We start from the raw sequence: 55,015 nt of genomic DNA on the forward strand, positions 1-55,015 counted from the left end.
TTTGACTGACTACGCACATCACTGTGCGATTTATTTAAAACTTTGAATTAACAGGTACGTTTTGTCTTGTTTAGTTTTCAAAGATCATTTTGTCTTTCGTTCAAGCGACTTTATTATTATATCTTATCAATCTCTTGAAGTCAACAACTTTTTGAATTTCTTTTTTTCGTCAGCGCCTTGTTTAGCGGCAACGAATAATAATATACCACCTCACAAATAATAGTGCAATAGTTTTTTAAAAGAAAATCAAAAAAGTTTTACGAGCGGCTTGTTTCTAAAAAAGCGCCGTACTGCGATAAGCAGAAACGGCGCCTGCCCTTTTATTAGCGTTGTCTCATTTGAGGGAATAATAAAACGTCTCTGATAGACGGAGCATTTGTTAACAGCATGACAAGGCGGTCGATACCGATACCCAATCCCCCGGTCGGCGGCATGCCGTATTCAAGAGCTTCAACGAAGTCTTCATCCATCATATGCGCTTCATCGTTTCCTTCTTCTCTTTCTTTTAATTGCGCTTCAAAGCGTTCCCTCTGGTCAATAGGGTCATTCAGCTCCGTAAACGCATTAGCGTGCTCACGGCCGACGATAAACAGCTCAAAACGGTCTGTAAAGCGAGGGTCCTCCGGATTTTTCTTAGCAAGAGGAGAAATCTCTACAGGGTGGCCGTAAATAAATGTAGGCTGAATGAGTGTTTCTTCAATTTTTTGTTCGAAGAATTCATTGATGATATGACCCACCGTCATTGAGTTTGTGATCTCGATACCATGCTCTTTTGCATGACCGCGCGCTTCTTCAACAGTCATCTCATTCCAGAAATCTACGCCTGTCGCTTCTTTGACCGCATCTACCATGTGGAGTCGTTTCCATTCAGGTTTCAGATCAATCTGCTCTTCGCCGTACTGGATTGTGGTGCTTCCAAGCACTTCCTGCGCAATATGTGCAACGAGGTTTTCCGTAAGGCTCATAATATCTTTATAATCGGCGTACGCTTCATACAGCTCGATCATCGTGAATTCAGGGTTATGGCGTGTAGAAACACCTTCGTTACGGAACACACGGCCGATTTCGTAGACTTTTTCCAATCCGCCGACAATCAGGCGTTTCAGGTGCAGTTCAATCGCAATACGCATATAAAGAGGCATATCGAGCGCGTTATGGTGCGTGATGAACGGGCGTGCAGACGCTCCTCCCGGTATGCTGTGCATCGTAGGTGTTTCAACTTCTAAGTATCCATGGTCATCTAAGTATCTTCTCATCGCTTGGATGATTTTGCTGCGTGTGATAAACGTTTGTTTGCTGTCAGGGTTTACGATGAGATCGAGATAGCGCTGGCGGTAACGCTGTTCAACATCTTTTAACCCATGATATTTATCAGGAAGAGGACGCAGTGCTTTTGTCAGCAGTTCAAAAGATGTCGCTTTGACAGAAAGCTCGCCTACGTTTGTTTTGAAAACTTTCCCCGTGATGCCGATAACGTCTCCGAGGTCTGAAGATTTAAAGATTTCATATTGTTCTTCGCCGACACTGTCTTTTCTTACGTAAATTTGAATTTGACCTTCTAAGTCCTGCAGATGCGCAAAGCCGGCTTTCCCTTTTCCGCGCTTTGTCATCATACGGCCTGCAATGGTCACTTCGATCGCTTTTTCTTCCAGTTCTTCTTTAGAAAGCTCCTGGTAGGCGTCAATGATCTGTTGAGATTGATGCGTTCTCTCGAAACGTTCGCCGAAAGGGTCAATGCCGTTTTCTCTCAGCTGGTTCATTTTATCTCGTCTGACTTGCAGCTGGTCGTTCAATTCCTCATGATTTTGCTCTTCTTGACTCATTGGTATCACTCCGTTACATTTTGATTTCACGAAAAAGCAGAAAAACTGCCAGCGGTAAGCTGGCAGTGAGCAGCAATAGAGGGTGTATATTAACCTACTTTTGCATCTTGAAGCTCTTTTGCCTCTGCTTCGGCGGTAAATGCATCTAAAAGCTGCACAACTTCTTCACGCGTCTCACATTGGTTGATTTCGTTGCGTACATTCGCATTGCCTCTGACACCTTTCAGGTACCAGGCAGCGTGTTTTCTCATTTCTCTGACTGCCACATTTTCGCCTTTTAACTTAATCAGGCGGTCTAAGTGCAGTTTGCATACCGACATTTTTTCACGGACTTTCGGTTCGTCTTTTAACTCACCGGTTTCAAGGTAGTGCACCGTACGGTAAATCATCCACGGGTTGCCGAGTGCGGCCCGGCCGATCATGACGCCGTCAACTCCTGTTTCCTCAAGCATACGTTTCGCGTCCTGAGGCGTTTTGACATCACCGTTTCCGATGACGGGAATGGAGACGGATTGCTTCACTTCTTTAATGATATCCCAGTTCGCAGTGCCTTCATACATTTGCACTCTTGTGCGGCCGTGCAGGGCAACGGCTTTTCCGCCGGCACGTTCAACGGCTTGGGCATTTTTCACCGCATAGATGTGCTCTTCATCCCAACCCATTCTCATCTTCACTGTAACCGGCTTATCAACAGCATCTACTACTGCGGATACCATTTCATAAATCTTATCAGGATCGAGAAGCCATTTGGCGCCCGCATCACATTTTGTAATCTTGGGTACGGGACATCCCATGTTAATATCAATAATATCAGCAGTCGTGTTTTGATCTACAAACTTCGCCGCTTCCACAAGAGTTTCCTTTTTCCCTCCAAAAATCTGAAGGCTGAGCGGTTTTTCACGTTCATCAATGTAAAGCATCCCCATTGTTCTGGCGTTGTTGTAAAGAATCGCTTTGTCACTGACCATTTCAGCGCATACCAATCCGGCTCCGAATTCCTTTACAGTCAATCTGAACGCTGAGTTGCAGACACCGGCCATAGGGGCAAGCACAACCCGGTTTTTCAATTGAATATCACCGATTTTAAACATTTTTCCCCTCCTTTCATTTGTCTATTTTTCAGGCGGGGCCAATTCGTCCGCACTTATATTTAAAACATCTGCCGCATCTTGAATGATGGCATCTGACGGCAATCGGTTTCCGCGTTCAATTTCACCGACAATAGAAACTGATATACCTAATGCTTTTGCAAATCCTTCTTGAGTATAACCTTTCAGCTTTCTGAATGCACGAATTCGCCTACCCCAGATTTCTGCTTCCATACTCTTACACCTTCTTGGTTTGTTTCAGCGCTTATCGTGATATGATCCGCCTGCGGACATATTTCTTTTAACGGCGCAAGGACAAATAAGCGCTCATACATTCTCGGATGCGGAACAATCAGCCGCTCTGTTTCAATATTTTCACGATTATACAGCAAAATGTCAAGGTCTGCCGTCCGCGGTCCCCAGCGAATCTCTCTCGTTCTGCCTAATTCAGCTTCAATGCTCTGCGTTACATCAAGAAGTTCAAAAGGAGATAACGACGTTTTCACTTCAACCGCCATATTGAGAAACTGATCTTGATCCTCATAGCCGACGGGATCTGTTTCATATATGGAGGACACCTTTGACACCGTCACGCCATGATGCCGGCTGAGCATGGCCACTGCCTGACGCAAATAATGTTCACGGTCGCCCATATTGGAACCGAGGCCGATATATGCCGTATTGTTCATGATTTCTTTCTCGTCATTTCTATAGCTACTGATTTATAATGGCCGGGAATCGGCGGGTCAGGCTTAACAACCTTTACCGTACATTGCTGCACCGGCTCAAATTTCTTAAGGACGGTGTCTGCGATCCGTTCCGCAAGGGTCTCGACCAAATTAACGGGCTCGCCCTCAACGATGCCGCGGCAGACACTGTACAATTCCGCATAGTTAATGGTATAAGAAAGGTCATCCGTTTTTCCCGCTTTGCTCAAATCCAGTTCGGCAGTCAGGTCTACTTTGAAGCGCTGGCCGAGTTTGTTTTCTTCTTCGAACACGCCGTGATATCCGTAAAACTCCATACCTTCCACATATACTTTATCCATAATGTGCGCCTCCTTTGTTCAACATAGCATCCATCATCTTAGTCATTCTTGCGATCTCTTTGACATCGTGCACCCTCACAATGTCGCAGCCTTTCTGGACGCCAAGGCATACTGTCGCTCCCGTTCCCTCGGCACGTTCTTCAGGGGGAAGGTCAAGTACACGGCCGATGAACCTTTTTCTCGATGTCGCCAGGAGCAGCGGATAACCTAACCCGCTGAACACCTCCAGCTTGTTCATGACAGCCAGATTGTCCTCATAGTTTTTCGCAAAGCCGATCCCCGGATCCAGAATCATGTTTTCATCTGTGACGCCGGCTTCTGCGGCAATTTTTACGCTTTCCATCAGGTCTGCAAGCATATCAGGAATAAGATCGTTGTAGTTTCTTTCCGTGCGATTATGCATTAAGATAATCGGAACCCCGTGTGCGGCGGCTACTGACGCCATGTCAGGGTCACCTTTCGCCCCCCAGATGTCATTAAGGATAGAGGCTCCCGCTTTGACCGCTTCGTCTGCCACGGACGCTTTGTACGTATCGATTGAAAGCGGAATGTCCAGCTCGCTTGTAATCCGTTCTATGACGGGGATGACTCGTGACATTTCCTCATCAGCCGACACGAGTGATGCGCCGGGCCTTGTCGATTCGCCGCCGATATCTATAATATGCGCCCCTTCTTCAGCCATCTTCACCGCACGCAGAAGCGCCCTTTCCGTACTGTCGTATTTACCGCCGTCAGAGAAGGAGTCTGGCGTTACATTTAATATCCCCATAACGAGCGTCTTCTCTTTATAGGACAGAGCGCCTTTTTTTGTATGAATCAGTTTAGGCTGTTCAATTGTTTGCTGCGCCATTTTGTTCCTCCTCCTGTACATTCATTTTGTTTATTTCCTGCTGATACTGCTTACGGAGCAATTGCACCGTTTTTCCGCTCATTCCGGGCAGCGGCACTTCCTCTATTTTAGAAAACGGGATGATTTCAAGCACGGAGTTTGTCATCCATGCTTCATCCGCTTCAAGCATTGATTGAAAACGGAATCGGCCTTCGGTGACTTCTGTCCCCTGCCGTTTCAATTCATCAATGACAAACTGTCTCGTTACGCCGTCGAGAATTCCCGTATCCAAAGATGGCGTAAAGACCTTGTCTCCTTTTCGCCAAAACACGTTGGAGACAATGCCTTCCGCGACATCTCCTTCACCGGTCAGGAAAATGCCTTCAAGATTGGGGTCATTCCCGATCTCCCGTTTAGCATACATGTTGTTTAAATAGTGATGGGATTTTAACCGAAAAGATCCTTCAGGCGTGTTTCTCCGGACAGAGAGAAGCCTGCCTTCTTTTTGAACAGGCAGAGTTTCCGGATTGAGCCGGTTGACGAAACAAAGGACGGTCGGCTTTTCATAAGTCTGCGCGGCAAATCCCTTATCGCTGACGCCTGCCGAGATGTTAAGCCGGACACGCGCGCTGCCGTCCTTGATGTCATTGAGGAGCAACAGTCTCAGAAGCATATCAAGCAGCTCCTGTTTGTTCACCTCATATGCAATCTGCAGATCCCGAAGCGCCCTGTTGAGCCTGGCGACATGCGCATCCGGCAGAAACGGCCGGCCGCTGTAAAGCCTGAACGTCTCGAACGCGCCGATCCCGTACAGATAACCATGGTCAAAAGGAGAAAGCGCCGCTTCTTTCTCCTCTATATATTGACCATTCAAATATATAATCACACCGTCACTTCCTTTTTGCGGTGTGTCTCTATAAAGTTTCTGAGCATCTCTTTGCCGAAGGAGGTCATGATGGATTCCGGATGGAACTGAACACCTTCAACAGGCAGCTCATTATGGCGGATTGCCATAATTTCTCCTTCTTTGGTTTGAGCGGATACCGTAAAACAATCCGGCAGCGTGTCCGCTTTGACAATAAGTGAATGGTACCGGGTGGCGACCAGCGGATTTTGCAGGCCTTTAAAAATCGTCTGTCCGTCATGCATAACTTCTGACGTTTTGCCGTGCATGAGCCGCTCTGCTCTGACGACATCGCCGCCGAATACTTGCGCAATCGACTGATGCCCGAGACATACGCCGAAAATAGGAATACTGCCGGCAAAATGTTTGATGGCTTCGAGGCTGATCCCCGCTTCATCAGGACTGCACGGCCCGGGTGAAATCATTAAGAAGTCCGGACCCAGCTCTTCAATCTGCTCAATCGTAATCTCGTCATTCCGTCTGACGATCAGTTCCTCCCCGAGCTCACCCAAATATTGAACCAAGTTGTACGTAAATGAATCATAATTGTCAATCATTAAAATCATCTCTGCTCACCTCGTCTGATTTTTTGTCTCTTCTTCGCTCAGCTCTAACGCCTTTTTCATCGCAAAAGCTTTTTTGAACGATTCCTTGTATTCATGCTTCGGAACCGAATCAATGACCACTCCTGCTCCGGACTGCATAAAAGCATGTCCGCCGGCTGCATAGATCGTCCGGATCACAATGTTAAACTGCAAATCTCCGTTGAATCCGAACCAGCCTATAGATCCAGTATAAAGCCCCCGTCTTGTCGGCTCAAGCTCTTCTATAATTTCCATCGTTCTCACTTTGGGCGCTCCAGTGATGGTGCCCCCCGGGAACACCGCATGAATAATGTCTGTCGCGTCATATCCGTCCTGCAGCTCTCCCTGTACGTTTGACACGATATGCATGACGTGGGAATACTTTTCGATCGCCATAAATTCGTTAACGCGCACGGAGCCGTAGCGCGATACGCGCCCGAGGTCATTGCGCTCAAGATCAACAAGCATGACGTGTTCCGCACGTTCTTTTTCATTGTGAATTAATTCGTCAGCCAAAGCCTTGTCTTCAGCATCGTCTTTTCCTCTTGAACGCGTACCTGCGATCGGTCTCGTTTCAAGCTTCTTCCCCTTCTTTGTCACCAATAGCTCCGGCGACCCGCATATCACTTGAAACCCCGGTGTCTCGAGATAGGCCATGTAAGGAGACGGATTGACGTTTCTCAAGTGTTTATACACCTCATACGGATGAACGGATAAGGACTGAGACTGCCTGATGGACAAATTAACCTGGAACACATCGCCGCTCGCGATATATTGTTTAATTTGTTCTACAGCCTGCGAAAATCCTTCTTCAGTGAACGGAGCGGCGTACGATCCGTCCCCATTCCGATCCAGCGGTGAAAAAGGCTCGTCCGCCGTTTGGAGGGAACACCACATGTCCTCTAAGCCGGACAGCTTTTCTTCCGCAAGATCCGCTTCTTCCGCTTCAGTATGGGTAATGAGCCATAACGCCTCATCCTCATGGTCATAAACGGCCACATCATCAAAAACAAGAAAGTAAATATCAGGTGTTTCCAGATCATCTAACGACAGCATCTTAAAATTCTCAATATATCGGGCGTAGTCGTAACTGATAAAACCAATCGCACCGCCCTGAAAGTCCGGAAACTCAACGTTTGTTTCCGTTCCGAGCGTTCCAAACCATTCATGAAAGGCCCGCAGCGGGTCACCTTCTTTAAACAGTGTTTCCCCCTCATGCTTGATCGTTGTAATTCCGTCTTTCCCTCTGACGGACGCAATCGGATCTAGACCGGCTATACTGAATCTTCCCCCTCTCGCGCTTTCGAGCAGAACATGCCGTTTTCTCGATTTCGAAAGGTTTTCATATCGCTGTAAAAATGCTTGTTTCGTAAAAGGTATTTTTCTTCCTGCCGGTCTGCGTTGTGCCATCATATCAATCCTCTGCTTCGTTTTACTGTAGTTTTATTTTAAAGCAATCACACTGGTGAAAAAAGTGAATTTCACTTCCAACCATAAAATTCGAAACGTTTTTTGGATTTTCGATGCTTCAGCACAAAAAAACTCCCGGATACAGCCGGGAGCCGTGTGTATGTCTCTATTCAAACTGATAAAGCGGTGTGCTTAAGTAACGTTCTCCGTTACTAGGGATGATCGCAAGCACTTTCTTGCCTTTCCCCAGTTTTTTCGCGATTTCCAGTGCCGCGTAAATGGCCGCTCCGGAAGAAATGCCGCCGAGAATCCCTTCTTCTTTTGCCGTTTTACGGGCATATTCAAATGCATCCTCGTTTTTGACGGGAATGATCTGATCATAGATGTCCGTATTCAATGTTTCAGGGACAAATCCCGCTCCGATACCCTGAATTTTATGCGGGCCCGGTTTTCCGCCGGAAAGAACTGGAGAATCCGCCGGCTCTACCGCATAGATTTTGATGGATGGATATGCTTCTTTCAGCACTTCGCCCGCTCCCGTGATGGTTCCGCCGGTACCGATTCCGGCCACGAACGCATCAAGCTGGTCGTCACCAAACTGTTCTACGATTTCTTTCCCCGTCGTTTGGCGGTGAATTTCCGGGTTTGCCGCATTGTTGAATTGCTGAGGCACAAAGTATCCGTGTTCCTCAGCAAGTTCTTCCGCCTTTTTAATGGCGCCCTTCATTCCTTCTGCGCCGGGAGTCAGCACAAGCTCCGCTCCGTATGCGCGCAGCAGATTGCGTCGTTCCATACTCATTGTATCAGGCATAACGAGAATGGCTCTGAGACCTTTAGCCGCTGCCACCATTGCAAGACCGATCCCTGTATTTCCGCTTGTCGGTTCAATGATTGTGTCGCCGGCTTTTAATTTTCCTTCTTTTTCAGCCGCTTCAATCATCGCCACTCCGATCCGGTCTTTTACGCTGCTGCCCGGATTCATGTATTCAAGCTTCAGATATACATCTGCACTGTTTTCATCCGTCAGGCGATTCAATTTCACAATAGGAGTATTTCCGATTAGTTCAGTAATAGAATTTGCAATACGCACCATGTTGGACACCTCAATTTCCGACTAAATTTATTGGTATTATAAATATAAGTTATCAATTTCAAAATTTTTTGTCAATCATTTAGTTCTTTTTTCCCCGTAGAACCAAGAGACCCCCGCCTCTTTCCACAGCGTTTTGACTGTCGCCTTGTCACCTAATTGATCCATCGCGATCTGGCGTCTGATTTGGCTCTTCACTTCATTGTATGAGAAAGTCCTCGCTTTAAGCTTTTCTTTCAGCTGAATGACGGCGTATCTTGAGGAAACTTTAATCGGTTCAGCGGACCATTCATCTTCTTTAAGATTTTTAGCTTCTGTGATATATGCCTGCGGGATATTTTCCTGGTTTTCTGTCACAAAGCCAAGGTCTCCGCCATACTGAGACGTGTATCTGTCCGTGGAACGCTCAGCGGCGACTGCTTCAAAGCTGGAACCGCCTTTCAAATCAGCAAGCACCCTGTCCGCCTCTTCTTTGTTTTTGACGACGATGTGCCGGATTCTGTAGGAATCATCGAAATGGTATAATTCTTTATTTTTATTATAAAATGATTGCATTTCCTTATCCGATATATCGATGTCCTTCGTCAGCAGTTCTTCAAGAAGAATGTTGTAGCGGATCTGGTCTTTCCATTCTTTTTCGGTAATATGGCTGTCTTCATAAAATGAATTATTCACCGCTTTGATTAAAAGAAACTCCCGCTCCAATTCGCTGTTTGAAACTGTGAGTTTATTCTTTTTCGCAAGCTCTTCCACTACTTGTGCATTAATCATGTCTTCCAGAGTTGATTTTCCGTACTGGTCTTCCATCTTTTTCATCCAGTCTTGCCGTGTGATATGTTTATCACCGATTGTCGCGATGGATTCTTCAGATGACCCCGCGGCTTGGGATTTTGTTAACTTATACGCCACTGTCACACTGCATACTAACAGCGCCGCTACAATAATCGTCAAAAGTGTTCTCGATTTCAAAATCTACCCCATCCCTTTTATAAAATAGAACAACCCGCTAAAGAGCTAGCGGGTTGTTTCGTCACGAAGCTCTTCCAGTTCTTCTTTTGTAAATAAATATTTCTCATTACAAAAATGGCAAACCGCTTCGGCTTTTCCGTCTTCTTCTATCATATCTTGTATTTCTTTTTTGCCTAGTCCTAAAATGGCCGTTTCGAATCGATCTTTTGAACAAGAACAGTGAAATTTGACCGGCATTGTTTCGAGAACGTCCGGTTTTTGACCCAGAACTTCTTCTAAGATTTCTTCCGGTGTCAGGCCTTTTTGAATCAATTTTGAAATCGGTTCGATTTGAGATAATTGCTTCTCAATTGTTGAAATGGTTTCTTCATCAGTCCCCGGAAGAAGCTGAATGATGAACCCGCCCGCAGCGAGAATCGTGTTATCAGGATTTACCAGAACACCTACGCCGACAGATGAAGGGACTTGTTCAGAAGAAACAAGGTAATACGTGAAGTCGTCACCGAGTTCACCCGAGACAATCTCTACTTGTCCCGTAAAATAATCACGCAAGCCCAAATCTTTTACGACACTGAGTGTTCCGTCAGTTCCGACCGCCCGTCTGACATCCAGTTTCCCTTGTTCATTGAGGTCAAAATGAACGTGCGGGTTTGATACGTATGCTCTTACCTCACCCTTTGCGTTCGCATCTGCGACAATGGCTCCGATCGGGCCGCCGCCTTCTATTTTGACTGTCAGCTTATCTTCACCCTTAAGCATCGCTCCGAGCATCAGAGAAGCTGTCATCGTCCGGCCGATTGCGGCTGATGCCGTCGGCCACGTGTCATGCCTTCTTTGCGCTTCATTAACCATATCTGTCGTTCTGGCTGCATAAGCCCGCACTTTACCGTCATATGCAATTGCTTTAATTAAATAATCCATCGTTTACCTCCTATACGTGACCCACACGATTTCGCTCATAAATGATTTCCAGCCCTTTCAGAGTGAGAAACGGGTCAACAATATCAATACAGTCTGATTCGTTTGCGATTAATGACGCAAGCCCGCCTGTCGCAATGACTTTCGGTTCCTGTGTTGCCTGCCATTTCATCCGCTTCACTATACCTTCAACTTGTCCGACATAGCCGAAAAGGATGCCGGACTGCATGGCGCTTACCGTGTTTTTGCCGATGATATTGTCCGGACGGGCAATTTCAATTCTCGGAAGCTTCGCCGCACGTGAGTACAGCGCTTCCGTCGAAATCGTAATGCCGGGAGCAATCGCGCCGCCCATGTATTGTTTGTTTTCATCAATGTAGCAATACGTCGTCGCCGTTCCGAAATCAACAACAATTAAGGGGCCGCCATACTGCTGGATCGCCGCAACGGCATTGACGATCCTGTCAGCTCCCACTTCTTTCGGATTGTCATACTTTATATTTAAACCTGTTTTCATTCCCGGGCCGACAACTTGCGGCTCGATGTGAAAGTATTTTGTGCACATTCTTTCTAAAGAGAACATAATCGGCGGCACCACGGATGAGATGATAATCCCTTCAATCTGTTCAAACATGAGTCCGGAATGTTCAAATAAGGAGCGGAGCAGCATGCCGAATTCGTCTTCTGTTTTGTGCCTGCTCGTTTCTATGCGCCAATGATATTCTAATTCCCCATCATGATATACACCAATCACGGTGTTGGTGTTCCCCACATCTATAACCAGTAACAACCTCTATCACCACTTTTGAATAGTTTCTAATCATAACATTTTCAACATTCTACAATACCATACACGATCTGCGGCTCTTTTGTAAACAAAACGGAACCAGTAAAAAAACCGCCGGTATACGCCGGCGGTTTTCATATCAGAAAGCGAACTATTCTTTCGGCTCGTCTTTCTTTTCGTCTTCTGTTTTAGACAGGATGTTTACTTTCACATCGTCTTTTTGAAGATGGTCATCTGAGAAATTGCGCTCAGGGAGTTTTCCGTGATCCACGAGATGCTTGATTTGTTCCGCATCTAATGTTTCCACATCAAGCAATGTCTGAGCAATCAATTCAAGCTTATCGCGATTTTCAGTCAGGATGGTTTTCGCACGCTCATAACATTCTTTAATGATGCGCTGAATTTCCTGATCGATTTCGTAAGCGATCTGATCACTGTAGTTTTGCTCGTTGTTGAAATCCCGGCCCAGGAATACTTGACCGCCTTGAGATTGACCGAACTGAAGCGGTCCGAGTTTTTCTGACATACCGAACTCTGTCACCATTCTTCTGGCAATGTTCGTTGCCCGCTGGAAGTCATTGTGAGCGCCCGTGCTGACTTCGCCGAAGATAATTTCCTCGGCAACGCGTCCGCCCAGAAGACCGACAATTTTATCGAGAAGTTCAGGTTTTGTCTGGAAGTAACGGTCTTCTCTCGGAAGCATGACCGCGTATCCGCCCGCCTGCCCCCTCGGAACGATCGTTACTTTATGAACCATATCGGCTTCATCCAGCACAAGTCCGATAACGGTGTGACCGCCCTCGTGGTACGCCACGATATTGCGTTCTTTTTTCGATATGACGCGGCTCTTCTTCGCAGGGCCCGCAATGACACGGTCCGTCGCTTCATCAATGTCGCGCATATCAATTTTCTTCTTGTTTTGACGGGCAGCAACAAGTGCCGCTTCGTTAAGAAGGTTTTCTAAATCGGCGCCTGAGAAACCGGGTGTTCTTGAAGCGATCGCTTTTAAGTTCACCGTTTCATCAAGCGGTTTGTTTCTCGCATGGACCTGTAATACGGCTTCACGGCCGATGACATCCGGACGGTCTACCGTAATCTGACGGTCAAAACGTCCCGGACGAAGCAATGCAGGGTCGAGAATGTCCGCACGGTTTGTCGCAGCGATAATAATGATTCCTTCATTCGCACTGAAACCGTCCATCTCTACAAGCAGCTGGTTCAGCGTCTGTTCGCGTTCATCATGCCCGCCGCCAAGACCTGCGCCGCGCTGACGTCCCACCGCGTCGATCTCATCAATGAAGATCAGACAAGGCGCATTCTTTTTCGCATTTTCGAATAAATCACGCACACGGGAAGCACCGACACCGACAAACATTTCAACGAAGTCAGATCCGCTGATGCTGAAGAAAGGAACGCCCGCTTCACCGGCTGAGGCTCTCGCAAGCAGCGTCTTACCGGTTCCCGGAGGTCCGACCAACAGCACGCCTTTAGGGATTCTGGCGCCAAGCTCGGCGAATTTGCGAGGATCTTTCAGAAACTCAACAACCTCAACGAGCTCCTGCTTCTCCTCATCCGCGCCGGCTACATCTTTAAACTTCACGCGTTTCTTTTCTTCCGTATACAGCTTCGCTTTGCTCTTTCCGAAGTTCATGACACGGCTGCCGCCGCCCTGAGCCTGATTGAGCAGGAAGAAAAACAGAATAAAGATGATGACAAACGGAATGATCGTCGTTAAGAACGTCACCCACCCGCTTGTTTCCTGTGCGGGATCAACTTTTACGTCCGTCTTTTTAATTGCATCAAATATCTGGTCTGCTCCTTTTCCTTCAGGAACATGTGTTAAAAAGTACTGGTCTTTGTCGTATTTTTTCAGCTGTCCTTTTACCTCATAAACACCTCTGACAGGCTGAACCGATACGCTATCAACTTTCCCCTCATCGAGGTTCTTGATAAACGTACTGTACGACATATTTTCTGTTTTCGGGTTTGAAGTCTGGAAGTAACTCACAACCCCGATTACTACTAATAAAATAAGTAAATAAAAAATGGTATTACGGAAGACCCGATTCATTCCTTACCTCCTCCCACAGTAAGCACAACTATGTTCAATAGTACCATAGAAAATCATTCCAATACAACCGATAACCATCTCGGAAGCAGGCAGCCGATCAGCTTTCATAAATCGCCGGTTTTAATACTCCGATGTAAGGCAGATTGCGATAGCGTTCGGCATAATCAAGTCCGTAACCCACAACAAACGCGTCAGGAACTTCAAAGCCTACGAAGTCTGCTTTAATGTCCGCTTTTCTTCCGCTTGGTTTATCCAACAGGGTAACAATCTTAATTGATTTCGCTTTACGATATCGGAAGAGTTCTACGAGATAGCTCAAGGTTAACCCACTGTCGATAATATCTTCAATGATTAAGATGTCCCGGCCTTCTACAGATGTATCCAAATCTTTGATGATTTTGACTTCTCCGGAAGAAACCGTGGAATTTCCGTAGCTTGATACATCCATGAAGTCCATTTCCAAATATGTATCAATATGCTTTATAAGATCAGCCATAAAAGGAAGCGCTCCCTTTAACACACCGATTGCCAACGGAAACGTGTCGCTGTACTCGCTTGTTAATTGTTCTCCAAGCTGTTTTACTTTCTGCTGGATCTCATCTTCTGAGATCAGCACTTTTTCGATATCCTGTTTCATGTTAATGCTTGCCCCCTACACTTTTCATGCTGTCTATATTGTAATACAATGCGGTCACTGTTTGAAATCACAAGATCGTCAAAGATGGATTTTTTCAAGCCAGGCAGCCAGATAATTTCACCGCTCGCATCCGTTACAATCGGCCATTCGTCCCGATCCCGCAGAGGCAGTTTATGATCAATAAATATATCTTTCACCTTTTTCGAGCCATTCATCCCTTTAAGTTTGATCCGATCGCCGATTTTTCTCGTCCGGATTGTTAAAGGAAATTGCACCTTATTTCTGCTTGTCATAAAAACAGCATTCCCATTTTTGATATGAGGGTCAGCCTGATCGGCCACCTCTATCATAAAGCCGTTGGGGAGAACAGCAGTCTCGCCTTCCGCTCCTTGCAGCTGCAGCTCAAAGGGAACCTTTTCACATTGCCATTGTTCAAATGTAAACAAACATGTCTGATATGATTTGACCACCTTCAGCCCTTTCGGAAAATCAAGCACTCCCGAGGCGCTTCCATTTTCCGCCCATTCGAGAAACTGCTGTATGTGGCGGGCGGAAAACGACGATGGAACGTTTTCATAAAGATAGTTTAATATTAGTTGAACTCCTCTTCTTTGTAAAGGTATCGGAAGGGCAAGCAATTGAGAGGAATTGACTTCAACCGATGTGTCAGACTTGCTTGTAATAACCTTATTCATTCGTTCTTTCGTTAATGACTGCAGGTATTGTTCGTCTTCTGTCAGTGCTTCACTCACCTTTTGAAACATTTTATGAACGTCAGGTGATTCTTGTTTTAAAAAAGGAAGCACGGTCTTTCTGAATCTGTTTCTTGTATAATCGTCTTTTGCATTGCTCTCATCCGTTCTGTAGCTGAGCCCTTCTTGACGGCAGTATTCAAGGATTTCATCCTTTGCCGTATAGAGGAAAGGCCTGATCAGCCAGCCGGATGCAAATTCGCGAACGGGCTGCATTCCCGCAAGCCCTGCCCCGAGCGTACCTTTCGCAAGCCTCATGAGCATTGTCTCAACCTGGTCATCGCCGTGATGAGCCAGCGCCAAAAACTTCGCTTGGTGTTTTGTCATCAGATCTTCGAAAAACTGATATCTGCAATCACGCGCGGCAGCCTGCTTGTTCAGCTTATTCTTCTTTGCGTATGCAGAAACATCAATCTGTACCGTTTCGCAGAGGATGTGTTCCGCTTCGCAATATGACTGCACAAACTTCATATCTTCTTCAGATTCAGGACCCCTGAACTGATGGTCGACATGCGCCGCTATGATAACGGAGGAATGCCCGAAGTGCTTATTCAGCATACTGAGAAGCGCCATTGAATCAGGGCCTCCGGAGACCCCGGCAATAATCGTTTCTCCCTCCGCCTGAAGATGATATGTTTTGAAAAAATCTTCCACGCTTTTCACAATGTCCCCCTCACAATGAGCAGGTTTTTTAAAGATATACATATCCTATCACTTTCATTCCCTCCAAGCAAAGAAGAAGCATGAGCGCAGGCGTCCGGCCGGCACTAGATGAGAAAAAAGACGATGTAAGCGAAATAAAGGGCGAGAACGCTGATTAAAATAAGTGTTGTTTCAAACAAACCATTGTGCTTTGCGGGTTTTTGTTTAGGTTTATACCGCGTCTGAGATACAGTGCCCTGCCGCGGTTTTGAATGCGGCGGCTTAGGCTTGGCGGCGGCTTTCCTTTTGCTCCCGGCGCTCTGGCCCGCCGTCAGGATGTCATGCTTCATGGCTTCCGCAGACGGATATTGACCGTTTAAAGCAGAAAACAGAACCTTCTTATACTTATTCAGAAACGGGTGGCCTTCAATGATAGAACGAAGCTGTTCTTTCGGCTGTCCTGACTTTTTGCACTCTTTCTTCTGGACACAGTGGATCATGATCATTGCGACAGCAAACAGGTCATAGGATGGTTCTGCTTTTCTTGTTCCATACCCCCAATAGCCCCTGTCGTAAAACTCCGTATACTCTTTAATCGCGCGGCCCTGTTTTGTCGTTCCCCCTACATCAATGCAGCGAATGGCAGCCGGTGGCCCGGTTACAATGAGATTGTCCGGTTTGAGGTCGCCAAAAACCCACCCTTGCTGATGAAGGACTGACAGGCTGGAAAGAAGCTGCACCATCAGCACCGGAATCCACTCCGCTCCCTTACTGCTGATATATTGCGGAAGAAGCGGCCCTTCTATGTACTCCATCACGTAAAAAGAGACATTTTTATTCAGCTGCGGTATAAACGCGTCGTCCGCATCAAAAAAAGAAGGCCCCATCGTTTGCGACCGGGCCTTTGAAAAGGATTTTAAGACATTCACTTCAGAGGTAACAGACATGCTGTCGCTGCTTATTTTCAAAGCGACCTGTCCGCCTGATGCTTCTGCCAAATATACAATACCGTTAGCCCCTTTTCCAAGCTGTTTGAGCAATCTGTAGGATTTGCCGTTCCATTTGCCCTGAATTGCCGTCCCCGGTGCCAGACTACATGCCAAACTCGTTAAAGCGTCGTTCATCATCTGCCAACATGCTCCTTCTTGAGCGGATTCTCTCAAACTGCTGCGTCGCTTCCCGGATAGCGGGGCCCGTAGGGGTGATACCGCCGGTCGACAGCTTCGCAAAGAGTGCAGAAAGGGATTCAAGCTTCGGCGTCCAATTCAGTACAAGCTCAACTTCCTGGCTTTTCCCGGGAAATATACACATTGCAAATTCATTTTGTCCGGCCCGGGAATTTAAACTGATGGAAAGATCGATCAGCGCTTCTTTCACCGTCGGCAGTTTCGGCGCCATACTCGCACTCGTATCAACCAGCACAAGCACTTGCAGATGAACCGTTTCGCCGAGTTCATCAACAACTTCCATCACTTCGCCGCGTTTTTCAGGAGAAAGCTCTTCCATTTCAACGTTTTTTCCTAAAATTTGTTTAAGCTCTTGATTGACGACGCCTTGCAGCGTCTGGGTCATTGCTTTTTTCGTCACCATTTGAACCGTCTGAGACAATTGTGACGCATACACAACTTGATGGACGCCGCCTCCGGCCATGGCGATGCCTTCAACTTCCTTCATTGCCTCTTGGTCAATCGCATTTTCTTCCATAATTCCTATAACATTCACCGTAATCCCCTGCTCCTTGGCGAAAGCCGCCATTGCGATCGGGTCTTCACCATGATTGGAGCAGCCATCTGTAATCAGCAGAACTTGATTTAAATGTCCCTTATTCACATACATTCCTCCCGGTGATACGATTAGTCCCATCTTCGCCAGAAGGAAAGTGATTTATACGAAAGGATTAAGAAATCTCCTTTTTATTTTGGAAAACCGCCGGCACCGGGATGGAAGCCCATTTCGGCGTGTTGTGATCAATCCGGACAACAACCACCGTCATATCGTCTTCGATTTGGCCGGAACGCGTTCTGATGACCTCTTCCATTAATATATCAGCGATTTCCTGCGGATCTTCGGTTTTCAGCCCTTTCATTTTCCGTTTCATCCACAGGTCGTGGTTTTCAACGTGCTTCGGCCCTTCAAAAATACCGTCACTCATCATGACGAGCAGATCTCCCGCTTTTAACTGTTCACTTACAACCTCCACATCAAATTCATTGATGATGCCGATCGGCAGATTGCTGGCCTGAACTTTCATGACTTGATCTCCCCGCTTGATAAAACTCGGCGTTGAACCGACCTTCAAGAATTTGCAGCTTGCATCCTGAAGATCAATGATAGAAAGATCGAGAGTTGAGTAGATTTCGTCTGTCGTCCGTAAAGACAGAATACTGTTGATCGTTTTGATCGCTATTTTTTCATCAATACCTGATTCGAGAATTTTTTCGAGCAGCTTAATCGTTTCATTGCTCTCATAATGGGCCCTCGCCCCATTGCCCATGCCGTCACTGATCGCGGCCGCATACTTTCTCGCCCCCAGTTCCATCATGCTGTAGCTGTCGCCGGAGACAAGGCCGCCGCCTTTTGCCGCATGAGCCGCGCCTGTCGATACCCGGTACGACTTGGTCGAACCGAACGCGACATGGCTGTAGCCATTCGGATGAGTCGAGTGCTGTTCGCTTTTGACAAGTATCTGCTCCTCAAGAATGTCAGACAGCATCGGGGCGATAATTTTCTCACTCTCGCCGTGTCCTCCGCTGAACGGGATTGTCATTTCGATATCAATATTGCCCTGCTCCAAGCTGTATATCTCGACATGCTGAATCTCGATTCCGAAATGCTGAAGCGCCTCTATCATTTGTTCTTCCTGAATAAAATGCTGCTCCCTCTCCCGTTTTATTTCCCGAGAAAAGTCCGCCATGACCTCAGAAACCCCCAACAGCTGCTCGGCAACAAGCCTTCTGCTGTCCTGAACTTTTCTCTTCAGTGTCAGATGGGCATGATGGTGGGCAAGTTCGTCCTCAATCAGCTCTTCCACCTGTCTGGATTTGGAACAGTGCTGTTGAAACTCCTTTTTTAATCTGCGGTTTGAGGCATACTGTTTTTCTTCTGTTTCATGCATAACTTGTTTCATTAAGTCATATGTTTTATCAAAGTTTTGAACCCAGCATTTGCTTTTCTTATAGCAGGATTGGCAGGAATGCTCGGTGATTTTGCTTAAAAAGAGATCCACTTCCCCTTCTTCCGCCTGCTCATCAGAAGATGTCTGATGAAAGGTGGCGAAGCTCTCCGACAAGGCATGAAACACATTGGAGAACTGGTCTACTTTCTGGGCGGTGACATCTCTGATTTTCCTTGCGTACTGCTGCTGTTCCTGACTGTGCTCAGCAGTGCCCGGTATGTATCTCGCCACCTTTTTCGTAATCGATTGGGGCGTAATCAAAAACAAAACAACGGCAATCAAAGATTCATAAAGAGTGGTCATTAATCCGGCAGATCCTTCTCCATATAATGAAATCAGCAGTGAGCCGATCACTAATCCGACTGCGGCGCCGGCTTTCTTTCCTTCTTTCAGCAGCCCGCCAAGAAGCCCGGAAAACGCAAGCAGACTCATTTGATAGAGATTCCCGATATTCGCAAGCCCGAGGATCAGTCCGGTCACAACACCGACCGTACAGCCGATGCTTGCCCCGCCCACAAAGGAAAAACTCAGCACGACATAGCGGGCCAGGATATGCTCAGCCTGCATTCCCTGAAATGAAACACCGGCAAGCCCGGTTAATACGGATGCGATCAAGATCATAAAACAGATGATTTCTTCTATTTTTAACGATTGCTTCACTTTTTTGATCGTGAAAATCGGCAGGCTTTGCAAAAAGATCAGCGTCAAAATAAAGGCCAGGCCCGCCTCGACAACAGCCATCACATAATCATAGGTGGTAAAAGCGCCGCTTTCAAAATAAACAAATCCGATTCTCGCGGCAGCCATAGAGAAAAACACCACGATCGGCAGCATCTTCACCCGGTCCTGCACGATATATGTACCGATTTTCGAAAATAGAGTGAAGACGGCCAAAGCTGTGAGAATCAATAAAGAGTGTTTCGGCGAAATGGTTAAAGCGCCCGCAAGTAAAGACAGACAAGCATAGAAGGCTTTATCTCTTCTGATCAACAGCATCGCTCCGAAAAACGGCAGTGCAAACGGAAGAACCTCAGATAATATGAAAGCCCGTCCAAGTAAAAAACCGATCACGACATAAATGAACCCCTTATAGAAAAAAAGTGAATGCGCTTGATGGACTGTAAGCTTTGCCGCCTTTTCAAAAAACGATTGCAGTTTTTCCAGAGCTTGTCCCGCCATCGGCCCGTTCACTCTTCTTTCCGCTTTTTCCATTGCTCTCATCCCCCACCTGTTTTATTCGTTGCTTGTCATTATAAATGAAAGCCCAGATAGGATTTTGTCAAAAGAAGGTAACAATTCTAAAGAACTCTTCGACGCTTTCTCCCTTGTTCCCCTTTCCTTTCGTATTTCCTCCGACATTTCTCAAAAAGTTGTCTAAATATGAAAAAATCGGCTTCTGCAACAGAAGCCGATTCGCTTGATGACCCGTACGGGATTCGAACCCGTGTTACCGCCGTGAAAGGGCGGTGTCTTAACCGCTTGACCAACGGGCCGGATATATATGGTAGCGGCGGAGGGGATCGAACCCCCGACCTCACGGGTATGAACCGTACGCTCTAGCCAGCTGAGCTACACCGCCATATAGGTGCTTATAAGCACAAGTTATATAATACAAAGGTTTCTTCATCTCGTCAACAGAAACTTTAAAGTTTTAATTTTCTGACTATACGGACGCATACAAAAAAAGCACCCGCTGGGATAGACGGATGCTCCATGTATTTATAGAAAGCAGCAAGTTATCCTCTTCTTGCTCCGCGCCCTCCACGTTTTGATTCCGTGTTTCGTTTTAAAGATGATAAGCGGTCTTCGCTATCTTTAAGAAACTTGTTCATTTTCTGTTCAAAAGATTCTTTCGGACGGAAATCATTTCTAGGTCTGGCTTGCGGACGGTCTTTAGCTTTTTTAATTGATAAACCAATTTTCCCGTCTTTTTCAACGTTGATGACTTTCACTTCAACTTGATCGCCGACTTTTAAATGCTCGTTAATGTCTTTTACATAATTATCGGCTACCTCACTGATATGAACGAGACCGGTTGAGCCTCCAGGCAATTCAACAAATGCTCCGAAATTTGTAATACCTGTTATTTTCCCTTGCAACTTGCTGCCAACTTCAATCGACATAAAAAAAGTGCTCCTCCTTAGGCTTATAAAAAGATCGTTTGTTTAATTATACCTAAATAAAAATTTAAGTGTCAACAAGGCTACTTGCTCTTCTTTTCTACATTAAAGAGAATCTCACCATTTCCTGACATAAACAAGTCTCTTCTGGCAAGCTCTGTGACGTAATCCTCATCCTTTAATTTGGAAATTTCATCTTTTAAATCAGCCTGTTTCGCGTTCAATTTTTTCACTTGTTTTTCCAGCTGAGCTTTCTTTTCTTCGTTTGCGCTAAGGGAAGAGGTCTGTGACCACAGAGAACCCGCTAAGACAATAGCCGTCAACAACACAAGGGCGCCGAATACGATCAACCGTCTGAAAAGCCCTTTCCGCCTTCTTTTCATAAGCTGGGATTGCCGTTCAACCTGCTCTTTATAGTCGTTTTGAATTTCAGTTATTGTACGTTCTCTAGATAGATTCAAACCAGACGGTCCTCCTTTCACCTTTTCAAAATACGTATCATGGTCGATCTGATTGTTATGATTAGTTTCTTGCTCTTTTGTGAAAATCCTGCACTTTTTTGAAAATATCGTTTGAAAGTAAGACGCCATTTTTCAGGAAGAAGTTTCAATAATTGTTTCAACAGGAAGAACAGCGGATACAGCAAAAAAGCTACGATCTTAAAAAGACACTTCGCAAAAAAGGCACTCACCCGATAGGAGTATAAAGAAATAACTGTGATCAGCCCGATGAGCAGCTTAAAGAGCAGAAGCACCGGACGGAACAGCACGTGCTGAATGAGCTTTTTTGCGAATTGGTAAAGAGACACCGCAAGATGAATGGCAAATTTCAGTATTTTTATATACATTCGTTTAAACAGGCTTTGGTACGTCGCAATACCCAGTAAGACAGCCAAGAAAATGTATACCCTGAGTTCTCCTTCATTCACGTTGAGCAGCACATAGAAAAACATCAGACCTTGTACAATCCAAAAGAGAATGTCATGAATGAATAACAGCCATCTGGCCGTTTTGGCGCGGCTGACAAACAGCCTGTATGTATCAAGCGACGCTCCGAGCCAGGCGCCCATACCGGTCATTGCCAGCATCGTATAAAATTGGGTCGTCAGTGTCATTTAAACAACTTGCTAAAAAACCCTTTAGCTTTATCCCCTTGCTGCTCGTCTAAATATACAAGGTCAAACACCCTGCCTTTTATAGATACAATCCCTTTTTCCACATCAAGGTTTTTCATCTGCAGGTTCTCGCCTCTGACGGAAAGCATTCCCATAACTGTTTCCAGCAAAAACTCTTCGTTGTCAAAACTTTCTACATGCTTGACGCCCGAAATGTCTAAATGCTTTCTCCCTTTCATCGTTACATCATGCTGTTCCGGAACAGAAGAAGAACCTTTTTGCTCATAATATGAATTCATCTATTCAGCCCCCATATCCTCGATACTTTTAGCATTATTACTGCATTGTATGAGGCGGGAGCCTTGTTTAGAACAAGCCTATTCGCCGAGTTTTTCTTCTTTGACGATTGTATACATGCCCGCGGCTTCTTCTTTTTTCGTTGTTTCTTTCAATTCGTTTACCTTCACGGTGACAAGCTTCTGGCCGAAGCGGACCGTCAGTTCATCACCGGCTTTTACGTCTGAGCTGGCTTTCGCCTGATTCCCGTTAACGGTGATTCTCCCTTGATCGGCGACCTCTTTCGCCAATGTGCGGCGTTTAATTAATCTGGATACTTTTAAAAACTTATCAAGTCTCATATCAGAATCTCCTCTCCATTTCTTTTGCTTCATCCCACAATTTGTCCATTTCTTCAAGTGACATTGCGGTTAATTCAAGTCCCTTTGCTGCCGCTTCTTTCTCAATATAAGCAAAGCGTCTGCGAAATTTGTCATTTGTCATGGCGAGCGCTTCCTCAGGCTCAATTTTATAGTATCGGCCGATATTGACCAATGCAAATAAAACATCGCCGAATTCAGCTTTTAAGCTGATTTCATCTGCTGATTCGGCGGAAGCCTCAGCAGAAAATTCCTTCAGCTCTTCATTTACTTTATCCCATATATCCTGAATGTCATCCCAGTCAAAGCCGGTTTTCGCGGCTTTTTTCTGAAGCTTGGCCGCTTTTGCAAGAGAAGGCAGTGTTTTCGGCACGGCATCCAGCAATGAAGAGGATGTTGTTTGCTTTTCCGCCTTTTTGATTTCTTCCCAGTTGGCGACGACATCATGTTCATCCTGAACCTTAACATCCTTAAACACATGCGGGTGCCGTCTGACCATCTTCGCACTGATGTCTCTGATGACATCATCAATTGAGAAATACCCCTCGTCTTCTCCGATCTGGGCGTGCAGCATAACCTGAAGCATGACGTCCCCGAGTTCTTCTATCATGTGATCCGTGTCCTCTTCGTCAATGGCCTCAAGCAGTTCGTAGCATTCCTCAATCATATATTTCTTTAATGACTGGTGTGTCTGCTTTTGATCCCACGGACAGCCGTTCGGCCCGCGAAGCTCGCGAATAATACTTCGGAATGCAGAAAATTCCTGGTAAAGGAGTTCTTCTTTTTTAATCGGCGGAACATACACGCTTGTTAAGTTATTTATTTCTACATTGCGGTCAAGTTCAAACAAAGGCACCTTGGTCATCTTTTCTCCCTTGCTTCCGGCTGCCGTGACGATGACCACTTCATAGTCGTCAGGCAATTTCTCCATAAGCGTCAGCTTTACCTCAGAGGCCGTCATCTGGTCATAAACCTGGCAAATGATCAGGTGATGGCGGAGTTCGAGCTCATCCGGCGTCATTGTTTGCGCATCCGTAAATTGAAACCCTTCAATCGGATCAATTCGCAATGCATTAAAAGTGGCATCCAGAAAGCTTTGCCCTCCGGCAGTATGAACAGCTATCTGTTGTTCTTCCCGGCGTTCAAATAACAGCTGAACGGTTTTCTCAGCGACAAACGGATGCCCGGGTACAGCGTAGACGATATCCTCTTGCTTCGCTTTTTCAAACAGAATGTCCGCGATCTCTTCATAGACCGCTTCGAACTGATCATGTTTTTCATAAATATCATCAAAATACCGGATGTCCGCTTCCGTCTCTTGCTCTAATTCCGGAATCAAAGGGTGGTCTTTCGTTCTTATATATAAATGCTTCGCCTGAGTCAGCAGCTTATGTACGCCCACTGTCAACTGATCCATGTCTCCGGCGCCGAGGCCGACGACCGTAATGTTACCTGCCATGTTTTTCTCTCCTCTTTTTCAATTTGCTTAAAGCACTGCCGAAAGGAAGGCCGCTCAGCTCTTCGTCCGTGAAAATCTTCATTCTTATCATACAATAAATAAACAATAGCCCTCCGATGACTGACGCAGACAGACTCTCACATACAGCTCCGGCCCTGCTGACAGGAACAAATAACTGCCAAAGCTTCATATATACGAGCAGAAAGAAGACCATCAGCAGGCTGCACCAGCATAGACGGGCAATCACGCCGCCGATATTCGTCAGCCAGCCCTTCGACCAAATTCTCCGGAGATTCAGGCACGCAACTGCGGCAAATGCCAAGACGGTCGCCAGTGCCGCTCCTGTAATACCCCAGCCGGGGACCAGCCAAACATTCAGCACCCATTTCAGCGCCCCTCCCGCCAAAACGGATACGGCGGGGAAAACGGTATGTCCCGCTCCTTGCAGAATCGCGGCTGCCGTAAGCGCAATCGAGGCAAAAAAGATAGATAAGCTGAATATTTGTAAGGTCTGCGTCCCCTCACTGTTTTGGAAAAGCATGATATTCACCGGCTCTAAAATGCAAAAAAGCCCGGCTGATGCACCGATCCCTACCGCAAGGCAGAGCTTGACGGCTGATGTCGCTTTCTCTTTTATGATAAACGGCTTATTCTCATGCACCGCTTTTGAAATTGAAGGAACCAATGACGCGGCGATACTGACGGCAAACACGGTTCCCAGCTGAAGGAGCGGCTGTCCGCGGTCATATATGCCTTTCAGCTGTTTCGCGGCATGGCTCTCCGTCCCGTCTGAAAGCAGTGAATATAAGTTTAAGGCGTCTACAAGCTGAAGCAAAAGCATAAGTACACTGCTGATACAGATGGTGACTGAATAAAGCAGCAGCTTTTTTATAATGACGGCCGTTTCGATATGTCCGCCGTCCTTCTTTGTTTCTTCCCGCTTATACCAGAAAACAGCCAATACACAAAGGGCCGCCAAGCTTCCGGCAATTGATCCCGAGGCCGCCCCCGCACCTGCCGCGTATAATGAGCGGCCGCTTTTCAAAAGCCAGAAGGATAAACCGAGAAGCACCGCCACGCGAAGAAGCTGTTCCGTAATCTGGGATAAGGCTGACGGCATCATATCATGCACGCCTTGGAAATACCCCCTGAAAACCGCCGTAAACGGAAACAGTATGAAAGCGAACGCCGCGACCCTTATCAGCATCACAAGGCGGTCGTCACCCATAAAACCGGCCAACGGCGCCGCGCCGGCATACATGAGCGCAAACAGAACAAGTCCGGCCGCCGTGACATAAAGGGCGGAAATTTTCATTATTTTTTGTTTATGATCGCTATAATCGTTCATTAATTTAGAGATGATTACCGGAAAACCGGATGTTGACAGCATGACCGCGATCCCTAAAAACGGGTACACCTGCTGATAAATGTAAAATCCGACGTCACCGACAATATTCTGAAAAGGAACCCTGTACACGGCGCTTAATATCTTCGTCACGATGCCCGCAACGACGAGCACAAAAGCACCTTTCCATGCCGATTGCCGCTTGGCGCCAACTGAATCGTTCATCCAAAAGCTCCTTCCAGCCGCTAGAAAATTACGTCTATAAAACGAGCTTATTATATCACAATCCTAACGGCCGAACCGATAGAGAGCACATATGAATATGAAAAAGAACAGCACTTGTATAAGAGCTGCTCTTTCTCCGTTTTCTTATTTCAATAATGGTAATAAGACCTACTGCTCCATTTGTCTCGCCAAAAAACTGGCTGCCGTTTCTACCGCTTTATGTTCTACTTCTCCAAGTGCCTGTTCCTTGGAAAAGATGACCACGGCGCCGATAGGATCGCCATTTGCCACGATCGGGGCTATTGTATAGGAGCTCATATCTTCATCAATGTCATTAACAAGCTGCGCGGACTTCACGTCGTTTTCTACCACTGAGCTGCGCTGATCCATCGTTTTTTCGAGCAAATCGCTGATGGCTTTGTTCAGAAATTCTTTTTTCGAACTGCCTGAAACGGCAATATACGCGTCACGGTCGCAAATCAAGACGGAATGGCCGAGACTGTCATACAATGCATCTGCATATTCCTTCGCAAAATCGCCAAGCTCACTGATAGGAGAATATTTTTTCAATATAACTTCTCCGTCGCGGTCAACGAATATTTCAAGCGGGTCTCCTTCCCTGATTCGCAGTGTTCTCCGAATTTCTTTAGGAATGACGACCCGTCCTAGATCATCAATACGACGTACGATACCTGTAGCTTTCATCTCTCTGGTGCCTCTCTTTCATGTGATGATATTAGGGAAAGTACTAAAGCTCTTTACTTTATGTAGCTTCCGCCACTCGCTTGAAATTAGTATCCGTCACATCAAATGTAATATACACCAGAGAGTAACAATTTTTATGAGGACGCGATTGTTTCTTTCTTCACATCCTGAAGGCCTTTCAGCATGCCGAGCACGGTCTCCAGCCACTCTTCCGTTTTGCGGCCTTTCGTCTGTACTGAGATTTTCAGCTTTTTCCCTTCCATTCCCAGTCCGATCTGCCGGCCGTATTTATTGCCGAGTTCGAACAATTTCTGGCCGTCAATCTGTGCGCTGGCCTCTTCAGAAATGGTAAATCTGATCGCGTCTTTATCCTGCTTGATGAGTTCGACGCGTTCATATTTTCCATATACCTTCATCTCAGCAACCGTAAACAGCCATTCAACCTCTTTAGGGTAGCTGCCGAACCTGTCGATGATTTCATCTTGAAGCTCATTTTTCTCCTCAATTGTGGCGATCGACCTGAACCGTTTGTACATGTCGATTTTTTGCTTGCCGTCTTGTATATAGTTTTCAGGAATATACGCGTCTAGCTCGATATCGATTTCTGTCTCAAACTGTTCGCTTTTCGGAATATCGCCTTTCCGCTCTTCAATCGCTTCCTTGAGCATTTGCGAGTACAGGTCAAAACCGACTGAGTCGATAAAGCCGTGCTGCTGGGCGCCGAGAAGGTTCCCCGCTCCCCTGATCGTCAAGTCACGCATGGCGATTTTAAAGCCTGATCCCAGCTCGGTAAATTCTTTAATCGCCTGCAGCCGTTTTTCCGCCACCTCAGTGAGCACTTTGTCTCTGCGGTACGTAAAATACGCGTAAGCGACGCGGTTGGAACGGCCGACCCGTCCTCTCAGCTGATACAGCTGAGACAGCCCCATTTTGTCTCCGTCGAACACAATCAAGGTATTGACATTCGGTATATCTACGCCTGTCTCAATAATAGTCGTGCTGACAAGGACGTCTGATTCCCCTTCCAGAAAATTGAGCATGACGCTTTCCAATTCATTTTCAGTCATTTTTCCGTGGGCATATGCCACTTTCGCATCGGGAACAAGCATGGAAATTTCATCAGCCTTCCGCTCGATGTCATCCACGCGGTTGTACAAGAAATATACCTGTCCTCCGCGCGCCAGTTCTCTTTCGATGGCTTCCCGCACAAGCGCGCCGTTGTATTCCACGACATATGTCTGAACAGGGAAACGGTTTTCCGGCGGCGTTTCAATAACAGATAAGTCCCGCACACCGAGCATGGACATATGAAGCGTACGCGGTATCGGCGTCGCTGTAAGAGTCAGCACATCGACATTGGCTTTGATCTGTTTGATTTTTTCCTTATGCGTTACGCCAAAGCGCTGCTCTTCATCAATGATGAGCAAGCCGAGATCTTTATAGACGACGTCTTTAGATAAGAGCCTGTGGGTTCCGATTACGATGTCTACCGTTCCGTTTTTCAGGCCTTTAATCGTTTCATTGGATTCTTTTCTCGTTCTGAATCGGCTGAGAAGACCGATGTTAATCGGATAGTCCTGAAAACGCTCCATAATGGTTTCATAATGCTGCTGCGCGAGTATTGTCGTCGGCACAAGAAGCGCGACCTGCTTTCCGTCTGCGATCGCTTTAAAGGCCGCTCGGATGGCTACCTCCGTCTTCCCGTAACCGACATCACCGCAAAGCAAACGGTCCATCGGGCGCTCTCTTTCCATGTCCTTTTTAATCTCCTGAATGGAACGGAGCTGGTCCTCTGTTTCCTGATAAGGGAAAGCAGATTCGAACTGCCGCTGCATTTCATGATCCGGCGAGAACGCATAGCCTTTGCTTGCTTCCCGTTCCGCATAAAGCTTAATCAGATCATCGGCAATATCCTGAACGGAGTTTTCAACTTTTTTCTTCACCCGTTTCCATTCACTGCCGCCCAGTTTATAAAGCTTCGGTTCTTTCCCTTCAGAGCCGACGTACTTCTGCACCTGGTCGATTTGTTCTACAGGGACGTACAGCTTATCGCTGCCCTGATAATGAATGTTGAGGTAATCTTTATGAATGCCTTTGATTTCTAGTGTTTCGATCCCCAAATACTTACCGATCCCGTGGTTGACGTGGACGACATAGTCACCGACCTGAAGCTCGGAATAGCTTTTGATCCGTTCGGCATTTGTCAGCTTCTGCTTTCTCGGCTTTTTCTTAATTCGGTTTTTGAACAGCTCTTCCTCCGTAATGACGGCCAGCTTCATCAGCGGCAGTTCAAAACCGGATTGCAGCTCGCCTTCCATGACATAGACCTGTCCTTGCACAAGCGCTTTGGAGCTGTCCGTTTTTGCGGCTTCAATTTCGTAATCAGCCAGCACGGATGCCAATCTGTCGGTTCTGTCCTTATTCGCGCCTAAAAAGACGACGGTGAAGTTTGATTTCTTAAAGCGCTCCATTTCACCTGCAAGCACATTCATCTGCCCGTGAAAACTCTGCATCTGCCTGCTTGTCACATTCACGATATTCTGAGGGCTTGTATGCTGGACATGACGCAAAAATAATGAATAATAAATAGCCGGGCGCCGCTTTTCGCTCATAAGCTCCTGAAAGCTGAAGGATAAATGAATGTCGTGCAGAATTTTCCCTTCCTCGAGCAGACTTGTCGTAAATTCGGCCTCTTCTTTTTGCAGCTGATCCTCCATTTCATGAATGCGGCTGACCTCGTCTAACAGTAACAACGTGTCTGCCGGTGTATAATCTAGCAAACTAGCAGGCTTTTCGTAAAAGTACGAGAGATACTTCACAAGTTCCTGATCAGTCTGTCCCGTTGATAACCGTTCTTTATCATGTGAGATATTGATATGAAGCATTTCCTTTTGTTTGTCCTGCTTCAGCTTTTTCAGACTGTCGGCAAGCCCTTTATCGAGCCTTTCCATCGCACGGGCTTTTTCTTCCGCCCTGATGATCAATTCCTTCGCCGGTCCGATCGCCACATGTTTGAGCGTCTCAATTGATCTCTGGTCATCAGAATTGAAGCTTCTGATGGAATCGACCTCCGTATCAAACAGTTCAATTCGCACCGGATGCTCCGACGTCAGCGGATAAATGTCGATAATTCCGCCGCGAATACTGAATTCACCGGGTGCAGAAACCATATCGGAACGCTCATACCCCACCTCTACAAGGCGCGCGGACAGCTGATCCGGTTCTATTTCGTCTCCGAGTGAAATGACGAGCTGGCTGCTTTTCCACAGCTCCTTCGGCGGAAGCATTCTTCTCACTGCCGCAACGGGCGCCACAACGACCGGCGCTTCTCCGTTTGTTAATCTATTAATGACATCAAGCCGCTGAGCGCGCAGTTCAGGGCTCGCTACCGCAATTTCTGAAGAAATCAATTCATTCACGGGGTATAAAAAAACAGATTGATCCCCGAGAAGCGCCGTCAGATCTTCCGTCACTTTTTGGGCCTGATATAAATTATGGGTGATAAAGAAAATCGGCCTTTTCGTTTCCTGTGCAAGGGCGGAGGTAAAAACAGAACGCGCGGAACCTGACAGACCCGCAAGCAGCTGTTCCTTCAGCCCCTCATGTAAACCGTTGACAATGGATTTAAAATCATCGCTTTCTTTAATAAAGGTTTGAATGTTGTCCATATGGGCCCTCCTCTCTATTTTCTGCAAGAACAGAAAAACGCTTTGGTCTAGAATCTACACCAAAGCTTCTTATTGAATAAATGTGTTGTGTTCATGGTAGTGCGGATTGCGTTCCAGCGCCTCTTGGCAGTCTTCACAAATTGTAAGAACATGGACATCTCCATTGTCTTTATATGAAATCATATCGTTTCTTTCCTCATTTGTTAAGTGCTGAAATCCAAGTGACTGTGTCGGCACCGTCGAATATTCCAGGCTCCCTACCTTAAAGCCGCAGTGGCGGCAGAAATAATGCAAAGCCATACGTTGGACCTCCTGATGTGAAAAAATCATTTTTCCCTAGTATGGTCTCCCATTATTTATCTTATACATTTGCATTAAATTCGTTCATGACTTCTAAAAATGGTTTCGTTAAGGAAGCTTCGCAGGCTTTTACGGTTTTTGAGACGGCATCATTGATATGCGGCGCTTCTTCCTTCGTAAAAGCTCCCAGTACATAGTCAACGACTTTCATTCCGTTGACGGGGCGGCCGATTCCGATTCTGACCCGGTCAAATTCAGGGGTTCCGAGGTGCTGTATAAGCGATTTAATTCCGTTATGTCCGCCTGCGCTCCCCTTCGTCCGGAGCCTGATTTTTCCCGTCGGAAGATCAAGGTCATCGTATATGACTTTCAGATCTTCATGATCGGCATCATAATAATCCAGTAGCGGCCGCAAACATTCCCCTGATAAATTCATATATGTAAGCGGTTTAACAAGTAGAACTTTTTTTCCGGAAACAAACCCCATTCCGTAAAGTCCGTTGAATTTCGTTTTATTCAGTTCAATATTCCATTCTTTAGAAAGCTCGTCAATGGCCATAAAGCCGACATTATGTCTCGTGTTCTCGTAGGTTTTCCCGGGGTTACCGAGACCAGCAATCACAAGCATCGTAAATCCTCCCTCAACATCGCTGTAATTCTTCTCATTCTAGCACAAAAGACGTAACCTCGGGCGGGTTACGTCTTAAAGCGCTTATTGATTTTCTCCTTCGGGCTCTTCCCCAGGAGACGGTTCTGCATCTTCTTCGAATGCTTCCTGCTTAGGAGGAAGGATGGAAGCCACGACTTCTTCCGGATCGTTTGTAAATGTATAATTGCCGTCAGCAGTCAGATCTGCGATGGTCAGCACATCATTCATCTCAAGTCCTGAAATATCAACATTGATTGTCTGAGGGATGTCCTTCGGTCTGGCCTTAATCGAAAGCTCATGCAGCGGCTGCTGGATGACGCCTCCGTCTTTGACTCCCTTCGCCTCTCCCGTCAGCTGAATCGGCACCTCGGCCTCCAGCTCCTCACTCATATTCACGACTTGAAAATCGGCGTGCGTCAATTCGTTTTTGAGCGGGTCTGTCTGAAGATCAGTCACCATAACCGATTGCTGATTTCCGTTGACATCAATTGTGATAATCGTGTTTTTTCCTTCGTCCCGCAATGTTTTAAGCAATTCGACACTGTCTAAAGAGACAGGCGTATTCGTTGTTTCTTTACCGTATATAATCCCTGGAACATGTCCTGAATGACGGATTTTCCGAAGCGTCGAACGTTTAAAATCTGTTCTTTCATTTGCTTTTAAAGTTGCCATATTCAGCACCATCCTAATTATCGTTTTATCGTCCTATTAGAACAATACCCACAATAACTGGGATTTAAACCTTAAAGTTTCGGTTTAGCTGAATAAATAGCTGACAGATTGTTTCTCGTGAACGCGGATAATCGCTTCAGCCAGAAGCGGTCCGACAGAAAGCTGCTTAAAGCGGTCGATTTTTTTCTCATCAGGAAGCTTAATGCTGTTCGTTACGACAAGCTCCTTGATTTTAGAGTTATTGATCCGCTCAACGGCAGGGCCTGACAGTACAGGGTGCGTACAGCATGCATACACTTCTGCAGCTCCGTTTTCAACCAGCGCGTTAGCGGCAAGTGTGATTGTGCCGGCCGTATCAATAATATCATCGATCAGAATCGCTGTTTTACCTTCCACGTTACCGACGATATTCATCACTTCTACCTCATTCGGTCTAGGACGGCGTTTGTCGATAATCGCGATCGGCGCTTTCAGACGGTCCGCAAGTTTGCGGGCGCGCGTCACACCGCCGTGGTCAGGAGAAACAATGACGATATCTTTCAAGTCTTTACCTTCAAAGTAATGGCCTAAAATCGGAACACCCATTAAGTGGTCAATCGGAATATCAAAGAAACCTTGAATTTGCGGCGCGTGTAAATCAAGCGCGATCACGCGTGTCGCACCCGCTGTTTCAAGCAGGTTTGCAAAAAGTTTTGCCGTAATCGGTTCACGTGATCTTGCTTTTCTGTCCTGGCGCGCATAACCGTAGTACGGAATGACAATGTTGATTGTTTTCGCGGAAGCGCGCTTTAAAGCGTCAACCATAATCAGCAATTCCATAATGTGCTCATTAACCGGCGCACTTGTAGACTGAATGATATAGCAATCACAGCCGCGAATACTTTCTTCTATGTTGATCTGGACCTCTCCGTCACTGAATCTTGTAACAGAGCACTTTCCTAATTGAACCCCTACATTATCCGCGATTTCTTTTGCAAGTTCTGGATTTGAATTCAAAGAAAAAATCTTTAAATTCTTATCTCCGTATTCGTTAGACATGGTAAACCTCCGATTTTAGGATTATTTTTTATGAATGTTTTTCACATAATCTTCTTTATTTACTTGTCTTGCTCTGGCAATGGCAAGCGCTTCGCCCGGCACATCTTCAGTTACGGTTGAACCCGCAGCGACGTACGCGCCTTCTCCCACTGTAACAGGAGCGACCAGATTGGAGTTGCAGCCAATAAAGGCGCCGTCTTCAATTTTGGTTAAATACTTTTTCTTCCCATCATAATTGACCGTGATGGAGCCGCAGCCCAGATTCACATCCGTGCCCACTTCGGCATCACCGATATAGCTTAAATGAGATGCTTTGCTTCGGTCGCCGAATTGTGTTTTCTTGATTTCAACAAAGTTTCCGATCTTCACTTCATTGCCGATTGCGGAATCGGGTCTGATGTGAGCAAAAGGACCGATATTTACATCATTCCCAACTTTGCTGCGATTGACAACGGATTGTTTAATCACAGTGCGGCTGCCGATTGAGCTGTCCTCTATCTCAGTGTGAGGGCCGATGACACATTCATCGCCGATTTCAGCTTGTCCCTTTAACACAGTTCCGGGATAAATAACTGTATCTTGTCCGATACGTGCGTCAGGTGAGATGTACGTATTCATCGGATCGATTAAAGTGACTCCGTTCTGCATATGCCGTTTGTTAATACGCTCTTTCATATACATTTCAGCCTGAGAAAGAGCGACTCTATCATTCACTCCGAGCGTCTCTTGGAAGTTACCAGTCTGGTAAGCGGCAACAGTTTCGCCTTCGTCTTTGAGGATTTCGATCACATCCGGCAGATAATACTCGCCTTGGGCATTTTCATTCGAAACCTGTTCGATGACACGAAAAAGAGCCTCGTTATCAAAACAGTACGTTCCCGTGTTAATTTCTTTCACAAGACGTTCTTGCTCCGAAGCATCCTTGTGCTCCACGATTTTTTGAACGGCGCCGTCTTCACTGCGGATGATTCTTCCGTATCCGGCGGGATCGTCGGCAACGGCCGTTAACACCGTGGCTTTTGCACCTTTGTCTGTATGTTCATTCAGCATGGCTTCCATCGTCTCCGCCGTCAGAAGCGGTGTATCGCCGCAAATAACGATCGTGACACCCTTTTCTCCGTGAAGAAATGGTTTTGCCTGTTTGACCGCATGAGCCGTACCGAGCTGTTCTGCTTGGAGAGCGTAATCGCTTTTCTGTCCGAGCTGCTTCTTCACATCTTCGGCGCCGTGTCCTACGATGGTGACAAGCTTCGCTAAAGATAATTTCAGAGCTTCGTCTGCGACGTGCTCTACCATAGGCTTTCCGCATACCGGATGAAGGACCTTGTAAAGCTTCGATTTCATTCTCGTTCCTTTTCCGGCAGCTAAAATCACTGCAAACCGCTTATCCATTTAATGGCCTCCAATATCCCTTTTATCCATAGAAAAATATATCCTAAATAGCTGTTGATTTCAAGAAGACATCAAAAAGTGCAAGAATTTTCTATGTAATCGCTTTATTACTGAAAAATCAGATTTAAAAAAGGACTGCCGGAAAAGGCCTTGTGTCAGCCTTTATCAGCAGTCCTTACATTTTGTTATGTTTAAGAAGCCCCGGCTTCTTCATATTCTAATGCTTCAGAGTCACCCAAACGATGATACTCATTTAAAACAGCATCCTGGATCTTGCCCCGCGTGCTGGAATTAATAGGATGAGCAATATCGCGGAATTCTCCATCAGGGGTGCGTTTACTCGGCATCGCAACGAAAAGACCATTGTTTCCATCAATCACACGAATATCATGTACGACAAATTCGTGATCCAGCGTGATGGATGCAATCGCTCTCATGCGACCATCGGTATTCACGCGGCGTAATCTTACGTCAGTAACTTCCACAGTAGTTCACCACCTTTTCCCTATATAAAAGCATTAGTCTAACAATTCCACGATTCTTTTTAAATTCCTGCACGTTTCAAAAAGTTTTTTTGAAAATATAGGATATACATACACAATTAGGTGATAAACCATATTTGGGGATCATATACTGCATAAAAAAAGTGATCCCGGAGACCGGAACCACTTTTCTGAGATTTAAGATTTCACCAGCGCAATGACTTCAATTTCCACGAGAGCGTCTTTCGGCAGTCTCGCCACTTCCACACAAGACCTTGCCGGCTTATGTACATCAAAGTATTGTCCGTACACTTCATTCACTTCCGCAAACTGCTCCATATCAGCAATAAACACCGTTGCTTTTACAACCGTCTCGAGCGAAGCGCCCGCTTCTTTCAGCACAGCTTTTAAATTGCTGAACACCTGATGCGTTTGTTCTGTGATATCACCGTTTACCATTTCTCCTTCAGCAGTAAGAGGAATCTGGCCTGAGCTGTAAAACATGTTGTTTACGATGATTCCCTGTGAATATGGCCCGATCGCTGCCGGCGCGTGTTTTGTATGGATTGCTTTTGTCATTTTTCTGTCTCCCCATTCTTTAAATGCTGTTCTTTAAAAAATCGCAGAAAATTGCCGTTTTGAATCTCAATCGTTTTGTCTTTCATATTGATGGTTGAAAGCGTGAGCAGTGACATGTATTCATCGACAAGCCGTTCATTCACTCCCTCGGCTTCAACCAAGACGCCTATTCCCGCGACGTTTGCATTAAACTCATCAAGCAGGCTGATCATGCCGTTAATGGTGCCGCCGGCTTTCATAAAGTCGTCAATAATCAAAACGTTCGAACCCGTAGCCAAACTTCTTTTCGCAAGCGACATCGTTTGAATGCGGTTAGATGACCCTGATACATAATTGATGCTCACCGTGGAGCCTTCCGTCACTTTGTTGTCCTTTCGCACGATGACAACCGGAACGTTCAGATAACTGGCCGCTGCGTAAGCAAGAGGGATTCCTTTTGTCGCAACGGTCATCACCACATCAATCTCCCGCTCCGCAAAAACGGAAGCAAAAAGCCTGCCTACATGAGAGAGGACAGATGGCTTTCCTAAGATATCCGTTAAATATACATAACCGCCCGGAAGGATACGCTCAGGATTTACTAAAGACTGTCCCAGCTCCTGTATAAACGCTTCTGCTTCAGCCTGTTTCACTTTCGGAATGTATTTGACGCCTCCGGCAGCTCCCGGCACTGTAAGCAGCGTCCCAATGCCTTGCTGTTCAAAGGTCTGTTTAATAATCGTTAAATCTTCACTGATTGATGACTTTGCTGATTGATACCGTTCTGAGAAAAACGTTAACGGTATTAATTCATGCGGATGGGTTAACAAATAATTTGTTAAGTCCACCAATCTGCCGCTGCGACGAAACTTCATGAACTTACCCCCAAAATCCGAATAATTTAAAAATAATATAACTTAACATACGGATTTAATCAAGAGCATTCTGTTCGCCGATCATCCGCACCGCGTACACTTGATCACAGAAACCTCTTAACCCGTTATAAATCCGCTGCACCTTCGATTCGTATTGAACCAAACCGAATACAGTCGGTCCGCTTCCGCTCATTAACACCGCATCAGCGCCGAAGCGTTTCATTTGATTTTTAATCATCGCCACCTCGGGATGGAGGCTGAGCGTAACCGACTCCAATACGTTTCCTAATTGTCCGCATACCTTTTGGAAGCTTTTTTCTTCAATCGCGTCAATCATCGCCTGCACATCAGGATGCCGAACCTGCTGTAAGTTCAGCCGGCGGTACACTTCGGCAGTCGATACCCCGATCGTCGGTTTGGCGAGCACGACCCAGCAATGAGGCGGAGCACTGATGTGCCTGATCTTCTCACCGCGTCCGGTTGCCAGGGCAGTGCCTCCGTATACACAGAAGGACACGTCTGAACCGATTTCAGCTCCAAGCTCCGCGAGCTCTTCGACAGAAAGCTTTAAATCCCAAAGCCTGTTCAGCCCTCTGAGCGTGGCTGCCGCATCGCTGCTTCCGCCGGCAAGGCCTGCCGCAACAGGGATCACTTTTGTAATCATAATGGAAACGCCTTTTTTGACTTGAAACCGTTCTTTAAGCAGTTTGGCTGCCTGATAAGCCAGATTCCTTTGATCATCCGGAACAAAGCGATTATGCGACGCCACTCTGATAACGTTTTCGGGCAGTTCTGTCAGTTCAATCCGATCTGCCAAATCAATTGTCGTCATGATCATCTCCACTTCGTGATAACCATCCGGGCGTTTACTCGTCACATCGAGGGACAGATTGATTTTGGCCGGCGCTTTTTCTAAAATACGCATAGCTTTCACCTACTTCTCCATCTAAACATAAGTATGAACATTGTATCACATTTGGAGACCCGGAGGTACTTATCCGAAATTGACGCCGGTTTTGACAGCCGATAGAAAAAACCGGGGAACGGATTGTCCCCCGGGCCACTGCATTATCGGTTATTTTGGTTCTGAGCCGCCATCTGCTGTTCGGCAATCTCAATCGCGCGCTTTACCATATTCCCGGCGTCACGCGCCCGAATGCCTCCCCAGCCCTCGTTTTTCACCGTATCGTAAAAACCAAGGTCCTTCGCCAGCTCATATTTGAACTCATCTGACATAACTCCACGACGTCTGCCCAAACGAAACAACCCCTTTTATAGAATTGATCACCATTCGTGCACGCCACGATAAAACATGTGACACTTATAGCTTCCGTTTAATCGGCTGAAACTTTCGAGGGAATAATTAGAAGAGCTTTAGAAGGCAAAACAAAAAGCAGTAAACAAAAGGTTCACTGCCCATTAAAATGCTACTGAGCTTGCCGCATCGTCATTGAATGTCAATTCAACAGTCTCAGTCAGAATATCAGCATAACTGTATGAAACTCTTTCAAACGAATTCTCGTCTTGATCTAGTTGTATCACAAAAACAGAAGGGTACGTCTCAGCTAAAATGCCCGAACGCTCAATCGTTTTTCGGCGGCCGCCGTTTGCTTTTAACGTAAGCCGTTTACCTAAATTCCCATCAAGCGATCTTTTTATATCGGACAACGTCTTCGCCATTGCATCCACCTCACTACATTTATTGTACAACAAGAGCCCAATTTTGTCAAATAAAATTTAAATTATATCAACGTTAATAAGTCATTGTCAACAAAATTATTTTGACAAAATTCTATTGATTTCTGCGTTATTTTTCACAAGTTCCGGAAATTTATGTATCAATATGTAAAATAATTAACCCGCATAGCGAAATATATGCGGGTTTTATCACTCATCCATTTGATTTATACGGCATACCGACACGCAGCACACCCTTCGTTTCAATTCCTCCCAGCCCTTTCTCTCTCGTCAGCGTATTTCTCAGGACATCCCATACATTGATCCGCTCCATAAACGGGGTGAAGCTGATTTTCGCGACAATATATACCGGGTCAAGCGCATGGATATTGACGCGTGACGGCGAACTTGCAAAATTCGCGCCTGCCCTGATTAAAGACTCGAAATGAGATTGGCACGCCCCCGCGAATATGACCAGCTGATCCAAATGAGGTACTTTACGCCTCGCTCTTTGAACGGTTTCGACAAAGTGTTTGGAATGCCTGTAGGCGCTTAAATCGTTCACGCCTCCCTTATGCTTGGAATATGCATCATGGCCGGTGATGACTAAAATATCCGGCCTGTATTTATCAAGCAGCTCGTCAATTGATGCCGGCATTTTTTTCTCATGGCAATGAATTCCGTATACCGGCACACCGATTTTTTCATAAAAGTTCAGGCACTTTTTCAAATAGGCCTCATCGCCGTCCAGATGCAATACCTTTCCGGGCATATGAAAGTAGTGCTCCTGATGCTGATATTGATTTGTCGCATAATATTCCTGTTTTTCCCGAAGCAGCTTATAATCCTGGCGGAGCAGCTCGAGAGATTCATTCATCCTGCTTTCATCTCTTTTCTTTCTCATGGCCTGTTCGTCTTTTCTGACAGGCTCCAAATCAGAAAAATCAGCATCCGCAATCAATCTGACTTCGTCACCATGCAGGATGGCAATTGAATTCCCATTGCTTGTTTGCTCTATACCGATAATGCGAAATAAAACATCCATTTGATAGGATTTCCTGGCTACCATATCTCCTATTTGAAATTGCACGTTACCCACTCCACAAATAGACTAAGCCTCATCATGAAAGAAGTCTTGGCAAATACACCTCTTTCCGCTGCGGCGCTTGATGTTTCAAGCTTTTCTTGCAGTTGAATGAATAAGGTTCTCCTCTAGCCTATGTAGCGGCAGTCCAAGTGGTGACGCAAAACAAAAAGCCCTCTTAGAAAAGGGCTTTATGCAATCCGTTGGACAGGAGCGCGAATTCTTCTATGGACAGGGATTCACCGCGCCGCTTTCCGTCAATATTCGTTTCTTGAAGAACTTCTTCAATTTGAGCTTTTTTCTCTTTTCCGCCCGGAAGATTGTTCACAAGGTTGTTCAGCAAGGTTTTCCGGCGCTGTGCGAAGCTTGCTTTAATCAGCTGGAAGAAAAACGGTTCATTATCGACGTCAACCGCCGGGCCGTCACGAAGCAAGAGACGGATGACGGCTGAATCGACATTAGGCTGAGGCACAAACACCGTTTTCGGGACGGTCATGACGGTTTTGGCCTCCGTGTAGAATTGAACCGCAATGGAAAGCGATCCGTACTCCTTAGAGGAAGGATCAGCGGCCATCCGCTCAGCGACCTCTTTTTGCAGCATCACGACAATCCCTTTTAACGGAAGATGTTCTTCCAAGAGCTTCATGATGATCGGCGTCGTCACATAATATGGGAGATTCGCCGTCACCATAATTTCATCACAATCCTGAAACTGCTCTTCAATGACAGATTTGACGTCTGCTTTCAGCACATCTTGATGAATGATCGTTACATTGTCATACGGAGACAGCGTATCATTGAGAATGGGCAGCAGGCGCTGATCAATTTCAAACGCGACGACCTTTTTCGCCCGTTTGGCAAGCTGCTCTGTCAGCGCGCCGATTCCGGGCCCGATTTCAATGACTCCGGTCCGATCCGTAATTTCCGCATGGTCCACAATTCTGTCCAATATATTTGTATCAATTAAGAAATTCTGTCCCAGACTCTTTTTAAAGGAGAAACCGTACTTTTTCAGAATTTCCTTCGTTCTGATAGGTGTCGCGATATCTTTATTGTTCATCCTGTTCCTCCTGCCTCATAGCATCGAGCGCATCAATAAAATCACTTCTTTTGATTTGAAACATTTGCAGCCGTTTTTGAAGCTGCTTGCCGTTTGTATAGCCGATCTTCAGCAGGTCGCCCAATCGTTCGCGGCGTCTTTTGGCAGCCGGTCCGCCGATCAGACCGGCCTGTATGACATCTTCAGCTGAAATCTCACTCGGCTTTGCCTCCATCTCTTCATGCACATTTTCCAGACATGCTCTGATGCTTTCAATGGATGCGTGCTCAACGCCAATGCCGCGCTTGTTTTTCGGTTTGGCAAGATGTTTGGGCAGAAATGCGTGTTTACAGCCGGGTACTGCTTCAGAAATGGTTTTCCGGATCTTTTCCCCCGGAAAATCCGGGTCCGTCAGCACGATGACCCCTCTCGTTTCCTGCGCCAGCCGAATCTGTCTGATGACTTCGTCTCCGATTGCGGAACCGTTTGTCTCGATCGTATCCGCATCAACGGCAAGTTTTATGCGCGCAGTGTCATCGCGTCCCTCGACTACAATAATTTCTTTAATTTTCATTACTTCCTCCAAAAAAACTTTTTATATCCAAAACGAAACCTTTGCTTACATGTCACGTCTAATATACTGAAAATACACTTTACCTATTATAACGAAAAAAACAGAGGGCGCAAAACCCTCTGAGTGAATCGGAATTAATTTAAGATTTTTATTTTGACCTGTTTCTTTCCCCAGCGGTAAGCTGAAGATTTTTCAGGGAAAAAGACATCAATCCGTCTTCCTTTAATGGCTGAGCCCGTATCAGCGGCCACGGCATCCCCGTATCCGTCTACGTGGACTCTTGTGCCGAGCGGGATGACGCTTGGGTCTACCGCAATGACTTTGGCATTCGGATTGCTTGTCAGGTTAACGCCTGTAGCCGTATGGCCGGAACAGCCGCTGCAGCTTGCGGTATAAGCCGTGGAAGACACGGTAATCACTTTACCGGAAGATCCGGTTTCGCCCGAAGATGCCTTCACAGGTGCACTGAGCTGCTCAATCTTGGGACTGTGCCGCTTTGTGCCGACCGCAATGATCTGATCTTTGCTTTTTTCAGATGTTTCTTCTTTAACAAGCTTTCTTGAAACTTCTTTTCCATTTTCTTTGACAACATGAAAATGCTTTTTAAGTTTGCCTTCTTTTCCTTTTTGAACGATCTTTTCTTTCCCGCTGTCGAGAGACGCATCTTCTTTTTCTTTCACTTGATACGCTATTTTTTCCTCAACTACATCGGTGACTTTTTCGATACGAGTGATTTGTATACCGGCCTGATTTTTTGTGAGCTTTTCGTGTAATGCCGGTTTTACTTTATCTTCGTCTTTCATGTCCATCTTATGCTGCGTTAAAAAGTCAGCGACCGTAGTCGAAGTCGTCCATATTTTCTTTTTCTTTCCCGCATCATTTACAGTGACCTGAAAAGCCGGGTCGACCGTGACTTTCATGCCGTTTGTCACTTTCGTATCTGCTGCTGGATCTATTTTATCGTGCTGATTCACAGGTGTATGCTGTTCGTTCAGAAATGCGCCGACTGTTTTTGCCGTTGACCATAAAGTCTTTTCTTCTCCGCCTCTTGTCACACGGATCTGCTTTGCAGCTTCATACACGACATTCATGTTGTCTGCCAATGCTGTCTGCTTAGACGGGGTAATCCGGTCTTCATTTCTCGTCTCTATATGTAAATCTTCCAGAAGTTCCCCAACCGTTTTTGCATGAGTGCGTATTTGCTTTTTCTTGCCGTTGATGGAAACAGAAACTGATTGTTTTGAGAGCTCATGTGCCCCGTATGCAGTCCCGGTTCCGCCCAGCAGAATAATAGCTGCAATAAGAATAACCTTGCTTTTACCAAGCTTTACGGAAAACAGTTTTTTCATTTTTTGTGTGATGAAAAACGCCTCCTTCTCCTCGGAGAGATTATATAGAGTATCTAAAATGCTGTCAACCCTCCCATCTCGAAGATGAAAAACCTTCAGCGTATCCCTCATTATGCAAAAACAAAGCAAAAAAAGGAAGAGAGACATATCGACAACCTATCTTATGAGGAGAAGGAAGCTTGTAGAACGGTTTTACATATCCACTGAATCGGACAAGCCTTTACACGTTACGACAGCGCATTCTGTCAGTTTATGCGGAAAAGTCTTTTAGCGTTTTCGGTTGTAATTGAGGCAATTTCTTCATATGTCAGCCCTTTTAATGCAGCGAGCTGTTCAGCAACATATTTTACATAGCTTGGCTCATTTCGTTTACCGCGGAAAGGATGCGGTGTCAGGAAAGGACAGTCCGTTTCAATCAGCAAACGGTCATTCGGAATTTCCTTTGCCACTTCTTTTGGTTTCTTCGCATTTTTGAAGGTAACCGGTCCGCCGAATGAAATATAAAAATTCATATCCATACACTGCCGCGCAACCTCCGCGCTCCCCGTAAAGCAGTGCATAATGCCGCCGACTTCTTCCGCCCCCTCTTCTTTCAAAATCGTGACAACATCTTCCGTTGCATCACGATTATGAATGATAATTGGAAGGTTCACTTCTTTGGCGAGAGCGATTTGTTTCCGGAATACTTCTTTCTGAACGCCTTTTGGTGATTTATCCCAGTGGTAATCAAGGCCCATCTCTCCGATTGCCACGACTTTTTCGTGAGAGGACAGTTCCTTAATCCATGATAAATCTTCCTCTGTCATGTCAATTGCATCTACCGGATGCCAGCCGATCGCAGCGTATATAAAGTCATATTCCTCAATCAGCTCCATCGCACGCGTGATAGTGGGCTTGTCGAATCCGACAACGACGATTCGTTCAACTTTTTCAGCCTTTGCACGCGCAATGACTTCCTCTAAGTCTGTGTCAAATTGCTCGGCATTTAAGTGCGCATGTGTATCAAAAAGCATCATAAAAACTCCTTTCTTGTTGAAAAACAAAAGGTGTTCGACGGAATGTTACACGTGAAACACCTTTTGCATCTATTTATTTAATTCGAGTGCCTTTCGGTAATGACTGGTCGACAGCTACTACTTTGAGAACGCCGTCCGATTCTCCTGCCAGTATCATTCCTTGAGAAAGCTCGCCTCTCAGTTTTACCGGTTTTAGATTCGTTACACAAATGATCTTCATTCCCACAAGCTGATCCGGTGTATAATGCTTCGCGATACCTGATACAACTTGGCGCTGTTCAAAGCCCAGATCAATTTGCAATTTCAGCAGCCGATCTGCTTTTTTCACCGGCTCTGCGGACAAGACTTCTGCGACGCGAAGTTCTGTATCCATAAATTGATCAAACGTAATTTCAGGAAGACGCTCTGCCTCTTGCGGCTCTTCCGCCTTTTCTTCTTTAGCAGGAGCAGTTCCTTGCATTTTTTGCTTGATGTAAGCTACTTCTTCTTCAGCTTCAAGACGAGGGAAAAGCGGTTCCCCTTTTTTCACTTTCGTGTTCTTCAATTGGCCGAATGTCTGAATGCTGTCCCATGCTTTAAGAGACTGATCCTCAACTCCTAGCTGGGCAAACATTTTTTCAGGCGTTTGTGTCAAGAAAGGCTGGAGCAATACGGCTGAGATACGTAATGATTCAGCTAAATGATACATGACAGAACGTAATTCTTTTTCTTTTTCCTGATCTTTAGCAAGCACCCACGGAGCAGTTTCATCAATATATTTGTTCGTACGGCTGATTAATTGCCATAGCGTTGATAAAGCGACTGAAAACTCCATGTTTTCCATTGCCTTTTCATAAGCTTTAACCGTTTCACCGGCTACAGAAGAAAGCTCTGAATCAAAATCTGTCACATTTCCTTCATATGAACCAATCTCGCCGTCAAAATATTTTTGGATCATTGCGACTGTACGATTCAGAAGGTTTCCTAAGTCGTTCGCCAAGTCATAATTAATCCGTTCTACGAAACCTTCCGGCGTAAAGACACCGTCTGAACCGAACGGTACTTCGCGAAGCAGGTAATAGCGAAGTTCATCCAAGCCGTAGCGTTCAATTAACGTTACCGGATCAACGACATTTCCTTTTGATTTCGACATTTTTCCGTCTTTCATCAATAACCAGCCATGCGCGAATACTTGCTTAGGCAGCGGGAGATCAAGCGCCATCAGCATAATCGGCCAGTAAATGGTATGAAAACGGACAATTTCTTTACCGACAAGATGGACGTCCGCCGGCCAGTACTTTTTGTAAAGCTCATCATTTTCCGTATCGTAACCGAGCGCTGTAATATAGTTGAACAGTGCGTCAATCCATACATACACGACATGCTTCGGATTTCCCGGTACTTTTACGCCCCAGTCGAACGTCGTTCTGGAAACGGCCAAATCTTCAAGCCCCGGTTTAATGAAGTTGTTAATCATTTCATTTTTGCGTGATTCAGGCTGGATGAAAGAAGGATTTTCCTCATAAAACTTCAGCAGGCGGTCTGCGTATTTGCTCATGCGGAAGAAGTATGACTCCTCTTTGATTAATTCGACCGGGTGTCCGCTGTCAGGGCTTTTTCCGCCGACAACCTCACCCTTCTCATTTCGTTCCACATCCACCAGCTGTGTTTCCGTATAGAATGTTTCATCAGGGATGCTGTACCAGCCCTCATACTCATCCAGGTAAATGTCACCATTATCAAGAAGTTTTTGAAACACTTTCTCGATAATTTCTTTGTGCCGGCTTTCCGTCGTCCGGATGAAATCATCGTGAGAAATGTCGAGCTGCTTCCATAGTTTTTGGATTTCAGCAACTGCGCGATCCACATAAGCTTGAGGCGTGATATTCTCTTCCTCCGCTTTCTGCTGGATTTTCTGTCCGTGCTCATCCGTTCCGGTTAAATAGCGTACGTCAAATCCTTTTAATCTTTTGTAACGCGCCATCGCATCGCCGGCCACGGTAGTATAAGCATGGCCGATATGTAATTTTCCGCTCGGATAATATATCGGGGTTGTAATATAAAAAGTATTATTGTCTTGCGGCATGTTGCAACCTCCCATTCAGAATGTCGAAAAGCTCACGCCCAAAGGACGAGAGCGGTTTTATTTGATATACAATATTGATATTTGTCCTCTATCTATGATACCATCTTAGCCTTTAAGATCAAGGATATATACGTACTGCGCGTAAAAGAGTAAATAAAATTAAAAATTTTTATTGAAATTAAAAAAAGTCTTAACATGTCGAAATTTGTCGTATATAATCTACTAATATAAAACATCTTGGTTCGAAAGTCTTGATTTAAAAGGATTTTCAGTAGGATAATAGGTTCGAAAAAGCAGTTAAAAAGCCTGTTATTTCAGGATTTCCAAGGCTTTACTTACTATAAGAACTAATTCTTACAAACAATAGCAAACAAAAAGATTGACGATTATTGGAAACCTTGTTATGCTAGGAATGTAAGGAATTTTGTCGAATAATGACGAAGAAAAATATAAACTACAAATAATTATCTCTCGGGAGGAGACTGTTAATGAAATCTACTGGTATCGTACGTAAAGTTGATGAACTTGGACGCGTAGTTATCCCTATCGAACTTCGCCGTACACTGGGCATCGCAGAAAAAGACGCTCTTGAAATTTATGTTGATGATGAAAAAATCATCCTTAAAAAATATAAACCAAACATGACTTGCCAAGTAACTGGTGAAGTTTCTGATGATAACCTTAAACTTGCCGGCGGCAAATTGGTACTCAGCAAAGAAGGCGCTGAGCAAATCATCTCTGAAATTCAAAACCAGCTTCAAAACCAAAAATAAGCTATTTCATACAAAAACCGTTCTTGTTACGACACAAGAACGGTTTTTTTATGATTGAATGTGATAAGCGTCATAAATCTCGCGTTTCGGCACGTCCCGATCTACCGCTGTTTGTTTTATGGCCTGTTTGGAAGAAGATCCTTCATTTATGTAATGCTCCACATGTTCTTTCTCAGAAAGCTCCGTCCACCAAGGCTTTTCCTCTTCATCCGGTTCAGCGGTTTGATTTCCTTCGACAACGAGACAGAACTCACCGCGGATTTGATCTTCATTTGCCCATTCAATCACCTCGGCGATGGTTCCTCTGATGAATTCCTCGTACTTTTTCGTTAATTCTCTCGTGACGGCGATGGTTCGATTACCCAAAACGTCATGCATTGCTGTTAATGTTTCTTTTAATCTGTGCGGCGCTTCGTAAAATATCATCGTTTCCTGCCGTTTTTTCAGGAGTTCGAGTTCTTTCTTCTTTTCTTTTTTCTGTCTGTTTAAAAATCCGTAGAAGAAAAACGGCTGCGGGGTGATGCCTGATGCGGTCAGCGCGGTTAATGCCGCATTTGCACCCGGAAGCGGAACGACATATCCGCCGATTTGGGTGAAATCTCTCACAATCTCAGCCCCCGGGTCGGAAATTGTCGGCATGCCGGCATCACTGACCAATGCCACATTCTTTCCGCTTTTCAGCCATTCAATGATTTTATGGCCGCTGCTTTCTTTATTATGTTCATGATAGCTGATGAGAGATGTGTCTATGTCATAAACATGGCACAGCTTTTTCGTCTGTCTCGTATCTTCGGCAGCTATGACATCGGCCGATTTCAGCGTCTCTACTGCACGAAAGGTCATGTCCTCCAAATTGCCGATTGGTGTAGGAACAAGGTACAGAGTTCCCATTTCAGATTTTCCGTTAAAACTCATCTGGCGTCTTAACATATACAGCCTCCTTGCTGCGTCGTTTTTCTTCTATATATTGCTCTTTTTTCTTTCGGGTCAGCTGTTTAAAACGGTATTCCGCCTGCATCGCTTCCCGTTTTGTTTCAAATGATTCCGCATGGCATAACGAAACCGGCCTCCGCGCCCTTGTGTACTTCGCGCCCTTTCCCTCATTGTGGGTTTTCAGCCGTTTTTGCAGATCATTTGTATAACCGGCATACAGACTGTTGTCATTGCACAGCAGCACATAAAAGAAATGACTATTTGTCTCCATATAAAATCGTGCGGATCTCTTTCGTATATTCATTTTGTTCATTGTATACGAACAGCGGGGGAAGAATTTTGAGATCAGGGCGGCCGCCTTTAATTCCTTCAACCAAAATGGTATTCGCTTCTTTACCTTGTTTCGGATAAATAAACTGAACCCGTTTCGGTTCTATTCGGTACGCTTTCATTAATTCAAAGATTTCCAAAAGCCTCCCCGGCCGATGAACGAGAGCCGCTTTTCCGCCTTGCTTCAGCAGTTTGCTGCTGACGGAAATCACATCTTCAAGCGTGCAAAGGATTTCGTGCCTTGCGATTCTGAGATGCTCGTTCAGGTTCTGCTCCGCTTCTTTCGGTGTTTTAAAATAAGGCGGATTGCAGGTGACAACATCATATTTATTATGTCCGAGTCTTTCCGGCATATTTTTCAGATCATCATGAATGAGACTGATCTGACCGCCCAGCCCGTTGTATTCCACGCTTCGGAGCGCCATATCATACAAGCGTTCCTGAATTTCAACCCCGGTGATATCGGCTTTTGACCTTGTGCTGAGCAAAAGCGGCACAATGCCGTTCCCCGTGCATAAATCAACGATGTTCCCCTTTTGAATCGGAACGTATGCAAACTTAGACAGCAGCACGGCATCTAATGAAAAAGCGAAAACCGTCGGACTCTGTACTATTTTCATATCCTCTGCTAATAAGTAATCCAATCTTTCATCATCACGTAATGAAACCATAATCTTATTCCTTTCGGCACTCTTTGAAAAAGGCTTCCGACATCAGCGGAAGCCTTTTCCTTATTTTTTATTTAAGAAGGACAGACAAAAAAGGCAATCTCCCTTGCGGACGCTCCCATAATGGACGTTGCAAATATGAAAGCCTTCTTGATACAGCCGGGCCAGATTGTCGTACCCTTCTCCTATATCACTCTGCTCTGCCTTCTGTGTTTTTGTTTCTTTCTGATCGGCTTTGAATTTCTCAATTTGCTCTGTCGTGTCATCAAGCCGCTTACGCAAATGCTTATTTTCAAGCTGAAGATGGTGATTCTCTTCAATCATTTCGCCGATATGCTGCTTTAAGTCACCCAGCTGACGATACAGCGAACCGATTTGTTCCTCCAGGTTTATGACAGTATCAAATAACTCTTTTTTATCCAAGGTTCCACACCTCGTTAATCTGTGGTTTGTGCGGATACGACGCCCTCTTCCAAGAGCTCTTCCCAAGTATATTCTATCACTTTTTCACGATTCTTCAGTTCCACCTGAAGCACCCGTTCCAGAATATTAAGACCGACAACCTTTGCGGGGCCGTTTGCCGTCGTAATCATTTCGCCTAAATCCGGCAGCTGTTCTTTTGCCGTCTCATACTCATCATTTTCGTACTTCAAACAGCACATCAAACGGCCGCACAGACCGGAAATCTTCGTTGGGTTCAACGATAAATTTTGATCCTTCGCCATTTTGATGGACACCGGTTCAAAATCACCGAGGAACGTGGAGCAGCAAAGCATTCTCCCGCATGGTCCGATACCGCCGAGCATTTTCGCCTCGTCCCTCACCCCGATTTGGCGCAATTCGATTCTCGTTTTAAAGATAGAAGCCAAGTCTTTGACCAATTCCCTGAAATCAACCCGTCCGTCTGCTGTAAAGTAAAAAATGACTTTATTGCGGTCAAATGTAAACTCAACATCAACCAGCTTCATATCTAAGCCGTGGTCAGCCACTTTTTTCTGACAGACTTCAAAAGCGGACAGGGCCTCCTGTTTGTTTTCTTCTACAATGAGAAGATCGCGTTCATCAGCAACGCGTATGACCTTTCGAAGCGGAAGCACAACATCATGCTCGTCCACTTGTTTATTTGCGATGACAACCTGCCCGTATTCGACACCTCTTACGGTTTCAACAATGACGCAGCTGTCTTGTTCTATATCAAATCCGTTCGGATCAAAATAATAAATTTTTCCCGCTTTTTTAAAGCGGACGCCTATTACGTTGTACAAGCTTATCCCTCCTGCAACGTTAACACCAAGTGCTCCATTAATCCCTGCACATTCACATTGGAATGAAGCCGTTTTTTTGCTTCTAAAACAGCGAGAATTTGGTTCGTAACGCTTTGTTGTGTAAATTGCAGCGCATGCTGTTTTATTGATTGGAATAAGTCTTGATAAATCAGTTTATCTTCATTTCCAATTTGGATGGATAATACATCACGGTATATCAATAAGAGCATATCAAGACCCATTTCTTGATGGGTTTTTTCTTTGAAAAAGGGCACCCACTGATCCTGAATGAAGAAAAAGGCATGTCCTTTCCGCTGATGTAAGACTTCATACAATTTTATCACTTTCGCTCTGGACTCTGCAAACTCATCATTTCGACTTAATTCGACTGCTTCCGCAATATTATTTGTCATATTTGCTAAGAGCCGGGCCATGTGAGGGCTCACTTCCTGTTCAATCAGTCTTTCTTCTATGGCTTTCGGCTGAAGCGGCTGGAACGGAAGAACCTGACATCTCGAAACGATGGTATCCAGTATTCGGTGGAGCTGCTCAGTAATAAGAATTGCGATGGTGTCTTGACTCGGCTCCTCTAAAAATTTCAGCAGACTGTTTGCCGCATTTGTCGTCATTTGATCCGCATGGGATATAATGTACAGCTTTTTATGCGATTCCAGTCCTGTTTTGGAAAACTCTTCCTGAAGCGATTGGATCTGAGCCTTTTTAATGGATAATCCGTCGGGCTGAACCACATGCAGGTCGGGATGGTTTCCGGATTCGATACGCTTACAGTTCCGGCATTCCCCGCAAGGCTCAGTCCCGTCTTCAAGGCAAAAAAAGCTTTTTGCGAGAAGCAGTGCGGCATCCAATTTGCCCGTACCTTTTTTGCCTTCAAACAGATATGCGTGAGAAAGCCTTTTCTTTTCAATGCTGTTATGCAAAAGCCTCATCACTCTGGGCTGCTGCCCGGTCATTTCCTTCCATGATATTGCCATTGTATCACTCTCTATGTGTAAAGGTTAATCAATAAACCTTTTATTTCTCCGATTCGATCCAGCAAATCAATTGCCGGTTTTTCCTGATCTAACATTTCTTCCGTCAGCTGAAGCAGTTTTTCATCTATTTCTTTCACAAGCCCCAGAGTCCGGCTGCTGCCGTACAAGTCAAAGCTTTTCTCCGTCTCATGCGATAATCCGCTGTCTACGGCCTCTTTTACAAAGCGTTTTACCAATCCTTTGAATTTCGCTAAGTCTTTAAAGTTTCTCGACTTCGTCAGCCTTTTCCCGAACGTTTCTATATCCGTTAAGAACCTGCTCAGCTGATCAAATTTCAGCTTGCTGCTTTGGCTGTCCATTGAACTTTTAAACGTTCCGGAAAGCTCTGCCGCTTTATAAGCAGGCTGCTGCTTTTTCTCAATAAATGTACGTAAGTCAGAATTTATTTTCACGTCGTCAAATCCTTAAAATTGATGAAATTCATCGACCGGGAGGACAAAGACCGTCGCTCCGCCGACTTCCACTTCGACGGGATATGGAACGTAGGAATCCGCATTCCCGCCCATCGGGGATACCGGGGCAATCATCTGATCACGTTTACAGCCATTCTCTTTAATGAGGCTGAGCGCTTTATCGACACGGATATCTTCCACCCCGATCATAAACGTCGTATTGCCTGATTTAAGGAATCCGCCTGTTGTCGCAAGTTTCGTCACCCTGAAGTTGTGGTCGGTTAATACTTTCAAAAGCCTGTTGCTGTCCTGATCCTGCACCACTGCCACTATTAGTTTCATTCTCTAGGCCCCCTTTAGGTTGGAAAGAACATTGTCGTTACATTCATTATAGCAACTTATGAGAAACAGGTCACAACTGAATTTTTTTCAATGCTTCATTTATCACTTGAAGTGCGTCCTGAATGACGAGTTCCTTCTTTTTCGATGCGTCGATTGTCTGGAATCTTTCCGGAAAACGCTGCATTACCTTTTGGTATCCTTCCCGTACTTTCGTGTGAAAGTGCAGGGCCTCAAGATCGAGACGATTCTTTTCTCTTGAATCATTCGACGTAATCCGTTTCAACCCTTCTTCCGGCTCAATAGAAAAATAGATGGTGACATCAGGCATCGTATCGCCGATTGCAAACTGGTTGATAGAAAGAACTTCATCAATCCCGAGCCCTCTCGCATAGCCTTGATAAGCCAGCGAACTGTCGATGAAACGATCGCACAGCACAATGCGCCCTTCTTTCAATGCAGGCTGCACCTTTTCGGCTAAATGCTGTCTTCTCGCCGCAGCGTAAAGCAGTGCCTCCGTTTTTGCATCCATCAGTGTATTGTTTTTATTTAAGATCACTTCTCTGATCTGTTCCGCAATGTCGATGCCGCCCGGTTCTCTTGTCGCTGTCACCGGAAGCCCCTCTGCCGACAGAATCTCTTTCATTTCCTGAAGCACAGTCGTTTTCCCTGCACCTTCAGGACCTTCAAATGTTATAAATAAACCGCTCATGATTTCTCCTCTTCTATATAGACAAGTAATTGTTCCCCGTTTAACAAGCCTTGAATATGCGCGTCCATGCCGATTAAACGGGAAAGCTTTTGTACGATCTCTTCTGTTATCCGTTCTCCGTCCATGATCAGCGGAATTCCCGGCGGATAAGGAATAATGTTCCCCGCATGCAAGCGCCCGGCCGCCTTATTTATATCTGCAGGCTCTTTTGTAAACTTCCGCATCTCATTTTGCGGATATTCAAGTGTCGAAATGGACGGAAATGTCCAATTCACGGCATCCGGCAATTTATCAGGCGGTGTTTTCTCCAGTTTCTGCTGTATGTTTCTTACGGTTTCCTGTTCTATCATCCGCCGGCCGCCTATCGGCAGTACGAGCAATACTTGGTACTCGTCAGCCAGCTCGGCAACAATGTCTTCACTCTCCAAAATACGTTGTAATGAATAGCCGGAATGTCCGAGCTTTGACCGAAGAATTAATTTTAACGGGTCCGCCCGCAGCCCATATCCGGAAGGCTCGATTATTTCAATAGAAGAAATTGATGCGAACCTTCGTTTGATTTTCTCAATGTGCTCCATATGAACGGGAAGTGTCCCTTTTTCAGCAATATCCTGCACATAAGCGCGCGCCGTATCTAAAGATGCCATAATCGGGTATGACGGGCTGCTGCTTTGCAGACTGCTTATATAATAAGTTAATCGGTCTCTGTCAATTCTGGTGCTGTTCAAATGAAAGTAAGACCCCATCGTCATAGCCGGAAGCGTTTTATGAGCCGATTGAACAACGGCGTCCGCCCCCATAGCCAATGATGAAGGCGGGAAAGGCTGGCCTAACACAAAGTGAGCCCCATGAGCCTCATCCACCAGTACAGGAACGCCGTATGAATGGGCTTTTTTAACTGCCGCAGTCAAATCGGCGGCGTGTCCGTAGTAAGTCGGATTGGTCAGAACAAGTCCTTTCGCGTTCGGATATGACGCCAGCGCTTTTTCGATGACTGAAAGGGATACATGTGCCGGCACATGCACGTTTTCATCGATTTCCGGCAACAAATAAACCGGCTTGGCTCCGGCCAATGCCGCCGCATGGAAAACAGACTTGTGACAATTACGCTGGATCAGAATGGGTTCACCCGGTTCACAAACAGCTAAAATCATCGCCAGATTGCCGGCGGTCGTTCCATTGACGAGAAAGAAACTTTCCTGAGAGCCGTAAAATCTGCTCACCAAATCCTGCGCTTCCTTAATGACCCCCGTCGGGTGGTGCAAGTCATCAAGACCCGTGATCTCAGTCATATCAATAGATAAAAGAGATTGATATACAGATTTGGCTTCATCAAAAAAGACATCTCCATTGTGATGTCCCGGAACATGAAAAGAATACGTATTTCGGTGCGCATGCTTCATCAGCGCTGTATATAAAGGTGTGTCCATTTTTAAACAAATCCTTTGCCTGTCTTTCTTATTATATCGTGACTGCGAGCCAACTTAAAGCTAAGACTTTTTGCCATCTAGCCGTTATCCCGGCCGGCCCCCATATCACGCAGCTTCTTTTTTAAATCGCCTTCCATGATAACAAGCTCCTCCTCGGCACGCCTGCGTTTCATCCTGCCTTCTTCTTGAATAGACATGATTTCTTCAAGTGTGCTGACTAAGCTTTCCTGCACTTTTTTGAGGGTCTCTGCCTCAACAAGCCCGCGCTCATTAGCTTTGGCGGTCTCGACTGTACTTGTTTTCAGAAGTTCGGCGTTTTTCAGCAGCAATTGATTTGTCGTATCCGCCGCCTTCTGCTGCACATCTGCCGCACTCCGCTGCCTCATAAGCGTCAGCGCGATGGCGACTTGATTCTTCCATAAAGGAATAGCCGTAACAATGGAGGACTGAATTTTCTCTGCCAGTGCCTGATTCGTGTTTTGAATCAGGCGGATTTGCGGCGCACTCTGGAGCGTAATCTGCCTGCTCAGCAGCAGATCATGCACCCTCTTATCCAGACGGTCGGCAAACTGGCGAAGATCATTCACTTCCTGCGCGGCCATTTGATTGTGTTCTTGTAATTCGGCTTTTCTTGCCGCTTCGGGTATCAGCTTTGTTTTCAGCTCATCTAATTTTAATTCCCCCGCTGCTATATACATAGTTAAATCAGAAAAGTATTGTTTATTTTGGGCGTACAGCTGATCTAACAATTTATTGTCACTCAACAGCACATTTTTAGAATGTTCCAGCCTTCTGCTGATACGGTCAATCTGCACACTTGTCTTTTGATATTTCGAAAGCACTTCCTGCACAGAACCGGATACCCTTTTAAACAGCCGGGCGAAAAACCCTTTGTTCTTCATCTGCAGATCATCGGGGTTTACCTGGTCAAGCTTCAGCATCAAATCAGCCAGTATCTGTCCCATCTCTCCTGCATCTTTTCTTTGCACGTGCTCTATCATCGTGTGGGAAAATTCCAGAAGATTCGCCTGCGCCTGTGAACCAAACAGAACAATGCTTTGCATATTCCCAGGATCCAGTTTTTCAGCGAGCTGAAGTGCCGCTTCTCTTGTTTCTTCCGGCAGCGTATCTGCAAGCTTTAGAGGGGTCTGGTCATTTTGGGCGTCCATGCTGTCGTCGGAACGGTCTTTGGCCATTTCCTTCTTCCTTTCTTATTTTCTCAGTGAATGCTTTGCCATATCTAATTCAAAGTGCAGGTCGTCGATGTCCTCCTTCATCAGTTCATGAAGATCCTCTTCCAGCCTTCTGGAAAGCTCTGCTAGAGTCATCCTCGTCTCACTCAAGGACATTGATAAATCTTTATTTTTTCGCGGCTGTGAGGAGAGCAGAGCATACTTTTCCGTCAGTTCCACAACAGAATCAAGCGTTTGATAATAGAAACGCTCTGCCTGATAAAAACGCTTCGGCTCCTGCTTTGTGAGCAGATATATTCGTCGGGTTATCCGCAGTATCTCTGCATTCTGCTTCAGCATTTGTATACTTTTAGAGCGAAAAAGCGCCCTGCGTAATCGAATGATTTTGCCCTTTGCTTCCTCAAGATTTTCCTTGATATAAGCATATTCTTTTCTTGTCAGCCGGTGTTTTTTTAAAAAGAGACGCTTCGCATTCCACAGACCGGCCGCACTGACTGCGGCTCCGCTGGCTGCCCCGTATAAAAGCGAATACAGAAAAGGCTGATGCCCTATCGTAAAGAAGGTTATCCCCGCTAATACAAAAACTGTGCTGCCGCAAAGCGTCCATTTCATATATTGAATAAACGGTTTCATACTTGATCGACTCCTATTTATTCACTTTTATCAGTATTATCTATTACATTCCATGTCTAAACAAGTTCCTCTTCTTATCGTATCAGTTCTTTTATAAAAAGTGTAAAAACTCCTCTGATTTCAGGCAAAAAAAAGACCCTTTTCAGGGTTAAGAATATAACGTCGGTGTATGAAGGCTTTTCAGTTTACGAACGAAAAATTCATAATTCGGATCAGAGGTCGGAGTGGAAACTACTTTCTTCTCACACTCTAAACATATAAATTTCGTATAAATATGGATTCCCCTGCTTTTTTTGGTTTCACACACAATACATGTTTCTTCATGGCTGGACGTTTCATTCATTTTGCCCACCTCCGTATGAATAGCCTTCCCTTAAGCTGTTGATTGTATACACAATTTGGACCTTTTTGAAGTTTGCAATTAGTATATGGGCGTTTCCGTATTTCGGTGTTTGTTTTGTTTTTATTCAAAAACAAAAAAGGCAACTCATGATGAGCTGCCTTTA

General features: G+C 45.6%; 59 protein-coding genes and 2 tRNA genes. 1 reads left to right on the forward strand and 60 read right to left on the reverse strand.

Features of this window, described 5'->3' with window-relative positions:
- Positions 1–323: 323 nt before the first annotated feature.
- The 47 genes from lysS to metG all read right to left on the reverse strand — a co-directional run bounded on the left by lysS (position 324) and on the right by metG (position 44,789).
- Entirely contained in the window at positions 324–1,823 is a 1,500-nt protein-coding gene (lysS, locus tag AR442_RS02855) for a lysine--tRNA ligase (protein WP_014416740.1), read from the reverse strand.
- An 89-nt stretch (positions 1,824–1,912) separates the two neighbouring features.
- Complete coding sequence (dusB, locus tag AR442_RS02860) at positions 1,913–2,914, reverse strand: tRNA dihydrouridine synthase DusB (RefSeq protein ID WP_007409948.1); 1,002 nt, start codon at positions 2,912–2,914, stop codon at positions 1,913–1,915.
- Positions 2,915–2,935: 21 nt separating this feature from the next.
- Positions 2,936–3,145 carry a helix-turn-helix domain-containing protein gene (locus AR442_RS02865; protein WP_003150668.1) on the reverse strand — a complete coding sequence of 70 codons (210 nt, stop codon included), beginning with the start codon at positions 3,143–3,145 and terminating at the stop codon, positions 2,936–2,938.
- Positions 3,097–3,600, reverse strand: coding sequence for a 2-amino-4-hydroxy-6-hydroxymethyldihydropteridine diphosphokinase (gene folK / locus AR442_RS02870; protein ID WP_007409947.1), 504 nt, complete (start codon positions 3,598–3,600; stop codon positions 3,097–3,099). The genes AR442_RS02865 and folK overlap by 49 nt, the downstream gene beginning before the upstream one ends.
- Positions 3,597–3,959, reverse strand: a complete 363-nt coding sequence (gene folB, locus AR442_RS02875; RefSeq protein WP_022552479.1) for a dihydroneopterin aldolase — start codon at positions 3,957–3,959, stop codon at positions 3,597–3,599. Before folB ends, folK begins: the two co-directional genes overlap by 4 nt.
- Positions 3,952–4,809 carry a dihydropteroate synthase gene (gene folP, locus AR442_RS02880; protein WP_017419482.1) on the reverse strand — a complete coding sequence of 286 codons (858 nt, stop codon included), beginning with the start codon at positions 4,807–4,809 and terminating at the stop codon, positions 3,952–3,954. Before folP ends, folB begins: the two co-directional genes overlap by 8 nt.
- Positions 4,790–5,674, reverse strand: a complete 885-nt coding sequence (pabC, locus tag AR442_RS02885; protein ID WP_017419483.1) for an aminodeoxychorismate lyase — start codon at positions 5,672–5,674, stop codon at positions 4,790–4,792. Before pabC ends, folP begins: the two co-directional genes overlap by 20 nt.
- Entirely contained in the window at positions 5,671–6,258 is a 588-nt protein-coding gene (gene pabA / locus AR442_RS02890; protein ID WP_007409944.1) for an aminodeoxychorismate/anthranilate synthase component II, read from the reverse strand. Before pabA ends, pabC begins: the two co-directional genes overlap by 4 nt.
- Positions 6,259–6,264: 6 nt before the next feature.
- On the reverse strand, positions 6,265–7,686 hold the full coding sequence (gene pabB / locus AR442_RS02895; RefSeq protein WP_014720621.1) for an aminodeoxychorismate synthase, component I: 1,422 nt from the start codon (positions 7,684–7,686) through the stop codon (positions 6,265–6,267).
- Between the two features lie 166 nt (positions 7,687–7,852).
- Positions 7,853–8,779, reverse strand: a complete 927-nt coding sequence (gene cysK, locus AR442_RS02900) for a cysteine synthase A (protein ID WP_007615206.1) — start codon at positions 8,777–8,779, stop codon at positions 7,853–7,855.
- Positions 8,780–8,854: 75 nt separating this feature from the next.
- Positions 8,855–9,745: a peptidyl-prolyl cis-trans isomerase gene (locus AR442_RS02905; RefSeq protein ID WP_014416734.1), complete on the reverse strand. Its 891-nt coding sequence runs from the start codon at positions 9,743–9,745 to the stop codon at positions 8,855–8,857.
- A gap of 45 nt (positions 9,746–9,790) precedes the next feature.
- Positions 9,791–10,666, reverse strand: a complete 876-nt coding sequence (gene hslO / locus AR442_RS02910; RefSeq protein WP_004264606.1) for an Hsp33 family molecular chaperone HslO — start codon at positions 10,664–10,666, stop codon at positions 9,791–9,793.
- Positions 10,667–10,676: 10 nt separating this feature from the next.
- Positions 10,677–11,453, reverse strand: coding sequence for a type III pantothenate kinase (locus tag AR442_RS02915; protein WP_007409940.1), 777 nt, complete (start codon positions 11,451–11,453; stop codon positions 10,677–10,679).
- A 148-nt stretch (positions 11,454–11,601) separates the two neighbouring features.
- Complete coding sequence (gene ftsH, locus AR442_RS02920; RefSeq protein ID WP_004264608.1) at positions 11,602–13,521, reverse strand: ATP-dependent zinc metalloprotease FtsH; 1,920 nt, start codon at positions 13,519–13,521, stop codon at positions 11,602–11,604.
- Between the two features lie 97 nt (positions 13,522–13,618).
- A complete protein-coding gene (gene hpt, locus AR442_RS02925; protein WP_004264611.1) occupies positions 13,619–14,158 on the reverse strand; it encodes a hypoxanthine phosphoribosyltransferase in 540 nt (179 codons plus the stop codon).
- A complete protein-coding gene (gene tilS / locus AR442_RS02930) occupies positions 14,155–15,573 on the reverse strand; it encodes a tRNA lysidine(34) synthetase TilS (RefSeq protein WP_032864032.1) in 1,419 nt (472 codons plus the stop codon). The genes hpt and tilS overlap by 4 nt, the downstream gene beginning before the upstream one ends.
- A 104-nt stretch (positions 15,574–15,677) precedes the next feature.
- Positions 15,678–16,679 (reverse strand): protein kinase domain-containing protein, encoded by a 1,002-nt coding sequence (locus tag AR442_RS02935; protein WP_014416732.1) that lies wholly within the window; start codon positions 16,677–16,679, stop codon positions 15,678–15,680.
- Positions 16,645–17,382 carry a vWA domain-containing protein gene (locus AR442_RS02940; protein WP_004264624.1) on the reverse strand — a complete coding sequence of 246 codons (738 nt, stop codon included), beginning with the start codon at positions 17,380–17,382 and terminating at the stop codon, positions 16,645–16,647. Before AR442_RS02940 ends, AR442_RS02935 begins: the two co-directional genes overlap by 35 nt.
- 67 nt (positions 17,383–17,449) lie before the next feature.
- Positions 17,450–19,939, reverse strand: a complete 2,490-nt coding sequence (gene spoIIE, locus AR442_RS02945; protein ID WP_007409936.1) for a stage II sporulation protein E — start codon at positions 19,937–19,939, stop codon at positions 17,450–17,452.
- Positions 19,940–20,148: 209 nt separating this feature from the next.
- Positions 20,149–20,220: transfer RNA gene (locus AR442_RS02950), tRNA-Glu, on the reverse strand.
- A 9-nt stretch (positions 20,221–20,229) separates the two neighbouring features.
- A tRNA-Met gene (locus tag AR442_RS02955) sits at positions 20,230–20,306 on the reverse strand.
- A gap of 157 nt (positions 20,307–20,463) precedes the next feature.
- Entirely contained in the window at positions 20,464–20,850 is a 387-nt protein-coding gene (locus tag AR442_RS02960) for a S1 domain-containing RNA-binding protein (protein WP_004264630.1), read from the reverse strand.
- Positions 20,851–20,930: 80 nt separating this feature from the next.
- Positions 20,931–21,308: a cell division protein DivIC gene (gene divIC, locus AR442_RS02965; RefSeq protein ID WP_014416730.1), complete on the reverse strand. Its 378-nt coding sequence runs from the start codon at positions 21,306–21,308 to the stop codon at positions 20,931–20,933.
- A 17-nt stretch (positions 21,309–21,325) separates the two neighbouring features.
- Positions 21,326–21,961 carry a spore cortex biosynthesis protein YabQ gene (yabQ, locus tag AR442_RS02970; RefSeq protein WP_014416729.1) on the reverse strand — a complete coding sequence of 212 codons (636 nt, stop codon included), beginning with the start codon at positions 21,959–21,961 and terminating at the stop codon, positions 21,326–21,328.
- On the reverse strand, positions 21,958–22,260 hold the full coding sequence (gene yabP / locus AR442_RS02975) for a sporulation protein YabP (protein ID WP_004264638.1): 303 nt from the start codon (positions 22,258–22,260) through the stop codon (positions 21,958–21,960). The genes yabQ and yabP overlap by 4 nt, the downstream gene beginning before the upstream one ends.
- 78 nt (positions 22,261–22,338) lie before the next feature.
- Positions 22,339–22,599, reverse strand: coding sequence for an RNA-binding S4 domain-containing protein (locus tag AR442_RS02980; RefSeq protein WP_007409934.1), 261 nt, complete (start codon positions 22,597–22,599; stop codon positions 22,339–22,341).
- 1 nt (position 22,600) lies between these two features.
- Positions 22,601–24,076 carry a bifunctional methyltransferase/pyrophosphohydrolase YabN gene (yabN, locus tag AR442_RS02985; RefSeq protein ID WP_053285551.1) on the reverse strand — a complete coding sequence of 492 codons (1,476 nt, stop codon included), beginning with the start codon at positions 24,074–24,076 and terminating at the stop codon, positions 22,601–22,603.
- Positions 24,066–25,646 (reverse strand): putative polysaccharide biosynthesis protein, encoded by a 1,581-nt coding sequence (locus AR442_RS02990; RefSeq protein WP_014416727.1) that lies wholly within the window; start codon positions 25,644–25,646, stop codon positions 24,066–24,068. Before AR442_RS02990 ends, yabN begins: the two co-directional genes overlap by 11 nt.
- Before the next feature lie 168 nt (positions 25,647–25,814).
- Positions 25,815–26,351 carry a stage V sporulation protein T gene (spoVT, locus tag AR442_RS02995; RefSeq protein ID WP_004264646.1) on the reverse strand — a complete coding sequence of 179 codons (537 nt, stop codon included), beginning with the start codon at positions 26,349–26,351 and terminating at the stop codon, positions 25,815–25,817.
- 134 nt (positions 26,352–26,485) lie between these two features.
- Positions 26,486–30,019: a transcription-repair coupling factor gene (mfd, locus tag AR442_RS03000; protein WP_025650339.1), complete on the reverse strand. Its 3,534-nt coding sequence runs from the start codon at positions 30,017–30,019 to the stop codon at positions 26,486–26,488.
- A gap of 69 nt (positions 30,020–30,088) precedes the next feature.
- The gene (gene fin, locus AR442_RS03005) at positions 30,089–30,319 is read right to left on the reverse strand and encodes an anti-sigma-F factor Fin (RefSeq protein ID WP_004264650.1); all 231 of its coding nucleotides are present in this window, start codon (positions 30,317–30,319) and stop codon (positions 30,089–30,091) included.
- 61 nt (positions 30,320–30,380) lie between these two features.
- On the reverse strand, positions 30,381–30,947 hold the full coding sequence (gene pth / locus AR442_RS03010; RefSeq protein WP_004264652.1) for an aminoacyl-tRNA hydrolase: 567 nt from the start codon (positions 30,945–30,947) through the stop codon (positions 30,381–30,383).
- A gap of 84 nt (positions 30,948–31,031) precedes the next feature.
- Positions 31,032–31,640, reverse strand: coding sequence for a 50S ribosomal protein L25/general stress protein Ctc (locus AR442_RS03015; protein WP_014416724.1), 609 nt, complete (start codon positions 31,638–31,640; stop codon positions 31,032–31,034).
- 84 nt (positions 31,641–31,724) lie between these two features.
- Positions 31,725–32,678 (reverse strand): ribose-phosphate diphosphokinase, encoded by a 954-nt coding sequence (locus tag AR442_RS03020; RefSeq protein ID WP_004264656.1) that lies wholly within the window; start codon positions 32,676–32,678, stop codon positions 31,725–31,727.
- Positions 32,679–32,699: 21 nt separating this feature from the next.
- On the reverse strand, positions 32,700–34,070 hold the full coding sequence (glmU, locus tag AR442_RS03025) for a bifunctional UDP-N-acetylglucosamine diphosphorylase/glucosamine-1-phosphate N-acetyltransferase GlmU (protein WP_004264658.1): 1,371 nt from the start codon (positions 34,068–34,070) through the stop codon (positions 32,700–32,702).
- Positions 34,071–34,261: 191 nt separating this feature from the next.
- Complete coding sequence (spoVG, locus tag AR442_RS03030) at positions 34,262–34,555, reverse strand: septation regulator SpoVG (protein WP_004264660.1); 294 nt, start codon at positions 34,553–34,555, stop codon at positions 34,262–34,264.
- A 195-nt stretch (positions 34,556–34,750) separates the two neighbouring features.
- Positions 34,751–35,131: a 2-iminobutanoate/2-iminopropanoate deaminase gene (gene ridA, locus AR442_RS03035; protein WP_004264663.1), complete on the reverse strand. Its 381-nt coding sequence runs from the start codon at positions 35,129–35,131 to the stop codon at positions 34,751–34,753.
- The gene (gene purR, locus AR442_RS03040) at positions 35,128–35,985 is read right to left on the reverse strand and encodes a pur operon repressor (RefSeq protein ID WP_004264666.1); all 858 of its coding nucleotides are present in this window, start codon (positions 35,983–35,985) and stop codon (positions 35,128–35,130) included. The genes ridA and purR overlap by 4 nt, the downstream gene beginning before the upstream one ends.
- 55 nt (positions 35,986–36,040) lie before the next feature.
- The gene (ispE, locus tag AR442_RS03045; RefSeq protein ID WP_007409927.1) at positions 36,041–36,910 is read right to left on the reverse strand and encodes a 4-(cytidine 5'-diphospho)-2-C-methyl-D-erythritol kinase; all 870 of its coding nucleotides are present in this window, start codon (positions 36,908–36,910) and stop codon (positions 36,041–36,043) included.
- A gap of 143 nt (positions 36,911–37,053) precedes the next feature.
- The gene (locus AR442_RS03050) at positions 37,054–37,242 is read right to left on the reverse strand and encodes a small, acid-soluble spore protein, alpha/beta type (protein WP_011996172.1); all 189 of its coding nucleotides are present in this window, start codon (positions 37,240–37,242) and stop codon (positions 37,054–37,056) included.
- Positions 37,243–37,404: 162 nt separating this feature from the next.
- A complete protein-coding gene (gene veg / locus AR442_RS03055; RefSeq protein WP_003218330.1) occupies positions 37,405–37,665 on the reverse strand; it encodes a biofilm formation stimulator Veg in 261 nt (86 codons plus the stop codon).
- 211 nt (positions 37,666–37,876) lie between these two features.
- Positions 37,877–38,752 (reverse strand): sporulation peptidase YabG, encoded by an 876-nt coding sequence (gene yabG, locus AR442_RS03060; RefSeq protein ID WP_004264691.1) that lies wholly within the window; start codon positions 38,750–38,752, stop codon positions 37,877–37,879.
- A gap of 172 nt (positions 38,753–38,924) precedes the next feature.
- On the reverse strand, positions 38,925–39,806 hold the full coding sequence (rsmA, locus tag AR442_RS03065; protein ID WP_004264694.1) for a 16S rRNA (adenine(1518)-N(6)/adenine(1519)-N(6))-dimethyltransferase RsmA: 882 nt from the start codon (positions 39,804–39,806) through the stop codon (positions 38,925–38,927).
- Positions 39,796–40,359 carry a ribonuclease M5 gene (rnmV, locus tag AR442_RS03070; protein ID WP_004264696.1) on the reverse strand — a complete coding sequence of 188 codons (564 nt, stop codon included), beginning with the start codon at positions 40,357–40,359 and terminating at the stop codon, positions 39,796–39,798. The genes rsmA and rnmV overlap by 11 nt, the downstream gene beginning before the upstream one ends.
- A 134-nt stretch (positions 40,360–40,493) precedes the next feature.
- A complete protein-coding gene (locus AR442_RS03075) occupies positions 40,494–41,819 on the reverse strand; it encodes a resuscitation-promoting factor (protein ID WP_023356663.1) in 1,326 nt (441 codons plus the stop codon).
- A gap of 134 nt (positions 41,820–41,953) precedes the next feature.
- Complete coding sequence (locus AR442_RS03080; RefSeq protein WP_032864028.1) at positions 41,954–42,721, reverse strand: TatD family hydrolase; 768 nt, start codon at positions 42,719–42,721, stop codon at positions 41,954–41,956.
- A gap of 76 nt (positions 42,722–42,797) precedes the next feature.
- Positions 42,798–44,789: a methionine--tRNA ligase gene (metG, locus tag AR442_RS03085; RefSeq protein WP_022552471.1), complete on the reverse strand. Its 1,992-nt coding sequence runs from the start codon at positions 44,787–44,789 to the stop codon at positions 42,798–42,800.
- A gap of 482 nt (positions 44,790–45,271) precedes the next feature.
- Here metG and abrB point away from each other — a divergent pair, with 482 nt between their 5' ends.
- Entirely contained in the window at positions 45,272–45,562 is a 291-nt protein-coding gene (gene abrB / locus AR442_RS03090; protein WP_169510469.1) for a transition state genes transcriptional regulator AbrB, read from the forward strand.
- Between the two features lie 48 nt (positions 45,563–45,610).
- On the opposite strand, the gene rsmI is transcribed toward abrB, so the two are convergent.
- The 13 genes from rsmI to AR442_RS03155 form a co-directional block, all read right to left on the reverse strand.
- Positions 45,611–46,492: a 16S rRNA (cytidine(1402)-2'-O)-methyltransferase gene (gene rsmI, locus AR442_RS03095; protein WP_014416718.1), complete on the reverse strand. Its 882-nt coding sequence runs from the start codon at positions 46,490–46,492 to the stop codon at positions 45,611–45,613.
- Positions 46,467–46,766, reverse strand: a complete 300-nt coding sequence (locus AR442_RS03100; RefSeq protein WP_007409921.1) for a GIY-YIG nuclease family protein — start codon at positions 46,764–46,766, stop codon at positions 46,467–46,469. Before AR442_RS03100 ends, rsmI begins: the two co-directional genes overlap by 26 nt.
- On the reverse strand, positions 46,753–47,496 hold the full coding sequence (locus AR442_RS03105) for a tRNA1(Val) (adenine(37)-N6)-methyltransferase (protein WP_004264717.1): 744 nt from the start codon (positions 47,494–47,496) through the stop codon (positions 46,753–46,755). Before AR442_RS03105 ends, AR442_RS03100 begins: the two co-directional genes overlap by 14 nt.
- Positions 47,497–47,556: 60 nt before the next feature.
- Positions 47,557–47,916, reverse strand: a complete 360-nt coding sequence (gene yabA / locus AR442_RS03110) for a replication initiation-control protein YabA (RefSeq protein WP_004264720.1) — start codon at positions 47,914–47,916, stop codon at positions 47,557–47,559.
- 14 nt (positions 47,917–47,930) lie between these two features.
- Positions 47,931–48,758, reverse strand: coding sequence for a competence/sporulation regulator complex protein RicT (gene ricT / locus AR442_RS03115; protein WP_004264723.1), 828 nt, complete (start codon positions 48,756–48,758; stop codon positions 47,931–47,933).
- A 2-nt stretch (positions 48,759–48,760) separates the two neighbouring features.
- Positions 48,761–49,750, reverse strand: coding sequence for a DNA polymerase III subunit delta' (gene holB / locus AR442_RS03120; protein WP_007409919.1), 990 nt, complete (start codon positions 49,748–49,750; stop codon positions 48,761–48,763).
- An 11-nt stretch (positions 49,751–49,761) separates the two neighbouring features.
- Positions 49,762–50,202 carry a YaaR family protein gene (locus AR442_RS03125; protein WP_004264730.1) on the reverse strand — a complete coding sequence of 147 codons (441 nt, stop codon included), beginning with the start codon at positions 50,200–50,202 and terminating at the stop codon, positions 49,762–49,764.
- A gap of 12 nt (positions 50,203–50,214) precedes the next feature.
- Entirely contained in the window at positions 50,215–50,544 is a 330-nt protein-coding gene (darA, locus tag AR442_RS03130; protein WP_004264734.1) for a cyclic di-AMP receptor DarA, read from the reverse strand.
- 70 nt (positions 50,545–50,614) lie between these two features.
- The gene (tmk, locus tag AR442_RS03135; RefSeq protein ID WP_014416717.1) at positions 50,615–51,253 is read right to left on the reverse strand and encodes a dTMP kinase; all 639 of its coding nucleotides are present in this window, start codon (positions 51,251–51,253) and stop codon (positions 50,615–50,617) included.
- Positions 51,250–52,683: an aminotransferase class I/II-fold pyridoxal phosphate-dependent enzyme gene (locus tag AR442_RS03140; RefSeq protein WP_053285550.1), complete on the reverse strand. Its 1,434-nt coding sequence runs from the start codon at positions 52,681–52,683 to the stop codon at positions 51,250–51,252. Before AR442_RS03140 ends, tmk begins: the two co-directional genes overlap by 4 nt.
- A gap of 77 nt (positions 52,684–52,760) precedes the next feature.
- The gene (locus tag AR442_RS03145) at positions 52,761–53,879 is read right to left on the reverse strand and encodes a toxic anion resistance protein (protein WP_029974643.1); all 1,119 of its coding nucleotides are present in this window, start codon (positions 53,877–53,879) and stop codon (positions 52,761–52,763) included.
- Between the two features lie 15 nt (positions 53,880–53,894).
- The gene (locus tag AR442_RS03150) at positions 53,895–54,509 is read right to left on the reverse strand and encodes a 5-bromo-4-chloroindolyl phosphate hydrolysis family protein (protein WP_014416714.1); all 615 of its coding nucleotides are present in this window, start codon (positions 54,507–54,509) and stop codon (positions 53,895–53,897) included.
- 148 nt (positions 54,510–54,657) lie between these two features.
- Complete coding sequence (locus AR442_RS03155) at positions 54,658–54,852, reverse strand: sigma factor G inhibitor Gin (RefSeq protein ID WP_007409914.1); 195 nt, start codon at positions 54,850–54,852, stop codon at positions 54,658–54,660.
- Between the last annotated feature and the right edge of the window lie 163 nt (positions 54,853–55,015).

The organism is Bacillus velezensis (genome assembly GCF_001461825.1).
Taxonomy (GTDB): domain Bacteria; phylum Bacillota; class Bacilli; order Bacillales; family Bacillaceae; genus Bacillus; species Bacillus velezensis.

Coding starts and splice junctions, on each gene's coding strand:
- pabA (WP_007409944.1), bottom strand. CDS start 6,258: ATGATTTTAATGATTGACAATTATGATTCATTTACGTACAACTTGGTT.
- AR442_RS02990 (WP_014416727.1), bottom strand. CDS start 25,646: ATGAACGATTCAGTTGGCGCCAAGCGGCAATCGGCATGGAAAGGTGCT.
- folP (WP_017419482.1), bottom strand. CDS start 4,809: ATGGCGCAGCAAACAATTGAACAGCCTAAACTGATTCATACAAAAAAA.
- darA (WP_004264734.1), bottom strand. CDS start 50,544: ATGAAACTAATAGTGGCAGTGGTGCAGGATCAGGACAGCAACAGGCTT.
- rsmA (WP_004264694.1), bottom strand. CDS start 39,806: ATGAACAATAAAGATATCGCGACACCTATCAGAACGAAGGAAATTCTG.
- AR442_RS02980 (WP_007409934.1), bottom strand. CDS start 22,599: ATGAGACTTGATAAGTTTTTAAAAGTATCCAGATTAATTAAACGCCGC.
- tmk (WP_014416717.1), bottom strand. CDS start 51,253: ATGAGCGGTTTATTTATAACATTTGAAGGTCCTGAAGGTGCAGGGAAA.
- mfd (WP_025650339.1), bottom strand. CDS start 30,019: ATGGACAACATTCAAACCTTTATTAAAGAAAGCGATGATTTTAAATCC.
- AR442_RS02960 (WP_004264630.1), bottom strand. CDS start 20,850: ATGTCGATTGAAGTTGGCAGCAAGTTGCAAGGGAAAATAACAGGTATT.
- fin (WP_004264650.1), bottom strand. CDS start 30,319: ATGGCTTTGCATTATTTCTGCCGCCACTGCGGCTTTAAGGTAGGGAGC.
- purR (WP_004264666.1), bottom strand. CDS start 35,985: ATGAAGTTTCGTCGCAGCGGCAGATTGGTGGACTTAACAAATTATTTG.
- AR442_RS03140 (WP_053285550.1), bottom strand. CDS start 52,683: ATGGACACACCTTTATATACAGCGCTGATGAAGCATGCGCACCGAAAT.
- rnmV (WP_004264696.1), bottom strand. CDS start 40,359: ATGAAAATTAAAGAAATTATTGTAGTCGAGGGACGCGATGACACTGCG.
- hslO (WP_004264606.1), bottom strand. CDS start 10,666: ATGGATTATTTAATTAAAGCAATTGCATATGACGGTAAAGTGCGGGCT.
- pabB (WP_014720621.1), bottom strand. CDS start 7,686: ATGGCACAACGCAGACCGGCAGGAAGAAAAATACCTTTTACGAAACAA.
- AR442_RS03020 (WP_004264656.1), bottom strand. CDS start 32,678: ATGTCTAACGAATACGGAGATAAGAATTTAAAGATTTTTTCTTTGAAT.
- veg (WP_003218330.1), bottom strand. CDS start 37,665: ATGGCGAAGACGTTGTCCGATATAAAAAGATCGCTTGATGGGAATTTA.
- dusB (WP_007409948.1), bottom strand. CDS start 2,914: ATGTTTAAAATCGGTGATATTCAATTGAAAAACCGGGTTGTGCTTGCC.
- pth (WP_004264652.1), bottom strand. CDS start 30,947: ATGCTTGTGATTGCTGGTCTCGGTAACCCCGGGAAAACCTACGAGAAC.
- ridA (WP_004264663.1), bottom strand. CDS start 35,131: ATGACAAAAGCAATCCATACAAAACACGCGCCGGCAGCGATCGGGCCA.
- lysS (WP_014416740.1), bottom strand. CDS start 1,823: ATGAGTCAAGAAGAGCAAAATCATGAGGAATTGAACGACCAGCTGCAA.
- yabP (WP_004264638.1), bottom strand. CDS start 22,260: ATGAATTCATATTATGAGCAAAAAGGTTCTTCTTCTGTTCCGGAACAG.
- yabN (WP_053285551.1), bottom strand. CDS start 24,076: ATGGCAGGTAACATTACGGTCGTCGGCCTCGGCGCCGGAGACATGGAT.
- rsmI (WP_014416718.1), bottom strand. CDS start 46,492: ATGTTAAGACGCCAGATGAGTTTTAACGGAAAATCTGAAATGGGAACT.
- ispE (WP_007409927.1), bottom strand. CDS start 36,910: ATGCGTATTTTAGAAAAAGCGCCGGCCAAAATCAATCTGTCCCTCGAT.
- AR442_RS03080 (WP_032864028.1), bottom strand. CDS start 42,721: ATGCTTTTTGATACACATGCGCACTTAAATGCCGAGCAATTTGACACA.
- metG (WP_022552471.1), bottom strand. CDS start 44,789: ATGCCGCAAGACAATAATACTTTTTATATTACAACCCCGATATATTAT.
- folB (WP_022552479.1), bottom strand. CDS start 3,959: ATGGATAAAGTATATGTGGAAGGTATGGAGTTTTACGGATATCACGGC.
- AR442_RS02935 (WP_014416732.1), bottom strand. CDS start 16,679: ATGATGAACGACGCTTTAACGAGTTTGGCATGTAGTCTGGCACCGGGG.
- AR442_RS03015 (WP_014416724.1), bottom strand. CDS start 31,640: ATGGCAACTTTAAAAGCAAATGAAAGAACAGATTTTAAACGTTCGACG.
- AR442_RS03100 (WP_007409921.1), bottom strand. CDS start 46,766: ATGGAGACAAATAGTCATTTCTTTTATGTGCTGCTGTGCAATGACAAC.
- hpt (WP_004264611.1), bottom strand. CDS start 14,158: ATGAAACAGGATATCGAAAAAGTGCTGATCTCAGAAGATGAGATCCAG.
- ftsH (WP_004264608.1), bottom strand. CDS start 13,521: ATGAATCGGGTCTTCCGTAATACCATTTTTTATTTACTTATTTTATTA.
- glmU (WP_004264658.1), bottom strand. CDS start 34,070: ATGGATAAGCGGTTTGCAGTGATTTTAGCTGCCGGAAAAGGAACGAGA.
- AR442_RS02865 (WP_003150668.1), bottom strand. CDS start 3,145: ATGGAAGCAGAAATCTGGGGTAGGCGAATTCGTGCATTCAGAAAGCTG.
- AR442_RS03150 (WP_014416714.1), bottom strand. CDS start 54,509: ATGAAACCGTTTATTCAATATATGAAATGGACGCTTTGCGGCAGCACA.
- folK (WP_007409947.1), bottom strand. CDS start 3,600: ATGAACAATACGGCATATATCGGCCTCGGTTCCAATATGGGCGACCGT.
- spoVT (WP_004264646.1), bottom strand. CDS start 26,351: ATGAAAGCTACAGGTATCGTACGTCGTATTGATGATCTAGGACGGGTC.
- AR442_RS03105 (WP_004264717.1), bottom strand. CDS start 47,496: ATGGTTTCATTACGTGATGATGAAAGATTGGATTACTTATTAGCAGAG.
- yabQ (WP_014416729.1), bottom strand. CDS start 21,961: ATGACACTGACGACCCAATTTTATACGATGCTGGCAATGACCGGTATG.
- cysK (WP_007615206.1), bottom strand. CDS start 8,779: ATGGTGCGTATTGCAAATTCTATTACTGAACTAATCGGAAATACTCCT.
- holB (WP_007409919.1), bottom strand. CDS start 49,750: ATGGCAATATCATGGAAGGAAATGACCGGGCAGCAGCCCAGAGTGATG.
- AR442_RS03145 (WP_029974643.1), bottom strand. CDS start 53,879: ATGGCCAAAGACCGTTCCGACGACAGCATGGACGCCCAAAATGACCAG.
- spoIIE (WP_007409936.1), bottom strand. CDS start 19,939: ATGGAAAAAGCGGAAAGAAGAGTGAACGGGCCGATGGCGGGACAAGCT.
- AR442_RS03155 (WP_007409914.1), bottom strand. CDS start 54,852: ATGAATGAAACGTCCAGCCATGAAGAAACATGTATTGTGTGTGAAACC.
- AR442_RS03075 (WP_023356663.1), bottom strand. CDS start 41,819: ATGAGGGATACGCTGAAGGTTTTTCATCTTCGAGATGGGAGGGTTGAC.